Below are 56,926 nucleotides of genomic sequence, written 5' to 3'. Positions count from 1 at the left end.
GCCCCCCCCCCCCCCCCCCCCCCCCCCCCCCCCCCCCCCCCCCGCCCGGCCAACCCTGTCCATTGCCTTAGCCCCTAGTTCAAACGCTAGGAACCGAAAGGAAAAGTATGGGAGCCCAAATTCGGGTCTACCGCCAGAAGATCGCCTCGACTACGTCGATGCAGAAGATCTTCAAGGCGATGGAGCTGATTGCTGCCTCTCGCATTGGAAAGGCCCGCACCCGCGTTGCCGCGGCGCTGCCTTATTCCAATGCGATCACCCGTGCCGTTTCTGCTGTGGCGTCCCAGTCGGAAATCGATCACCCGCTGACCACCGAGCCGGAGCAGATCCGCCGGGCGGCAGTGGTCATCATGACTTCCGACCGCGGTCTTGCCGGATCGTACTCCGCCGGCGTCCTGAAGCAGAGCGAATCGCTTAACGAATTGCTGCGTGAAGAGGGCAAAGAGGTCAAGACGTACCTCGTGGGCCGCAAGGCCCAGGCGTTCTACGATTTCCGTGACCGCCCCTTCGAGCGCGTGTGGACCGGTGGTACTGATGCCCCCGAGTTCGAGACCGCCCGTGAAATCGGCAAGACACTCCTCGATGACTTCAATACGGCCTACGAAGACGGCGGCGTGGACGAAATCCACATCGTGTTCACGCGCTTCAAGTCCATGGTTGTCCAGGAACCTGCGGTTATCCGCCTGCTGCCGCTGGAAGTAGTCGAAGAGGAAGCACCGTCCGAATCGGACATCCTGCCCCTCTACGAGTACGAGCCCGAACCGGAACAGGTGCTTGACGCACTGCTGCCGCGCTACATCGAGTCGCGCATCTTCGCAGCAATGCTCCAGGCCGCCGCTTCTGAGCTCGCCGCCCGCCAGCGTGCCATGAAGTCCGCAGGGGACAACGCCTCCGACCTTATTAAGAAGTACACGCGACTTCGCAATAACGCCCGTCAGGCTGAAATCACCCAGGAACTCTCCGAGATCGTGGCAGGTGCGGACGCGCTCAGCGCTTCCTAGCCCGCTTATCGAAGAGATCCACCAAAAAATACTTAGTCCACACGCCATCTAACTGAGTGAAGTGAGAGAGATGACTGCCCAAACTGCCGAGCACGGAGCAACCTCCGTAGCACCGGGCGCCACAGGCCGTATCGCCCGTGTCATTGGCCCGGTTGTCGACGTCGAATTCCCGGCTGACGCAATCCCCACCATCTACAACGCCCTCACCACCGAGCTGACGCTCAACGGTGAGACCAAGACCATCACGTTCGAGACCTCCCAGCACCTGGGTGACAACCTCGTCCGCGCCATCTCCCTGCAGGCCACCGACGGCCTGGTCCGCGGCGCTGCCGTGGTCGACACCGGTGCTCCGATCTCCGTTCCCGTTGGTGACGGCGTCAAGGGCCACATCTTCAACGTGCTCGGTGAGCCGCTGGACGTCCCGGAAGACCAGCTGGAAATCTCCGAGCGCTGGCCGATCCACCGCAAGGCCCCGAACTTCGCGGACCTTGAGGGCTCCACCGAGATGCTGGAAACCGGCATCAAGGTCATCGACCTTCTCACCCCGTACATCAAGGGTGGAAAGATCGGCCTGTTCGGCGGCGCCGGCGTTGGCAAGACCGTTCTGATCCAGGAAATGATCACCCGTGTTGCCCGTAACTTCGGCGGAACCTCCGTGTTCGCCGGTGTTGGCGAGCGTACCCGTGAAGGTAACGACCTCTGGGTTGAAATGGAAGAGGCAGGCGTCCTGAAGGATACTGCCCTTGTATTCGGCCAGATGGATGAGCCGCCGGGAACGCGTCTGCGCGTTGCACTGTCCGGCCTGACCATGGCGGAATACTTCCGCGATGTGCAGAACCAGGACGTGCTGCTCTTCATCGACAACATCTTCCGCTTCACCCAGGCCGGTTCCGAGGTGTCGACCCTGCTGGGCCGCATGCCTTCCGCCGTGGGCTACCAGCCCAACCTGGCTGACGAGATGGGTCTGCTGCAGGAGCGCATCACCTCGACCAAGGGCCACTCCATCACCTCGATGCAGGCCATCTACGTCCCGGCTGATGACTACACCGACCCGGCTCCGGCCACCACCTTCGCGCACCTGGATGCCACCACGGAACTTTCCCGTGAAATTGCATCCCGTGGCCTGTACCCGGCCGTGGATCCGCTGACTTCAACCTCGCGTATCCTCGACCCGCAGTACGTTGGCCAGGAGCACTACGACACGGCTGTCCGCGTCAAGCAGATCCTGCAGAAGAATAAGGAACTGCAGGACATCATTGCCATCCTCGGCATTGACGAACTGGGCGAAGAAGACAAGATCGTCGTCGCCCGTGCACGCCGCATCCAGCAGTTCCTGTCGCAGAACACCTACACCGCCAAGCAGTTCACCGGCGTCGAAGGCTCGACCGTGTCCGTCAAGGACACCATCGAAGGCTTCAAGGCCATCTGCGACGGCGACGTGGACCACATTGCCGAGCAGGCCTTCTTCAACGTTGGCGGCATGGACGATGTTGAGCGTCAGTGGGCGAAGATCCAAGAGCAGACCGGGAAGTAAGCCCCATGGCTGACACTGCTGAACTCGAAGTCGAGATTGTCGCGGCCGACCACTTTGTGTGGTCCGGCCCGGCAAAGATGGTCAAGGCACGCACTGCCGACGGTGAAATCGGGATCCTTCCCGGCCACGCGCCGGTGCTGGCGATCCTGGCCGAGGGCGAGCTGGCCATCGAACCGGTGTCCGGCAGCCGCATCACTGTTGGCGTTGACGGCGGATTCTTCTCCGTCGACTCCAACCGTGTGGTCATCGTCGCGGACAACGCCCAGCTGAACGACGCAGCCAACGCTGGGACCCGCTGACCCCCTCCAATGAACAGTACCTACGTGTTCATTGCGCTGGCGGCCTTCTTTGGCCTGCTGGTACTTGCAACGGCGCTTTTCTGGGTGCGCCGCACACAGCTGCGGCGCACCCTGGGTACCTTCGACGCCTCCATCTGCTTCCCGCCCGGCGGGTGGCGGATGGGGGTTTGCCGTTATACGGACAACCATCTGGAATGGCTCCGTTTGTTCTCACTGAGCCCGCGTCCTCCGTACCGGTTCCTGCGCAGCTCCCTGGAGCTGAAAGGGTGGCGTCAGCCTACTGAGGCTGAACGCGCCCGTATTCAGCCCGGAGCGCTGGTAGTGACCCTTGAATACGAGGGACGCGAGCTGCATATGGCGATGAAGTACGACGTCTATACGGGACTGTCTTCCTGGCTGGAAGCCGGTCCCGTGATAGGCATCGGCACCTGGCGCTGAGGCCCGGGACTGAGTACGCACTCAAGGCGCAGGGAATCTTCCCTGCGCCTTGAGTGCTATCTGCACCCCGGCAGGCAGCAGGGGCGGGCGGCACCTAGTATGGAGGGATGGAAGACGTCATTGTTGTCACCGGCCCCTCCACGCTCAACGGCTCGGTGACCGTCCCGGGGGCGAAGAACTCAGTACTGAAGCTCATGGCAGCCACGCTGCTGGCACAGGGACGTTCCACCATTACCAACGTGCCCAACATCCAGGATGTCTGGATCATGTCCGAGCTGCTGCGCCGGCTGGGCTGCACAGTGGACTACGACGCCGACGCCGCCGAGGTGCGGATCGATGTCCCGGCCGTCCCCGGCCATCAGGCGGACTACGACCTTGTGCGCGCCATGCGTGCCTCCATTTCCGTCCTCGGCCCGCTGGTGGCCCGCTGCCGGCGCGCTGAGGTAGCGCTTCCCGGCGGGGACGCGATTGGCTCGCGCGGACTGGACATGCACCGTTCCGGGCTGGAAGCCATGGGTACGTCCATCTCGATTGACCACGGCTACCTGATCGCCTCGGTTCCCGAGGGACTGCACGGCGCCCGTCACGTCCTGGACTTCCCCTCGGTTGGGGCCACCGAGAACATCATGATGGCCGCCACCCTGGCCCGAGGCACCACCGTGATTGACAACGCGGCCCGGGAACCGGAGATCACCGACATCGCCGGAATGCTGTGTTCGATGGGGGCGAAGATCAGCGGCATCGGCACCAACACGCTGGTGATTGAGGGAGTCGAGAAGCTCTCACCGGTTACTCACCGGGTGGTCCCGGACCGCATTGTCGCCGGAACCTGGGCCTTCGCGGCCGCGATCACCGGCGGGAGCATCGAGGTGCGCAACGCTGATCCCCGGGCACTGACGGTGGTGCTGGACAAGCTCGCCCAGGCGGGCTGCGTCGTTGAAACCCGCCAGAACGGGTTCAGCGTCAAGGGACCGTCCCGGCCTGAGCCGATAAACGTGTCCACGCTGCCTTATCCGGGTTTTCCCACGGACCTCCAGCCTTTTGTGGTGGCCCTGAACGCAGTCTCCACCGGCTCGGGAATGGTCACGGAGAATGTCTTCGAAGCCCGCTGGGGCTTCACCTCCGAACTTGCCCGCCTTGGGGCAGTGGTCCGCCTGGACGGGCATCATGCCCTCATCCAGGGCGTGTCCCGGCTCTCCGGGGCGCCGGTGGAAGCCAATGACATCAGGGCCGGTGCTGCGCTGGTGATAGCGGGACTGGCAGCCGAGGGGACCACCGAGGTGCGGGGGGTGGACCACATCGACCGCGGGTACGAGCGGTTCATGGAGTCCCTGCGCGGACTTGGCGCCAACGTGCTGCGCCGCCGCAGCTGAAACTGCCGTAAGGGTGCAGGACGCAGAAAAGCGGGGACCAATGGTCCCCGCTTTTGCTGTTTGCTAAGAACTAGAGGGCGGTTACGCCGGTGGCCTGGGGACCCTTGGCGCCCTGACCGATCTCGAACTGAACGCGCTGGTTCTCATCCAGGGTCTTGAACCCGTTGGACTGGATTTCCGAGTAGTGGACAAAAACGTCGCCGTCGGAATCATCCGGGGTAATGAAGCCAAAACCCTTTTCAGCGTTAAACCATTTGACGGTTCCCTGTGCCATTTGCCTATCTCCTTTATTGCTGGAACTGTACCGGCACACCTCGTGCCTGTGGTTGTTACCGAAGCGGGAAGTCCAGGTTCCCTGCCGGTAAGGCAGTTCCTACAGGAGCTTCACGCTCGCAACCGTCTTGCGAGCATGAAAAACACCTACACAAAGACTGGTTATAGCGTTACATACCACTAAAGAGCCGTCAACGGATTCGAAGAAAAACTTTCGGAGATTTTTTGACCCTTGTTTTGGGGCCCTAAACAGCCTGGAGGCGCTGGACTTAACGGCTTAGAAGAGGCGCGACTCGACGTCGTCAACGCCGCGCATTTCGTCGTAGTCCAGGGTTAGGCAATCAATGCCGCGGTCCGCTGCAAGAACCCTTGCCTGCGGCTTGATCTGCTGGGCGGCAAAGACACCCCGGACAGGAGCCAGCAGGGGATCACGGTTCAGCAGTTCCAGGTAGCGGGTAAGCTGCTCGACGCCGTCAATGTCCCCGCGGCGCTTGAGCTCCACGGCCACGGTTCCGCCGTCCGCGTCGCGGGCCAGGATGTCCACCGGCCCAATCGCGGTCATGTATTCCCGGCGGATCAGGGTGTAGCCCTCACCGAGTTTGGTGATCTGCTCCGCCAGCAGGCGCTGCAGGTCTGCCTCCACACCGTCCTTGATGAGGCCCGGATCGGTGCCCAGATCGTGGGCGACGTCGGAGAGATGTTCGTAGACGCTGATGACCAGCTTGTCATCGGTCTTGGCGCTCTGGACGTTCCACACCTCCACCACGCCTGCCTCGGCGTCGTCCTCACCCGGCTCGGTGATCCGCAGTGTTGCAGGCGGGCTCATCCAGTTCAGCGGCTTGTAGGATCCGCCGTCGGAATGGATCAGGACGGAACCGTCCGCCTTCACCATCAGGAGGCGGGTCGCCAGGGGCAAATGGGCACGGAGGCGGCCGACGTAGTCAACGGAGCAGCGGGCTATCACTAAACGCACAGTTGCACTTTACCGGTTCGGCTGCGGCAAGATGGTTTTATGCCCCGCTCCAACCGACCCCGCCGGCAGCTGCCTGCCTCCAGCACCGCTGCAGGGCGCAACGCGCGCCGCAAGTGGGCCGCGCCGGTTCCGGAGATCGACCTGGAGCGTTCCCGGGCGGGGCTTCCGCAGCGCGAATCGGCTTCCGACGGCGAATGGTCGGTGCGCAGGATCACGGCCCGCAACGCTGCGAAGGAGTACCGCTGCCCGGGCTGCGGGCAGGTTATTCCGCCCGGCATTGAACACCTCGTGGTGTGGCAGGAGGACTCCCTGTTCGGCCGGCAGGCCGCGGTGGAGGACCGCCGGCACTGGCACGCCCGCTGCTGGCGCATCCGGCCGGGATCCACGCGCCGCTAGCAGGAGCGCCGCTGGTTTAGGGCAGGCAGGCTCCGGACAGGACGGCGGCCGGGGTTAAATCCGGTCCTGCCGGGCGATGACTACTTCCTTCATGAGCAGCAGCACGGCTGCCGCCGTCGGAATGGCAATCAGCGCGCCCAGGACGCCCAGAAGTGATCCGCCGGCAATTACGGCAATGACAGCCACTGCGCCGGGAACAGCCACAGCACGCTGCATAACTCGCGGGGAGACGAAGTACGCCTCGAACTGCAGGTAGGCCATGTACAGGATGGCGAAGACAACGGCGGTCTGCCAGCTGGAGGTCAGGGCAATCAGGGAGACGACCACCAGGGCGATGGGCGGTCCGACCAGCGGAATGAAAGCCAGGAGTGCGACGACGAACGCCAGCAGGACGGAGAACGGAACTCCCGTGATGGTCATGATGATGAACGCATACAGTGCGTCCAGCAGGGCCACGAAGCCCTGGCCGATCACGTAGTTGCCGACGCTGCCGGTGATTTCCTCCGAGAGGGCCTCGACCCGGCGGCGGCGGCTGCGCGGTGCCAGCCGGTAAGCCCATTTCTTCATGGACGGCAGCGACGCCAGGAAGTAGAGGGTGAGCACCAGGATGATCAGCGCACCGAACAGGCCGTTGGCAATGACGGTGCCCACGCTGAGCACACCGCCGAAAATCCCGCCCAGCGCATCCGCGTTCGAGAAGAACTTCTGCACCTCTTCATCCACGAGTTCGCGGATCTTGAACTGGGCCTCGATGGAGACGAAGAAGTCGGAGGCCAGGAACCGGTCCACATAGCTCGGTGCGTTATTAACGATTTCACTGGTCTGGCTGACGATTGTGGGAATAAGGGTGGCGAAGAAGGCAGTGACAGCTCCGGCCAGGACCACCACCACTATGGCGATGCCGGCGGGCCGCGGAACACCCCTGGCGCTGAGCCAGCGCACCACCGGGTCCAGGCCAAGCGCAATGAACAGGGCAGCGCCAATCCAGACCAGCAGTTCACCCACGTTGGTGATGATGAAAAACAGCAGCAGCGCAAAACCCACACCCACGGTGAACATAAAACCGAAGCGGATCGGATGCTTGTCCGGCCCGGCACCCGTGGACAGCGGCGGGGGAGGGCCGCCGAAACGGCGTCGTTCGTCAGAGAGCTTGGCGTCCGGATCCACCTCTGGTTCCGGAAGGATCTCAGGTTCCTGGTCCTCAGGCGGAAAATCGAACTGCGGGCGCGGACGTGCACCGGGAATGCGGGAGAACAGCCGCCAGGCCCGGGATCCGGCCGAGCTTAGGCGCTCCCGCCGGCTGGGGTGAACGCCCGGGGCGGGGAGTGGCTCGTCGACGGGAAGGTCCCTGTCTTCGCTCATCTGGGTTGTTCTCCCTCGGTGCCTGCACTTCTGCTCTGGGTGTACCGTGCCGCGCCAGATTATCAGCAGAACATCCGCCGCGGCGGCAGGCCCGCTGTCCGGTGCCGCCGCGGCCCGGGATGCCCAAATGTGCTCTTCGGGGCCCTTTCGTTACCATAGGGTTATAAAGCAACCCGCCAAGAGGATGACCATAGGGGCATCAAGTCCCGTTCCCGCTGCCTACAGGCGCGCGGAGGACCGTGACCAACGATAGGTAAGCTGTGCGAAACAAAATTGCAGTTCCGCTGATAGTGCTCGGAATCCTGATGATGCTCGTCGGGATCGGCCAGCGCACTCTCTGGGCCCCGCCCCAGACCGTAACGGCCGAGGCGCCGCAGGGCAGCGAAGCCGCGCCCGTTGCCGTGCTTGAGGCGGAGCTGCTGGCCTCCCGCCCGGACGGCGCTGAGATCACTGTACGGTCCGAAGACGGCGTCTTCCTGGCCGTTGGGCGTTCAGCGGACGTTGACGCCTGGGTGGATGGAGCAGCCGTGACCCGGATCGGTGCCGGCGAAGAAGATGCCCTCACCGCAGAAACCACTGAAGGCGATGCCACCGTGCCCAGCCCGGCCGGTTCGGACCTGTGGGTCAGCGAGGAAGCCGAAGACGGCGAACTCTCCTACACCTGGGCCGCGCCTGCAGCGGGGGACTGGTCAGTCCTGATTGCCTCCGACGGAATTGCTCCCGCACCCACCCAGATCACCCTCAGCTGGCCGAATGACGAAGGAACTCCGCTGGCGGTTCCGCTGATTATCGCCGGTGCCCTGGCAGCTGTTCTGGGCCTCGCTCTGGCCTTCCTCTCCCGGGGATCCAAGCCGGCTCCGCCGTCCCCGGGCAGCCGGCGTGCAGTGCGCGAGTCCGACACCGCCGCCCAGCGTATTGTCGCCCGACGGGGCCAGAACGCCGGTGCTGCGCCGTCGTCCTCCACCAATACAGCCAACCGGACGGCGGCCGGCTTCACTGCGGCTGCCCTCGCCGGCGGCCTGGCGCTGAGCCTCGTGCCCGGTGCTGCCACCGCTGCCGAAACGAGCGCTCCGGAGGAGAACTACCCGGTGGTGCTGGACGGCCAGCTGTCCCGGATCCTCAGCTCCGTCGCCGGAACCGTCCAGAAGGCGGACGCCGCCAAGGATGCCTCGCTGCTGAAGGAGCGCACCTCCTCCACCGCCCTTGCGCTTCGTGAAGCAAACTACGCCGCGGCCGGCAAGGTCCCTGACACGGAGGCTCCGGCCGCCGTCGCTGCCTCCCCGCTGCTCACTGACCTGGTCTCGACGGGAACCGGTTTCCCGCGCACCGTCGTCGCCGTCACCCAGGGTGAGGACAACACGGTTCCCCAGGCACTGGTGCTCGTGCAGGCCTCGGCACGGGAGAACTACAAGCTGGTCTCCGCTATCCAGATGCTGCCCGGAACCACGTTCCCGCAGCCTCCGGCCAACGGCAGCGGCGTGGAGGCCGTAGCAGCTGATTCCGCAGAGGGCCTGAAACTGGCTCCGCAGGCGGCAGTGGACGCCCTCGCCGATGCCCTGACAAACCCGGAAGGCGGCAACAAGGAAACCTTCGCGCCGAACAGCTTCGCCGAAGCCGTAACCACCTTCCAGGCGGAGGTGACCGCCAACCCGGACAACGAGTTTGCGACCATCACCTTCAAGCACACCCCGGTGCCTTCCGACACCCGTGCGCTGCGGACTGCCGACGGCGGTGCCATCGTCTTTGGCTACATGTCCCACAACTACTCCAGCGTCCCGCGTGAAACCGGTGACTCGATCAACCTCGAGGGAACCATCTACGAGACGCTGACCGGCGAGAAGAACACCGAAGCCGGCATTGACGTGACCTACGGTGAAGCCGTGATGATCTACGTTCCGCCGGCTTCAGACACCGGCAAGGCCGAGGTCATCGGCGCGGCGCAGGAGCTGCTCTCCGCCACCCTCAAGTAACCCGGACCAACAACGCACCCGGCGGCGCCGCGGCACCTGATGCCTGCGGTGCCGCTGTGCTGTCCGCGGACACTTGCCCGGGAGCGCGGTACCCGTATTAGGGTTGAAGCCATGAGCACACCGAACCACCGCCCTGCGCCCGCTCCGTCCATGAACCTTCGGGGAGCGGTGGACCTCTCCGCCCTCAAGAACCGCGCCAGTGCGCCGCCGCCCGCTCCGGCAGGCGGCCAGGGCGAAGGTGCTTCTTCCTACGTTGTGGAAGTTTCCGAACAGACCTTTCCGCAGGTGGTGCAGCTCTCGGCCACAGTGCCGGTGATCGTGAATCTGTACTCGCCGCGCAGCCCTGAGTCAGCCGAGGTTACGGCTGTGCTGGAGGAAGAAGCCGCCGGACGGCAGGGACGGCTGCTGCTGGCCAACGTCGACGTCGACGCGCACCCGCAGATCGCCCAGGCGTTCCAGGCCGTTGCAGTGCCAACGGTCGCTGCAGTAATCAAGGGCCAGCCGGTGCCGCTGCTGGACCGTCCGGTTCCGGCCGAGCAGATCCGTGCCCTGATCACCGAACTGATGCAGGTGGCCGAGGCCAACGGCGTCAACGGATCCCTGGGCGATGCCGGCGCTGCAGCGCAGGAGGAAGCCCCGCTTCCCCCGCTGCACCAGGAGGCGTACGACGCAATCGTGGCAGGGGATTACGACGGCGCCGCTGCGGCATACCGCAAGGCCCTCGCCGAGCAGCCCGCCGATGCTGAGGCAAAGGCCGGCCTGGCCCAGGTGGAACTGATGCAGCGCCTCAAGGACGCGGACGCCGGGGCACTGCGCACGGCTGCTGCCGAGAACCCCGACGACGTCGATGCCCAGCTGGCGGTGGCCGATCTGGATATTTCCGGCGGCCATGTGGAAGACGCCTTTAGCCGGCTCATCAAGCTGATTTCCCGGACCGCGGGGGATGACCGTGAACGGGTGCGCCTGCGCCTGCTGGACCTATTTGAGATTGCCGGGCCGTCCGATCCGCGCGTGACCAAGGCCCGTTCCGCCCTGGCCCGGGCACTGTTCTAGGAGCTACTAGTCCGCACGGCGGGGCCGGCGGGGAACGCATTGTTACGGATTTCGTCCGCAAGGCGGAGGTCAGCGCGGGCCGCCGGTTGCTAGATTTTTGGTATGAGCCAAATACCTGATCCAGCCGCCGTGTCCGGCGGAGAACCGCAGAACGCACCGTCAGCACCGGCCCTGGCCATCCGCGGACTGGCCAAGCGGTTCGGCCCCAAGATCGCCGTCAACGGCATCAACCTGGATGTGCCGGCAGGATCCTTCTACGGGCTCGTGGGCCCCAACGGGGCGGGCAAGACCACGGCCCTGTCCATGGCTACGGGCCTGATGCGCCCGGATTACGGCCAGGTGTGGGTCCATGGTGTGGACGTCTGGGCGAACCCGCTGGAAGCCAAGCGGCTGATGGGCGTACTCCCGGACGGAGTCCGGCTTTTCGACCGGCTGACCGGCGAGCAGCTGGTTACCTACTCGGGCCTGCTGCGCGGCATGGACCGCGAGACCGTCGCGGAGCGGACGGCCGACCTTCTGAAGGCGCTGGACCTCGCATCCGACGCGGGCACTCTGGTGGTGGACTACTCCGCCGGCATGACCAAGAAAATCGCACTCGCCTCGGCACTGATCCACGCCCCGCGGCTGCTGGTCCTGGACGAGCCGTTTGAAGCAGTGGATCCCGTCTCGGCTGCAAACATCCGCGACATCCTTGCCGGCTATGTTTCCTCCGGCGGTACTGTCATTGTCTCCAGCCACGTGATGGACCTGGTGCAGCGCATGTGTGACCACGTGGCAGTCGTGGCCGCAGGCAACGTGCTGGCAGCAGGCACCGTCGATGAGGTACGCGGCGGCGTCAGCCTGGAAGAGAAATTCGTTGAACTGGTGGGCGGGCGCACCACCTCGGAGGGACTCTCATGGTTGCGCACCTCCTAAAACTGAAGCTCATCCTGCTGCGCAACTCCTTGAAGCGCAGCCCCTGGCAGATTGTTGGAATCGCCTTCGGTGCCCTGTACGGCCTCGGCCTCCTGGGCCTGATGCTCGCCGGGCTGTTTTTCCTCACGTTCAACGAACCGGAGCTGGCCCGCACCCTGGTGATTTTGGGCGGATCGGCCGCGGTACTGGGCTGGGCAATAGTTCCCGTGGTGGCCACCGGCGTGGACATGACACTGGACCCGGCACGTTTCGTCACCTTCGCGATTCCCATGCGCCAGATGATCCTTGGGCTGGCCCTCGGCTCGCTCATCGGCATCCCCGGAATCATCACCCTGGCCTCGGCATTGATCCAGGCCGCTGCCTGGTGGCAGTATCCGGCGGCCGTCCTGGCCGGGATCCCGGCGGCGGTGATTGCCGTGCTGACCTGTGTGGTGATGGCCCGGCTCGGCGTGGCAGCCACCACCTCGCTGGCCTCCAGCCGCCGCTTCAAGGACGTCTCGGGAATCGTGATCATCATCCCGCTGATGTTCATTGGGCCGATCATCGGCTTCACCGCCACCGCGGTGGCCTTCAACGGGGATTTCCTGCGCCGGCTCGCGGACATCCTGGCCTGGACCCCGCTGGGCAGCGCCTGGGCTGTTCCGGGAGACATTGCGCTGGGCAGCGCGGGCACAGGGCTGCTCCGGCTGCTCATCTCCGCTCTTTTCCTGGCACTGATTTCCTGGGCCTGGAAGGCACTGCTGGCCCGCGCGCTGGTCACCCCGGCGCACAACGCCACGGCGAGCCGCAGCGCAGGCAAACTCGGCTTCTTTGCCCGTTTCCCGGCAACCCCCACGGGCGCCGTGGCTGCCCGTGCCCTCACCTACTGGGTCCGGGACCCGCGCTACAGTGCCTCGCTGATCATTGTCCCCGTGCTCGCCGTCGTCCTGATCTTCGCGGTCCAGACCGGCGAGGGGCTTCCTCCGGTGGTCCTGGCGATCGGGCCGCTGGTGGCGTTCCTGCTTGCCTTCGGCATTTCCGCCGATATTTCCTACGACAACACTGCATTTGCACTGCACATCTCCAGCGGTGTTTCCGGGATGGCCGACCGTGCCGGCCGTGCCATTGCGTGTGCGGTGTTCGCACTGCCGGCAACTCTGGTTGCCGCCGTCGTGCCGCCGATCGTGATTGGCCGCCCTGAGGCACTCCCGGTACTCCTTGGAGTCTCCGTGGGCCTGCTGCTGAGCGGGCTGGGACTGTCCAGCGTTTTCTCCGCCCGCTACACCTACAACGTGCCGCTGCCGGGTGAGAACGCCTTCAAGACCCCTCCGGGGTCTACCGGGCGCACCATGCTGGTCCAGTTCATCTGGATGGGCATGCAGTTCGTGATCTCCCTGCCCATGCTGATTCCGGCAGCGCTGTACCTCTTTGGCCTGGGCGGCGTGTGGGGCTGGGTAACGCTGGCCCTGGGCATCGTCTACGGTTCGGCGGCACTGGTGGCCGGCATCCGGATCGGCGGCCGGTGGCTGGATAAGCGGGCTCCGGAAGTACTGCTCGCCGTGTCGGTGAACAAGTAGGTGCCGGGACCGGGAGTACTAAGATGGGGGCATGACTCTGCCTCCTGACCCCTTCGAATCCGACCCCATGCGCCGGGCTGACAGTGGTTCCTCCACCGCCGTCATCGAGCGCGAAGAGCAGCGGGAACTTGTTGAACCCGGTGACGCCGAGCGTTTCTCGCACTATGTGCGCAAGGAAAAGATCATGGAATCGGCGCTTTCGGGCGAGCCGGTCATTGCCCTGTGCGGCAAGGTCTGGACGCCGGGCCGGGACCCGAAGAAGTTCCCCGTCTGCCCCACGTGCAAGGAGATCTACGAGGGGCTGCGCCCGGGCAAGGACGGCGGCGGGAAGAAGTAGCGCCCGCTTCCCCTGTCGACCCTTCGTCGCCGTAGCACCCTGGCACGGCAGTAAGTCCTGATGCCTCTATGAGTGAGCCCCTGCCCGCGGACAGACTTGAAGGAGCGATGTCCGCTGCCTTTCGGCCGTTGACCCTTGGCGTCGTCGCCATTGTCACCTGCGTCGCCTTCGAAGCGATGGCAGTCACGACGGCGATGCCCGTGATCGGAGACGATCTGGGCGCCGGTGCAGGGTACGGGCTGGCCTTCTCCATGTTCCTGACCGCTTCGCTGCTCGGGTCGGTCCTGGCCGGCTCCCGGTGCGACGCCGAAGGTCCGCGCCGTTCACTGATTACCGGCATGGCCCTGCTGGTGGCAGGTTTGGTGCTCTCAGCCGCGGCGGGGGAGTTCTGGCTGGTTACCGCCGGACGCGCCGTTTCCGGGCTGGGCAGCGGTGCCATGGTGGTGGCGCTGTACGTGATTATCGGCCAGGTCTATCCCTCCCGGCTCCAGCCGGTGATCTTTGGCTGGGTCGCGACTGCCTGGATCCTGCCGTCCATGGTGGGACCGCTGGCCGCGGGCCTGCTGGCGCAGTACCTGAGCTGGCGGTGGGTTTTCGCCGCCGCCATTCCCATCGTGGCGGTGGCGGCCGCCCTGGTGTGGCCGCGGGTGCGGCATCTGGGGGCACCGGAGAACCCGGAACTGGATCCGGCGCTGGGCCGGCGGCGGGCGCTCTGGGGTGTCTTCCTGGCTGGAGGCGTCTTCGCCGCCCAGTGGGCGGGCAACGAGGCCGCTGCCGCCGGATCAGCAGCGCTGGGGGTGCTTGCCGCAGCCGGTGTCCTGGCAGCTGTCGCAGCGCTGATGGTGCTGCTGCCCCGCGGTGCGCTCTGGCTGCGGCGCGGGCTCCCCTCGGTAGTTGCGACACGCGGACTGATCAACGCTGCGTTTGTCTCCGCCGAGGCCTTTATGCCCGTCATGCTGCTGGCGGTGTACGGCGTGAGCCCGGCCACGGCCGGAATCGCCCTCACCGCCGGCGCGGTAGGCTGGGCCATTGGATCCTTCCTGCAGGCGCGGGTACCCGGGCCGCGGCGTCACCTGCTGCTGGCCGGAGGCTCAGGACTGCTGACGCTCTCAATTGGCGGCACTGGCCTGCTGGCCGGTGCCCAGGCCCCGTTCTGGCTGCTGGTAGCCGTCTGGTCGCTCGCAGGGGTCGCCATGGGGGCTGCGCTCTCCAGCACCTCGGTGCTGGTTCTGGACGCGTCTTCGGCGGCGGACCGAGGACAGAACTCGGCGTCGCTCCAGCTCTCGGACCAGGTGGGGGCCGTAGCCGGCACCACTGTTGGCGGCGTTCTGCTGGCTGTGCTGGTACAGCAGGATCCGGTGGGCCCGGAAGCCGGGTATGCCCTGATGTGGCTGGTGCTGGCGGTTTTCGCCGTGATAGGAACAGCCGCGGGCATCCGCAGTGCAAGTGTTAGACCAAGTACCGGAAAGGTGCATTCCCAAGCGTGAGTTCCGATACCCTGTTCGGCGGCGGACCGGCACTTCCCCCTGCCTACCCTGAGCGGGCAGCCTGGGGAACAGCCCCGAAGCTGCGCCAGTGGCAGGCCGAAGCCCTGGAGAAATACTTCGCCAAGAATGACAGCGATTTTCTCGCTGTCGCGACACCCGGGGCAGGCAAGACCACCTTCGCCCTGCGCGTGGCCACCGAGCTGGTGGACCGGGGGATCGTCAACCGGATCACCGTCGTCGCGCCCACGGACCACCTGAAGCGGCAGTGGGCCGATGCGGCCGCACGCGTCGGGCTGGCCCTGGACCCCAACTTCAAGAACGCAGACGGCCGGCACGGCCACGGCTTCATCGGCGTCGCTGTCACCTACGCGCAGGTTGCCAGCAAGCCGATGCTGCACCGTGCCAAGACCGAGGCGGCACGCACCCTCGTGATCCTGGATGAAATCCACCACGGCGGCGACGCACTGTCCTGGGGCGACGGCATCCGGGAAGCCTTCGAACCGGCTGCCAAGCGGCTGGCCCTGACCGGAACGCCGTTCCGCTCCGACACCGCACCGATCCCGTTCGTGGAGTACCTCGAGGACGGGGCCGGGATCCGCCGTTCCAAGGCCGACTACACCTACGGCTACGGCCAGGCGCTGAAGGACCATGTGGTCCGTCCGGTGATCTTTATGGCCTATTCCGGGCAGATGCGCTGGCGCAACAGCGCCGGCGAGGAAATGGCAGCGTCCCTCGGCGAAGCCGCCGTCACCAAGGACATTACGGCCCATGCGTGGCGCACTGCGCTGAACCCGGCAGGGGAGTGGATCCCGGCTGTCCTGGCCGCCGCGGACCGCCGGCTCAGCGAGGTCCGCCGCACAGTGCCCGACGCCGGCGGGCTGGTGATTGCCACCGACCACGAGGACGCACGGGCCTACGCCGGGCAGCTGAAGAAGATCACCGGGGAGTCACCCACGGTGATCCTCTCAGATGACGCGAAGGCGTCTGAAAAGATCGACGAGTTTTCCGCCGGCACCTCCCGCTGGATGGTGGCCGTGCGCATGGTGTCCGAAGGCGTGGACGTGCCGCGCCTCGCCGTCGGCGTTTATGCCACCTCCACGGCAACACCGCTGTTCTTCGCCCAGGCCGTGGGACGCTTTGTGCGTGCCCGCAAACGCGGTGAAACGGCGTCGGTGTTCCTGCCCTCGGTGCCGCACCTGATGATTCTTGCCAATGAGATGGAAGTCGAGCGCGACCACGCCCTCGACCGCCCGGAGAACCATGCGGAGGAAGAGGGCTTTGGCCTGGACGACTCCCTGATGGAAGCGGCGAACCGTGAGGAAAAGGCCTCCGGTGAGCTGCAGAAGCAGAAGTTTGAGGCGCTCGAATCCCAGGCGTCCTTTGACCGGGTGCTCTTTGACGGCGGCGAGTTCGGCACCGGGGGCGAGCTGGGCAGCGAGGACGAACAGGACTTCCTGGGCATCCCCGGCCTCCTGGACCCGGACCAGGTGACCATGCTGCTGCGCCAGCGGCAGCAGGAGCAGCTCTCCCGCCGCGGCCGGAAGAAAGTGGAGGAGGCCGTCCCGGAGCAGCTGCCCTCAGTGGCTGACCACCGGCACCTGACCGAGCTGCGTGCGCAGCTGGCCAAGAACGTTTCGGCCTGGTCAGCGCGGTCCGGGATGCCGCACGGCATGGTCCACTCGGAACTGCGCCGGATCTGCGGCGGGCCGGCTGTTGCCCAGGCCAATGAGGAACAGCTCCAGAAGCGGCTCGCGAAGCTGCAGGACTGGTTCATCGGCCGCAAATAGCCCTTCCTTCATCGAGATGACAGAAACTGCCCGTATCGGAGCCGATACGGGCAGTTTCTGCTATCTCGATGGAGTTTTAGAGGTCCAGCAGCTCGACGCCGGCGTCCTCCAGCTCGTCCAGGGCGGCACGGACATCAACCCTGTCCAGGCCCCGGCAGAGTTCGGGAATGACTGCCGTGCTGTACCCGGCCGCGATCGCATCCAGTGCCGTGGCCTTCACGCAGTAGTCGGTGGCCAGGCCAACGATCACCACTTCATCCACTCCGTTGTCCCGCAGCCAGTCATCCAGGCTGACGGCATCCTCATCCGGTGCCGGTTCGGCGTCGGGGTCGCCCAGGGGCACCTCCACGTCCGGGGCCAGCAGGCCTTCGAATCCGGAGTACGCGGCCTCGTACTGGCCTTTGCGGAAGTAGGCGTCGATGAACTCCGTGTCCAGATCCGGGTTCAGTGCTGCGCCATGGGTCCCGGCGACGCAGTGGACCGGCCAGGAATCCCGGAAGTTCGGATTGTCGGAGAAGTGGCTGCCCGGTTCAATGTGCCAGTCCTGGGTGGCCACGACGGCCGCGTACCGGTCCCGGGACGTTTCGATGTAGTCGCTGATCTCCGCCGCGGCGTCGTTTCCGCCCGGCACGGCCAGGGAGCCGCCTTCGCAGAAATCGTTCTGGACGTCAACCACAATCAGTGCACGGGTCATCGGGTTTCCTCCTCGAATTCGGTTGGGATCACGGGCTCTCCGCGCTGCAGGCGGTAGGCGGCCGCCGGCAGTTCAAGCAGCGAAGCATCATGGCGGGCACGGGCCCGGGTGACCGCTTCCGGTCCCGTCCAGCCTTCCTGCACAACACCGTCGGCGACGAAGGTTTCAAGCAGCTCACGGTCATTGCCGTCATTCTGGGGGAGGGCGCCGACGCCCACAACCTCGGCCACCGCCCGGCCTCGCTCGTTAAGCCGGCGCATGGCGTACTTGTGGCCGCCCAGCGAAGCCTTGTTCTTGGCTGCCTTGGCCACGGAAACGAAGTTCCCGTCGTTGCCTTCGCGGCTGACCAGCTTGTAGACGAGTCCGGCCGTGGGTGCACCGGAACCGGTCACCAGCGAGGTGCCGACGCCGTAGGCATCCACGGGTGCCGAGCCCAGGGCCGCGATCGCGTATTCGTCCAGGTCCGAGGTCACCATGATGCGGGTGGAAGTATTGCCCAGGTCGTCCAGCAGCTCACGGACCCACTGTGCCTGGGCCACCAGGTCGCCTGAATCCAGCCGCACGCCGCCCAGCTTTTCGCCGGCGACGGCGACGGCGTTGCGCACGCCGCGCTCGACGTCGTAGGTATCCACGAGCAGGGAGGTATTGAGCCCCAGCGACGCGGTCTGGGCGGTGAAGGCATCCACCTCTGAATCATGGAGCAGGGTGAAGGAATGCGCAGCGGTTCCGACCGTCTTGATTCCGTACCGCAGCCCGGCTTCCAGGTTCGACGTGCTGTCGAAGCCGGCGATGACGGCGGCGCGCGCCGCGGCGACGGCGGCTTCCTCGTGGGTGCGGCGCGATCCCATCTCGATGCACGGGCGTCCGCCTGCGGCGCTCGTCATCCGGGAGGCCGCCGAGGCGATGGCGCTGTCATGGTTCAGCACCGAGAGGATCAGTGTTTCCAGGATGCAGGCCTCACCGAAGCTGGATTCAACCTGCAGGATCGGCGAGCCGGGGAAATAGACGTCACCTTCGGCGTAGCCGGTGATGGTTCCGGAGAAACGGAAGTTCTCCAGCCAGGCAAGGGTGCGGTCATCCACAATGCCGTTGGCGGCAAGGAAGTTCAGCTGCGTTTCCTCGAAGCGGAACGTCTCCAGCGCTTCGAGCAGCCGGCCGGTGCCGGCGACGATGCCGTAGCGCCTGCCGTCGGGCAGCTTGCGGGCAAAGGCCTCGAACACTGAGCGACGTTCGGCCGTGCCGGAGTGCAGGGCAGCCTGCAGCATGGTCAGTTCGTAGTGGTCGGTGTACAGGGCAGCATTTGGCTGCTGCCACGCGGTGGTAGCGTTCACACCCAAAACTCTAACCCGCCGTCCCCGGCCTGCGCCGCACCAGCCAACATGCGGACTGCAGGCAGCGCGCACCAAACTACAATTGGCACCATGAGCGTAGCCACCCTCCCGGATACCGGGACCCAGACCGACTCACTGACAGCCGCGGAAACGGCCACAGATGTTCCGTGGGTTGTCCTTGTGTGGAATGACCCGGTGAACCTGATGAGCTACGTGAGCTACGTCTTCCAGAGCTACTTCGGCTACTCGGAGGCGAAGGCGAACCAGCTGATGCTCCAGGTCCACAATGACGGCAAGTCCGTGGTCGCCACCGGGCCGCGTGAAGAAGCCGAACGCCACACTCTGGCCATGCACTCCTACGGGCTCTGGGCAACGTTCCAGAAAGCCGACCAGGCCTAAAGGCCCCACACCACAGGAAAGGTCCTTCTTGGCTACCGGATTCAAACTCACCCGCAAAGGCATCACCGCCCAGCTGGAGGCGGGCGAGCGTTCCCTGCTGCGCGGGCTGTTTGCCGACATCATCACCATGCTGGAACCGCAGACCCCGGCCTCGGAGGATCCGCTGGCCGCCATGGTCGGCCTGGACTCCAGTGCGGAGGCCCCCGGCGATCCCGCCCTGCTGCGGCTGCTGCCCGATGCCGTGGCAGAGAACGACGCCGATGCCCTTGAATTCCGGCGGCTCACCGAGCGCTCGCTGCGGGAGGGAAAGATCGGCGCCCTGCGTGCCGCGTCCCTGGCCCTCGAATCCAGCCCGCTGCACCTGGACAACGACCAGGCCAGGAACTTCGCCCAGGCGCTGAACGACGTGCGCCTGGTACTGGGTTCCCGGCTGGGGCTGAAGACCGACGCGGACGCCGAGGCGCTGCATGACATCACGGAACCCGGCGATGCGCAGGACGTGGACCAGTACCTGGCCCTGGTCTACAACTTCGTCACCTGGCTGCAGGAAACCCTGATGAAGGCACTGCTGGACGGCCTTCCCCGCCGCTGACCCGCAGCGGGCGGCCGGCTGTTGTGACCAAGACCACTGGCTGCCAAGTGCACCCTGTCCGGCCCGGGGACTATTGTCGATACATCATGAGCTCTGACCATTCGGGTACTTCACCGCTGAAGGACGACCTGCCGAAGACCACCGACGCACCGATCGGCATTTTCGATTCGGGAGTGGGTGGCCTGACGGTTGCCCGCGCCGTGATCGACCAGCTGCCGAATGAATCGATCCTGTACGTCGGAGACACCGCCCACGGCCCCTACGGCCCACTGCCGATCGCAGACGTGCGGGCATACGCCCTGGGTGTCATGGATGAACTGGTCGACGCCGGCGTCAAGCTGCTGGTGATTGCCTGCAACTCTGCCTCCGCCGCTGTGCTGCGCGATGCCCGGGAACGCTACACCGGCCGCTACGGCATCCCCGTCATCGAAGTCATCCAGCCTGCGGTCCGCCGCGCCGTCGCGGCAACCCGCACCGGACGCATCGGCGTCATCGGCACGGCGGCGACGGTCAGCTCCCGTGCCTACGACGACACCTTCGCCGCGGCCCCGCACCTCACCGTGTCGTCGGTGGCCTGCCCGGCGTTCGTGGAATACGTGGAGGCGGGCGTCACTGCCGGCAAGGAAGTGGTTGAGGCGGCCGTTGGCTACCTCACGCCGCTGAAGGAACGCGGCGTGGACACCCTGGTGCTCGGCTGCACGCACTACCCGCTGCTGACCGGCGTGATCTCCTACGTTATGGGCGAGGACGTCACACTCGTCTCCAGCGCGGAGGAAACCGCAAAAGATGTCTACAAGGCACTGCTCACCCACGGACTGGCGCGCGAGGCAGGGACTCCGCCCAGCCACCGCTTCGTAGCCACCGGAGACGCAGCCTCCTTCGAGCTGCTGGCCCGGCGTTTTTTGGGCCCGGAAGTGCTGCGGGTGGAGCACGCCGACTCCGTGGCAGCACGTTATCCGACCGGGGTCCTGGCCCGGATCACTCCTGAAATGATCGCCGCCGCACGCGCCTCGGCCGGGCTGCCGGCCACTGACGCTGCCCTGGGGAACGGTGCCCGATGAAACTGACAATCGTGGGATGCTCCGGTTCCTTTCCGGGGCCGGCCTCGCCCGCATCCTGCTATCTCGTGACCGCCAACGACGGCGAGCGGGACTGGCGCATCCTGCTGGACCTGGGCAACGGGTCCCTGGGCACGCTGCAGCGTTATATGGACATCAAGGACATTGACGCGGTACTCATTACCCATTTGCATCCGGACCACTTTATGGACCTGTGCGGGCTGCACGTGGCAGTCCACTGGGATCCCAGCGGCTGGGGCCGCGACCGGGTCAAGGTCTACGGCCCCGCGGCCACCGCGGACCGGATTGCCGTTGCTTACGGACTGGACCCGGAGCCGGGTATGCATGAGGACTTCGAGTTCATGAACTGGACCGCAGGCGAACCCGTTCGGATCGGCCCGTTCACTGTTACCCCGTACCCGGTGGACCACCCGGCGGAAGAAGCGTATGCGCTGCGTGTGGAGGCCGTGGAGCCGGCGGGGGACGGAACCGAAAGGCTGCGGACCCTGGCCTATTCCGGGGATACGGACTCCTGCCCCGGTCTGGAGGAGGCGGCCCGGAACACGGACGTTTTCCTGTGCGAGGCAGCCTTCCACGAAGGCCGCGACGACGCCATCAAGGGTGTGCACCTGACCGGCAAGCGCGCTGGAGCTGCTGCCACGGCAGCCGGTGCACGGCGCCTGCTGCTCACCCACCTGCCGGTCTGGAACGACGCGAACACAGCCGTTTCCGAGGCGCGGGAAACCTACTCCGGTGGACTGGCCGTCGCCGTCGCCGGTGTCTCCTACGACGTCGGAACGGACTTTGCGCCGCCGCTGGCCGTGAACGGCAGTGAAGTACTGGGTCACCCCGCCCAGGGACGGCCGGTACACGGCCGATAGACTGGCCACATGACTACAGCTTCGAATGCTTCGCCTGCCCTGCGCGCCGACGGCCGCACCCCCGACCAGCTCCGCACCATCACTATTACCCGCGGCTGGTCCAGCCAGGCCGAAGGATCCGCGCTGATCGAGTTCGGCAATACCCGGGTCCTCTGTACTGCTTCGCTGACCCCCGGAGTGCCGCGCTGGCTCAAGGGCGAGGGCAAGGGCTGGGTCACCGCCGAATACGCGATGCTTCCCCGGGCGACCAATACCCGCAACGACCGTGAATCGGTCAAGGGCAAGATCGGCGGCCGCACGCATGAGATTTCCCGCCTGATTGGGCGCTCACTGCGCTCGGTGATCGACACCCGTGCACTCGGTGAAAACACTGTGGTCCTGGACTGCGACGTCCTGCAGGCCGACGGCGGCACCCGCACTGCCGCTATTACCGGCGCCTACGTGGCGCTGGCTGATGCGCTGGCCTGGGCCAAGGAGAACAAGCTGGTGGCCCGCAGCGCCGAACCGCTGCTGGACACTGTTGCCGCCGTCAGCGTCGGAATCATTGACGGCGTGCCCATGCTGGACCTGCCCTACGTGGAAGATGTACGGGCAGAAACCGATATGAACGTAGTGGTTACCGGAAGCGGCAAGTTCGTGGAGGTCCAGGGCACCGCGGAAGGCGCGCCCTTTGACCGGGCAGAACTGGACGCCCTGCTGGACCTGGCCCTGCTGGGCACCTCCCAGCTTGCACAGATCCAGCGGCAGACCCTGGCCGCCTCATGAGCACGCCCGGGCCGCGGCTGGTGCTGGCCACCCGCAACGCCGGGAAACTCAAGGAACTGCGTGAGCTGCTCCGCGGGCGGATCGAAGGGCTCGACGTCGACACCCAGGTGATCGACGCCGAAGCGGCCGGCGTGCCGGACGTTCCCGAAACCGGCGTCACCTTCGAGGAAAACTCGCTGCTGAAGGCCCGCGCTGTGGCTGAGGCGACAGGGCTTCCGGCCATCGCGGACGACTCCGGCCTGGCCGTGGACGTCCTGGGCGGCGCGCCGGGCATCTTCTCCGCACGGTGGTCCGGAGCGCACGGAAACGACCAGGCAAACCTTGACCTTCTGCTGGCTCAGCTGGCGGACATCGGTTCAGAGCACCGGGGCGCGGCCTTCATCTGTGCCGCGGCCCTGGCAGTGCCCGGCGGCGAAGAGGTCGTGGAACGCGGCGAACTGCGCGGTGCCCTGCTCACCGCGCCGCGCGGCACCGGGGGTTTTGGGTACGACCCGATCCTGCAGCCGGCAGGCGAGACGCGCAGCTGCGCGGAACTCACCGGCGCAGAGAAAAATGCCATCAGCCACCGGGGTCAGGCGTTCCGGGCCCTGCTTCCCGCCGTTATCCGCGTTCTGGACGGCTCCGCCGGCGCCGAGCCGAGAGTGAATTAGGCCACGGAGCGGAGCCGGCGATCCTTGCGGCGCCGCTCCGTGGCAGACCGGTTCGTTCTTGCCTGGCGGGGGAGTAGGGCACAATTGGTTCCGATATGAGTATCCTGACCAGCGCCTCAGTTGACCCTGCCAGCTCCGAATCGGCCCTGGGAGGGGTTGCCCAGTGGGCCGTGGACATCATGGAGGCCATCGGCGCCCCCGGTGCCGGCCTGGCCATCGCGCTGGAGAACCTTTTCCCGCCGCTGCCCAGCGAAGTGATCCTGCCGCTGGCTGGTTTCGCTGCGAGCCAGGGCAACTTCTCCATTGTCGAGGCGCTGATCTGGACCACCCTCGGCTCCGTTTTCGGTGCCTGGGCACTGTACGGACTCGGCGCCTGGCTGGGCAGGGACCGCATGCGCGCCATCGTGGAGAAAGTCCCGCTGGTAGACATCGAGGACGTGGACAAGGTTGAGGCCTGGTTCCTGAAGCACGGTTACAAGGCGGTGTTCTTCGGGCGGATGATTCCGATCTTCCGATCCCTGATCTCCATTCCGGCGGGTATCGAAAAGATGCCCGTACTCAAGTTCCTGGGCCTGACCACTGCCGGCAGCCTCATCTGGAACAGCATCTTTGTCTTTTCCGGCTATTTCCTGGGCGAGAGCTGGCACATCGTTGAGGAATACGCCGGGATCTTCCAGAAGATCGTGATCGTTGCGGTGCTCATCGCCGCCGTCTGGTACGTGACCAGCAAGATCCGCTCCTACCGCCGGAGGAAGGCCCAGCGCGCGGCTGAAGAGTCCTGACGTGGGAGTGGATTTCACCTCCATTGACTTTGAAACGGCCAACGGATTCCGGGGATCGCCCTGTTCCGTGGGCCTGAGCAAGGTGCGCGGCGGCCGGATCGTCGAGGAAGCATCCTGGCTGATGCGCCCGCCGGAAGGGCACGACTTCTTTGACCGGCGCAACATCCGCATTCACGGGATTGAAGCGCACCAGGTAGCCGGCAAGCCCCGGTTCGGTGAGCTCTTCCCCGAGATCGGCGCCTTTATTGGCGAAGATCTGCTGGTGGCGCACAACGCGGCCTTTGACCTGGGCGTGATCCGTTCCGCCCTTGAGGTCTCCGGACTGCCTGCACCGGCGTACGACTACGTCTGCACCGTGGTGCTCTCGCGCCGGACGTATTCGCTGCCCTCACATTCCCTGCCGTTCGTGGCGGAGGCCGCCGGGGTTCCGCTGGAGAACCACCACGACGCCACGGCCGACGCCCGCGCCTGCGCCGGAATCCTGGTGGACATCGTCGCACGCTCCGGGGCAAGCAGCCTGGCGGAGTATTTCGCCCTGCAGGGCCTGCGCCCCAACCACGCACCGGCCTACCGCCCCGGCATCGACCCAATGTCCAAGGCCACCCGGGACGCCCTGGAACGCGGCACCGGAACCGCTGCCGCCGCGGGCTCATCCTTCAGCGGCTGGCCGACGGAGGGCATCAATCCGCCGCCGAACCCGGCGGCACGTCCCGGGCATCCGCTCTACGGACAGACTGTGGTCTTTACCGGGAATCTTGGCATGCCGCGCCAGAGCGCCAAAGAACGGGCGGCTGAACTTGGTGCCCGCACGGCCAGCAACGTCACCCGCGCCACCACCGTTCTGGTGGTGGGAGACGGCTTCGAAGCGGGAGACCTCCGCAACGGGAGGGTCACCGGCAAGGCACGCCGGGTGCTGGAGCTGCATGACCGCGGCCAGCAGATCGAAGTGCTGTCCGAGGCGGAGTTCCTGCAGATGATCGGCGGCGGCTGGCCCGCCGCCAGCCAGTAGGCCGCCGGCCGCCTAAACAGCCCGGTCAGCCCACGGTGACGGACAGCAGCGCCTGGGCCATCTGCTCCACGGTTTCGCGGGCATCGATCGCTTCGAGCCACTCCTGCGGGAGGGCAGGGGTGCCGTAAAGCACCCCGAGGATGTTTCCGGCCACCGAGGCAGTCGAGTCGCTGTCGCCGTCGTGGTTTACCGCCAGCGCGATTGTGCGCCGGAAGTGCTCCTCCGGCGCTGGTGCGTCCGCCGTCGCCAAAGCCGCATACAGCCCAATGGCCAGTGCTTCCTCAGCAACCCAGCCCTCGCCGAGGACCTGCTTCATGCGTTCGGGGGAGGGCTCCCTCTTGGCTGCCTGGTCTTCCGCTGCGAGGGTAACGGCAGCTTCCAGACGTTCGGAGAGTTCAGGCACCCCGGAAGCGCCGGCACGTTCCACTGCGGCAGCGGCCGCGCCGTGCAGGGTGGACCCGGCGGGGAGCAGGTCATGGATCAGGGTGCTGAACACCGCGGCACTGTGCAGCGCGGAGGGATGGCCGTGCGTCAGCGCGGCGCCGTCGGCGCTGAACTTGTAGACCGTGTCTGCGGCTACGTACGGGAGCAGGCCGAACGGGGCTGAGCGCATCACCGTACCGCAGCCTTTTGAATCTGCGTTCACGGGCCGGGCCTTTGTACCCATCTCCCCGGTCATCAGCCCGGAGAGGCACGCGTTGCCGGGTGCCCGGCGGTGGTGGAGCACTTCCTGGGCATCGATCCAGCGGGCCGGCTGGTCCGGAGCATTGGCCGGCAGCTCCACACCCTGGGTCTTCAGCCAGCGCAGGTACGCCAGCCAGAGGCAGGCCGTCTCATCGGCGCCGACGCCGTCGTTAGCCCACTGCAGGACTTCAACCAGTCCGTCCACGGTGTAGAGGGTCATCTGGGTGTCATCGGAAACCGGAGCCGGGCGGTCCAGCTGCAAAAAGTCCGTCAGGCCTCCGGCTCCGTAGCGGGCGCGGATACCGTCCAGCGAATCGAACTCCACCGCGTAGCCGAGCGCGTCGCCCAGAGCGCCGCCCAGCAGGCACGCGCGGACCTTGGACGCAAAAACTTCGGGATCAACCTGCGGCAGGGAAGGGGAATTATTCACCACTCCAGCATAGGTCGCTGCGCACAGGGCCACCCTCCGACGCAGCGAGTGTATGCTCAGTGCGCACCCAGCAGGCTCACAGGAAGCGGTGGAAGGCTGGGCTGTTTGTGCGGCCGCCGAACATTTTGCTGCGGTGCCGCATACAAAACCCGATCCTTATCAACGAATAGGAATGACTCCCCACATGACTGCAGAGCCACAATACCCAGCCGGCGCACGCGCCGCAGCGGCCAAGGGCACAACCATCACGTCCCTGCGCTCCTACGGGCTCCTGGGCCGCAGCATCGCAGAGGCGGCGGGTTCCTTCCTGCTGGTGCTGGCGGGCCTGGGCGTCTCCTTCTTTAATCCCTCCGGCGGGCTGTCCGCGCCGCTGGCATTCGGACTGGTGCTCGCCGCGGCGATCATTGCCTTTGGCTACATTTCCGGCGGCCACTTCCTGCCCACCATTACGATCGGCAGCGCCCTGGCCGGACGCACGCCCTGGAAGTCAGTGCTGCCCTACATTGTGGCGCAGCTGGTCGGTGCGCTGTTCGCAGCCCTGATCCTCTGGGTTTCAATGACCGGCCACCCCCAGATTCCGGAGACCCAGCCCTTCTTCGCGGCTGTTGCCAACGGTTTCGGTGAGAACTCCGCCACGCAGTTCCCGCTTGCCGGGGCGCTGCTCACGGAGGTCATCGCCGCGGCGCTGCTCACCGCCGTCTTCCTTGGCGCCGGTACGCGCCTTTCCGCGGCAGCGGGTGCCTTCGCCACCGGTGTCACCTACGCAGCGCTGCTGACGTTCCTGGTGCCCATCACGGGCGGATCCATTAACCCCGCCCGTTCAACTGCAGTAGCTGTTTTTGCTGAGCCCTGGGCCCTGGAACAGCTTTGGCTCTTCTGGCTCGCTCCGCTGCTCGGCGCCGCGATCACTGGTCTGATCTACCGCAGCCTCGACCTCTCAGGTACCGGCGCAGCCGTGGTCATCGAGGAAGAGTTTGACGAGGATGACGAGGAATTCCCCGCTGAATCCGCCGACGGCGCCGGTGCCTCCGCTGCCGCTGGTTCCTCCGCTGCCGCCGGTGCCTCCGCCGGTGTGGGCACGGCCCGCACCGGGGCAGACGACGCCGATGCACGCGGCTTCTTCGACGCTGACGGGTCCGATACCGGGGACTCTCTCACACTCGGCAAGAGCTCCCGGGACGGGGAGCAGGACGGCGAAACCGAGGACGGCGGCACGGCCCCCGGCAGCCCCCGGGTCTAAGGCCCCGGCGGGATTATCCCGCTTGGGTGTTTGCGCTAACTGAATAAACGAACCGCCCGCCCGCGGCACTGCAGCACCCGGCACACCCGCCGGGAAAACCGCAGTGTCACCGGCGGGCGGTAGTTTTATTGGTATGCGAATCCTGCACACTTCCGACTGGCACCTGGGCCGTTCCTTCCACGGCGTGGGGATGCTCCAGGCCCAGCGTTCCTTCCTGGACCAGCTGCTGGAGACCGTCCGCACGGAGCAGGTCGATGCAGTCCTTATCTCCGGTGATGTGTACGACCGCGCGCTGCCGGGTGTTGACGTGGTGCGGCTGCTGGACGAAGCCCTGGCAGGAATCACGGCCGCTGGTGCCAAGGTGATCCTGACCAGCGGCAACCATGACTCCGCCGCCCGGCTGGGGTTCGGCGGACGCATCTTTGAGCAGGGCGGTGTGCACCTGCGTACGGGAATCGACGCCATCACCTCACCGGTCCTGATGCGCACGGGCGACGCCACCGTTGCCGTATACGGCATTCCCTACCTCGAACCGCGCCTCGCGGCCCCTGAACTGGGTGCGGATATTCCTCCCAGCCACGAGGGTGTCCTTGGCGAAGCCGTGCGGCGCATCCGGGAAGACGTGCAGCAGCGCGAAGAGGCCGGTGAACCGGTGCTGCCCGTGGTCATGGCACACACGTTTGCTTCCGGTGGCATCACCTCGGACAGCGAACGGGACCTGTCCGTTGGCGGAGTGGGAGCTGTTCCGCTGGACCTCTTCAGTTCCTTTACCTATACGGCGCTGGGCCACCTTCACGGACGCCAGGAGCTGGCTCCGAACGTCTGGTACAGCGGATCTCCGCTGCCGTATTCATTCTCCGAGGCCCGGCAGTCGAAAGGAGGCCTGCTGGTAGAGCTCACCGCCTCCGGGCTGGCAGGAGTCACCCCCGTTCCCTGGACTGCCCCCAAACGGCTGGCAGTGCTCCGCGGAACACTTCAGGACCTGCTGGAAGACCCCGCCCATGCCCACGCCGAAGACGCCTGGTGCCAGGTAACCCTTACGGACGACAACCGCCCGGCCAAGGCCATGGAACAGGTACGTACCCGTTTTCCGGACACCCTGGTGCTCTCCTTCGAACCGGCTTCGGGTTCGCGGAGAGTCAATGAGAGTTACAGCCGCCGGCTGGCCAGGGCCACGGACGACCTCGACGTCTGCTGCGGCTTCCTGGACCACGTCCGCTCACGGGAAGCCTCCGTGGAGGAACGGGAGCTCCTGACCGAAGTGCTGCAGAAGGTCAATGCAGCGGAGGTAGCCAAATGAGGATCCACCGGCTGGAAATACAGGCTTTCGGACCATTCGCCGGTCGCGAGAATATTGATTTCGATGAGCTGGGGGCCCAGGGGCTGTTCCTGCTGAACGGACCCACCGGCGCCGGGAAAACCAGTGTGCTGGATGCCATCTGCTTTGCCCTCTACGGGTCGGTTCCGGGCGCCCGGCAGGAGGCCAGGAAGCTGCGCAGCGACCATGCTGCCCCCGGCACCGCACCCGAAGTGCTCCTTGATTTCAGCGCCGGGGACCGCCGGTTCAAAGTGGTCCGCAATCCCCAGTGGGAGCGCCCGGCAAAACGCGCAGGAAGTGCCACCGGTACGGTCACCGAGCAGGCCCGCACCCTGCTCAGCGAGCGGGTCCAGGGCGAGTGGGTCCAGAAGACGGCCCGCAACGATGAAGCAGCCAGGGAGATCCAGGAGCTGCTTGGCATGAGCCGCGAGCAGTTCACCCGTGTGGTCATGCTCCCTCAGGGTGACTTCGCTGCGTTCCTGCGGGCCGATGCGACGTCCCGTGCCGAGCTGCTCCAGCGGCTCTTTGGGACCTGGCGCTACGAGGAGATCGAACGCCAGCTCAAATCCGAGGCCGATGAAGCAAAGTCGGAGCTGTCCCTGGCTCAGGCTTCGGCGGAACTGCTGCGGGCACAGGCACGCAGCGAGGCTGAACGGTGTGTGCGGCTGCTGGGCAGCCGGGATGACGGCGGTCAGTCCCCGCCGGCTGTGCAGCAGCTGAACCCTGCGTCAGACGGGGATGAAACGGAGGCAGCGGAAGTCCTGGCGGCTGAAGGCGGCTCGGCATGGGTCACCGCCGTCCGCACCGCCCTCACTACCCGGCTTTCTTTCCTGCGGCAGACCCAGACGGACAAGAAAACAAGCTTCATTCAGGCGGAAGAGCTCCTGCACAAGCTCGAAGCACGCCGCGCCCGGGGGCTGGCCAGGCTCCAGCTCGAAGCCGAGGAGCGCGAACACGCCGTCCGGCAGGCCGCCAGCCTGCCTCAGCGAGCCGCACTTGAGTCCCATCGGCGGGCGGAAGGGCTCAAAGGCTACCTGGATGCGCTCACCTCGGCGGAACTGGGCTGCCGGCGGGACGGCGCTGCGGCGCGGAACGCACTCAGGGACCTGGCCGACGCCGCTGCTACGGCGGGTCTGCGGGATCTTGTTCCCGGAGCAGGGACTGAACTGCGGGATCCGGCAGAACAGCTCCCGGAGCCAGATGACCTGGCAGTGCTGGAAGAACGCACCGCCAAGGAACTCTCCGCCGCTGAAAACGCCCTCGCCGACTCGAAGCGTGCTGCAGCACTCACTGAGCTCGCTAGCCGGGAACAGGCCAGGGAAGCAGGGCTGCGGAACGACGCCGGGGACGCCGAGGAAGCAGCCTCGGTCTTCCGGGGTGAACGGGAAACCCTCCGCGCCGCGCTGCCGGACCTGCGGAACGGTGCCGCGGCAATGGATGCTGCCCAACGCAGGATGGAGGACGCAGCCAAAACCGAGGAGATAATCCAGCTCTACAAGACGGCACAGAGCGCGGCGTCGGCCTCAGCGGAGCGGGCTGCCCAGGCCCGTGAGGTCTATCAGGACGCCCGCGGAAAGTGGCAGGACCTGCTGCAGCTGCGGCTGGACCAGGCCGCGGCAGAACTCGCGGCCTCCCTCGAGCCCGGACAGGACTGTCCGGTATGCGGAAGCACCTCGCATCCGGCTCCCGCGCCGCTGCCGGAGGACGGGCAGTTCGTCACCCGGGAGGAAGAAGCCGCCGCGCGGGCGGCGACCAGCGCGGCTGAGAAGAAATGGGAGGCAGCCCGTGCTGCTGCCGAAGCGGATGCCTCCTCTGCGGCGGCGCTGCGCGCGCAGGGCGGGGAATCCGACCCTGCCGAGGCACGCCGGGCAGGGGAGCAGGCTGCAGAGGACTTCCGGGCCGCGGAACACGCCGCCGCTGAGCTCAGTGCGGCCGAGGAACGGCTCCAGGCCATCGAGACCGAACTCGGGCGGTTGGAGCAGGCCCGCTCCCGGCTCCTCCAGGAGGCCGCGCAGGCGCAGGCCCGGGCCGCTGCTGCTGCAGAGGAAAACGCAGAGCTGAGCCGGCGGGGGTCCGGAGACCTCTCCGACCCGCAGGCGCTTTCAGAGCGGCTTGACCTGCTCGGGGAGGTGCGCCGGCTGGCTGCCGCCGCCAGGACGGCACTGCAGTCGGCATGGCAGGCAGAAAGTTTCAGGAACGATGCAGAGCACAACCTGACGGCGGCGCTTTCCGGGACAGGTTTCCCGGATGCCGCCGCCGCGCGTGCAGCGCTGCTCCCCGGGGCTGACGCAGATCAGCTGCGCGCCGGTCTTGAAGCGCTCGATGCGCAGGCAGCCCGTCTGGCCATGCGGCGCGAAGACGAAGACGCCCTGGCCACACTGGACAGCGACGGGGTGCCCGAGGCCATGCCTGACGAGGAAGACGTCGCGGAAGCTGCTGAGGCCGCCGACGCAGCCCGGCAGGCTGTCTCCGATGCCGCCGTGCAGATTAAGCTGCTGGAAGGATCTTCAGTCACCCTTGATGAGCTGGCGGCACGGCTGGAGGAGGCTGAAGCAGAGATGCAGCCGCTGCTGCGCCGCTGTGAACTCCTCCAATCCGTCAGCGACACGGCACGGGGCAACGGGGAGAACAACTACCGCATGGCCCTGAGCACCTATGTCCTGGCGGCACGCCTGGAACAGGTGGCCGCTGCCGCAACTGAACGGCTGGCGGCGATGACCGCGGGACGCTATTCACTGGTGCACGACGATTCCCGTTCCGGCAACCGCCGGGCCGGACTGGGGCTGCACGTCATTGACGACTGGACCGGCGTACGCCGCGACACTTCAACCCTCTCCGGCGGCGAGTCCTTTATGGCCTCCCTGGCGCTCGCCCTGGGCCTGGCGGACGTGGTGCAGCAGGAATCCGGGGGAACGAGCATGGAGACCCTTTTTGTCGACGAAGGATTCGGCAGCCTGGACGAGGAAGCGCTGGAACAGGTGATGGATGCCCTGGAAGGACTGCGCGACGGAGGACGGGTGGTGGGCCTGGTCAGCCACGTAGCAGAGATGAAACAGCGCATCGGCGCCCAGCTGCAGATCACCCGCGGCCGCAACGGCTCCACCGTCAGCTACCGGGCGGCGCTGCCGGCTTAGCGGAGCCTGTACGCCATCAGCGAGCACCGGCGCCGCTGTCTGCCCGGCCGGGGTAGGATCGGCATGTAGCCGGGTTGGGCGCATCGGGAGGAGGGACGATGCGCGCTTTTGCCTGAACTGAGTACCGCATGAAACCTTTCACCACCGATCAGCAGTCCGCCGGAGAGAGCAGCGCAGCTGCCAGTTCCGGAACCCCTGAGTCAGCCGCCGCGCCGGCGCCCGCCAAGGGACGCTACGGCCGCATCCTTGAACTGGCCGGACCGGCGTTCTTCTCCGTGGCCTTCCTCGCCCGCCTGCCGCTGGCCATGCTCACCATCGGCGCCCTGACCCTGGTCACGAGCATTACCGGTTCCTATGCGCAGGGCGGTTTCGCTGCCGGCGCCGTGGGGGTCGGCTCCGCTCTGGGCGGTCCCGCCCTCGGCTACCTCGCCGACCGTGTGGGGCAGCGCCCCGTGCTCCTGGGCGCCGCCGTCGCCAATCCGCTGCTGATCATCGCGACGATCCTCACTGCAGCGCAGCTGCCCGACGGCGGCACGCTGGCTGCCGTTCTGGCGGCGGCGTTCGGCATGGGGGCCACGGGCCCGCAGGTTGGCCCGCTGGCCCGCGTACGCTGGATGGCGCTGACCGCCAGGGACCGCACCGGCAAAGAGATGGGCACTGCCCTCTCCTACGAGAGCATGGCCGATGAACTGAGCTTTGTGCTGGGCCCGGCGCTTGTGGGCCTGCTGGCAGCGGCAGTCACCCCCTGGCTGCCCATGGCTCTGGCCGCGGTGCTGTCTGCCTCCATGGTCAGTGCGTTTGCGCTCCACCGTTCCACGGCAATTGTCCGGCCCGCTCCGCGCCGGGCCAAGAACACCCCGCGGCCGCCCCGGGACGGTGCACACCGTGCCTCGTGGGGGCTGCTTGCCCTGCCGGTGCTTGGCATGGTGGCCATGGGCACCTTCTTCGGTGCCACCCAGGCCTCCCTGGCAGCTTTTGGCGGTTCGTTCGGTGCGGCGGATGCCGCAGGGCTGCTGTACTCCATCATGGGTATCAGCTCCGCCGCTGCCGCCCTGTCCGTGGCCTTTTGGCCGCAGCGGTTCAGCCAGTCGGCCCGCTGGGTGGTATCCGCTGCCGCAATGACCGCAGCTGCGCTTCTGCTCCTTGTGCCGTCAGGAATTCCGGGCATGCTGGCGGTCCTGTTCCTGCTGGGCATTCCCGTGGGACCGACCATGGTCAGCATCTTCGGTATTGGTGCCGAGCTGGCGCCCAAGCACCTTATGGGTACCTTCATGACCCTGCTGGCCAGCGGAACGGTAGCAGGGACAGCGGTCGGATCGGGCCTGGCCGGACCCCTCGCGGAGGCGTATGGGCATCCCGCGGCGTTCCTGGTGTCCGCCGGTGCGGCGGTGTCCCTGCTGATTCTGGGGCTGGCATCCGGTGCGGCGGTCCGCAGGTCAGCGAACCGAACAGCATAGCCGGTCCCCGCGGCTAACCGGGCACCTTCCCCGCCGCCGCGGTAACAAAACCGATGAGGATCTCAATTGTGTTGTCAATCACATATTTTCCTTGACGCAGAGTGACGTATTTCATAGCGTTTAGCTGAAGAACTCCCGTTCAACATGCGAACAACATGAGAACCTCAACGGTTTCTCGTGGAGTGCACCGGTGTTTAGCAGCTGGGCGGAGGTCTCAGCCCGCGACCGTCTTCGCGGGTTTCCACCGTACAAGGAGCGCCCTGAGTGAAACGCAATGCCCCCGTCCTCCTCGCCGCCGCAGCGGCCCTCACCCTCAGTGCCTGTGGAGGCGGATCCCTCTCCGGGGACGAAAGCACCTCAGAGGCAGAAGGCACCTCGGAGCTGACCACGCTTTCCGTAGGGATCATGCCCATCGTCGATACGGCCCCCATCTGGCTGGGCAAGGAACAGGGCTTCTTTGAAGCCGAAGGCCTGGACCTGGACATCCAGACCACCACCGGAGGGGCCGCCGCGGTCCCCGGTGTAGTCAGCGGAGATTTCGACTTTGCCTTCGGCAACGTTGTGTCCGTCATGGTTGCCAATGACAAGGGCCTGGGCATCGAACTGGTGTCCAACGGCAATTCGACGACGGGCGACACATCCTCGGACTTCGGCGCCGTCGTCGTGCCCGCGGATTCGGACATCCAGGATGCAGCTGACCTGGCCGGCAAGACGGTCTCCGTCAACAACCTCTCGAACATCGGAGACACCACGATTCGAAAGCTCGTGGAGAACGCCGGCGGCGACCACGAGAGCATCAAATTCGTGGAGATCCCGTTCCCCGATGCCCCCGCCGCGATCGAATCCGGCCAGGTCGACGCCGCCTGGATCCTGGATCCCTTCCTCACCCAGACCGTCGAGAACGGCGCCCGGGTGATCGCCTACAACTTCGCCGAAACCCACCCGAGCCTGGACATCAGCGGATACTTCACGACGTCCTCGTACATCGAGGAGAACCCGGAGATCGTTGAGCAGTTCACCCGGGCCATGAAGAAGTCACTGGAGTACGCGCAGGAGAACCCGGAGGCCGTCCGGGAGATCGTGGGCACCTACACCAAAATCGACGAAGAAATGCGCGCCAAGATGGTGCTGCCCGCCTTCCACGCGGACTTTGACCGCGAAGGCCTGACCATTCTTGGTGAGGCAGCCGCCAGTTACGGAACCCTGTCCAAGGCGCCGGACCTGGACGCCATGCTGCCCGCGCAGGACTAACTCCGCACTTTCCGCCCGGTTCGAGAAGAACGAGAGCATATGAAATCCGCCAAACGACTCCCCACGGGGCCGTTGCTGGGGCTGGCAGGGATCCTCGGGTTCCTGCTTACCTGGGAACTGATTCCCCGGCTCGGAGTGGTCAACCCCAGATTCCTGCCGCCCGCCAGTGAGGTACTGGGCGTCTTCGTCAACAACCTTGGCCTCGGCGCGTTCTGGGCCGCGGTGCTGGACACGATGACCGGATGGTTCCTGGGTCTTCTGATCGCCACGGTTGCCGCAGTGATCCTGGGCCTGCTCATTGGCTCCAGCCCCTTCCTGCGCAAGGCCACCAACTCAACAATTGAATTCCTGCGGCCCATCCCGTCCGTTGCCCTCATCCCGCTGGCCGTGCTGCTGTTCGGCTTCCGCATCGAGTCAACCCTGCTGCTGGTGGTCTACGCCTCCTTCTGGCAGGTCCTGATCCAGGTCCTCTACGGAGTGGCGGACGTGGATCCCGTCGCCAACAACACGGCCAAGAGCTTCGGTCTGGGCCGCCTGGCACGGATCCGCTACGTCGTGTGGCCAACCACCCTCCCGTACCTGATGACCGGGGTCCGGCTGGCCGCCGCCGTCGCGCTGATCCTGGCCATCACCGCGAGCCTGATCATCGGCTCACCGGGCCTGGGCAAAGAGATCGCCAACGCCCAGTCAGGCGGCGCGATAGCCCAGATGTACGCACTGGTCCTGACCACCGGCGTCCTGGGCATCCTGATCAACATGGGTATGCGCGTCATCGAGCGCCGCACCCTGTCCTGGCACAGCTCGGTCCGCGGGGAGGTCGTGGTATGAACACGCTTAAGAAAGCCGGCTACCTGGTCGGTCTGCCCGCACTGCTGATCTTCATCTGGTGGATCAGCACGCAGGGCAGCACCAACTTCTTCGTTCCGAAGCCGGGCACACTGGTTGAAAAGTTCGTGACGGTCTGGACCTGGGACCGCTTTATGGCCGATGTGCTGCCCAGCCTGATCCGGCTGGTGACCGGCATTGCGCTGGCAATCGTCCTGGGGACCTGCCTGGGCATCCTTGTAGGCACCACCCGCTGGCTGCGAAGCCTGATGGAGCCGGTACTGGAGTTCTTCCGGGCCATTCCGCCGCCGGTGCTGATCCCGGTAATGATGCTCCTGATCGGCATCAATGACCAGATGAAGGTCGCCGTGATCGTCTCCGGCTGCATCTGGCCGGTGCTGCTGAACACGATCGAAGGCGTCCGCGCCGTCGACGGCGTGCTCAGCGACTCCGCCCGCACCTTCCGCATCGGCGGGTTTGCCAGGCTGAGGTACCTGGTGCTGCCCAGCGCCAGCCCGCAGATAATGGCCGGAGTGCGCCAGTGCCTGTCAATCGGCCTGATCCTGATGGTCATTTCGGAGATGTTTGCATCCTCCGAAGGCCTGGGCTTCACGATCGTCCAGTTCCAGCGGTCCTTCGCCATTCCCGAAATGTGGAGCGGCATCGTAGTCCTTGGCCTGATCGGCGTGGCCATGTCATTTTTGTTCCAGTGGTCCGAACGCCGCATCCTCGGCTGGTACCACGGTTTGAGAGAGGTAGAGCATGCAGAGTAATCCCACGGAAGGCCAGCCGCAGCCGCTGCTGTCGGTTCGAGGCGTCCAGAAGATCTACAAGGTCGATGCCGGGGAGATCGAAGCTGTCCGCAACCTGACTTTCGACCTCCGCCCCGGGGAGCTTGTCTGCCTGGTGGGCCCCTCGGGCAGCGGCAAGACCACGCTGCTGAAGATCATCGCCGGGCTTATGGCACCGACTTCCGGCGAGGTTGTCCTGGCCGGCAGGAAGGTGACCGAGCCGCCGAAGGACATGGCAGTGGTTTTCCAGGAATACGGGCGCAGTCTCTTTCCATGGATGACGGTCCGGGGCAACGTCGAACTGCCGCTTAAGAACGCCGGCATCGCCAAGGCGGAGCGGAACCAGCTGGTGGACAACGCGCTGGAGGCCGTGGGCCTGGCCCACGTTCCCACCAGCTACCCCTGGCAGCTCTCCGGCGGCATGCAGCAGCGTGTGGCCATTGCCCGCGCCGTCGCCTACCAGCCCAAGGTGCTGCTGATGGACGAGCCGTTCGCCGCCGTCGACGCCCAGACCCGCGCGGACCTGGAGGACCTGGTGCGCAGCGTCTGGGAGAAGCTGGGCGTGACGATCCTGTTCGTGACACACGACATTGACGAGTCCGTGTATCTGGGGGAGCGGGTCGTGGTGCTCTCCAGCTCGCCGACTGTGGTGCAGGAAGACATCGTCATTGACCTTCCTGAAAAGCGCGACCAGCTCACCACGCGGTCGCTCCCGCGCTTCGTGGAGCTGCGCAACCACGTGTATGAGCAGATCCAGATCGCCAAGCAGAACAAGGGCAGCGCCCCTGCCGTCGTATCTGCCGCACCGCGGACGACGGTTCCGCACGACGGAGCTCCGGCCAGTTCCTAGCCAGGCGGGGGTACGAACAGGGCCGGCGGGTTCTTCCCGAAGGGGAGGAAACGCGCCGGCCCTGTGCTGTGTGCCGCAGGTGACCTAGTATCGAAGGTCAGTGCCCGGGCACCGCCTGGGTACCATGAACCACCGAAGGGGAGGAACAACCATGGCTGATGCAGGCAAGGGAACACCGGAGGAGAAGGACAAGAACGGCGGCGCCGGGCCGGAAGGCACCATCCCCGAATCAGGCGACGGTGTGGCAGCGGCCAGCACCGAAGAAGCGTCAAACTTTGAGCCCGAAGAGGATACCGACGCCGATTCCTAGCGCGTCCGGCTAGCCGAGGCTGGGGGCGTGGGCCGGCGGGAGCGGAATATAGATGTTCCCCGTGGTCACGCCGCCGGTGCATACCTCTTCCGCATCGGCGTCGTTGTCTGCGGGCTGCGGCACGGCCACTTCCGGTTCAGCCGCCAGCAGCCGCAGGGCTGCGGCAGCCTCGTGGGCGGCGGGACGGGCGTCGGGAAGCCGGTTGGTCATCGCGCGGAGCAGGTCCACCCATTCGCTGCCCAGGGAATCCGGGATCTCGGGATCTCGGAGCAGCCGGGCAACGGCAGCTTCCACAATGGGGCCGGGGAAGGCTTTTTCACCGGTCAGGGACTCCAGCAGTACCAAGCCAAGGGAGTAGATATCCGTGGATGGTGCAACCGCGCCCCCCTGCGCCTGCTCAGGGCTCAGGTAGTTGGCAGTGCCGATCGTGGCGCCGTGCGCGGTGGCGACGGTGGCCTCGACCAGGCGCGCGATCCCGAAGTCCGTGAGCTTGGGGTAAAGCCGTGAGTCATGCTCCTGCGGGTAAAGCAGGATATTGGCAGGCTTGACGTCCCGGTGGATAACGCCCTGGGAATGGACGTACGCGAGGGCATCAGCCAGATCGGCCCCCAGCGAGGCTACCGACACTGCCGGCAGCGGACCCGACTTCAGGGTCCGGCGCAGGTCGGGACCGTCCACGAGTTCCATCACCAGGTAGTTCAAGACCTGGCCTTCGTCGTCGTGATGTAGGCCCGCATCCAGCAGTGTGACAAGTCCCGGGTGGTTCAGGGTCGCCAGCAGGAGCGTCTCGGTGTGCTGACGGCGGTGGTTGTCGTCTTCCTGGATGCTGGGGCGGAAGAGCTTGACGGCGACCTCGCGGCCGAGGTTTTCATCCACCGCACGGTGCACGGAAGCAGCGCCACCAGAACCAATCAGGTCGGTGACGCGGTAACGCTGCCCCAGGAATAGGTCCACGGGCGTCCTCACTTAGGGGGTTGAACTGCGGGGATGGAACATGGACGGATACTTCACAAGTAAATCGCAAGCACACTTAGTAATCTTGTTTCAGTGTACTGACTATCCAATCCTATCCTGCGCAGCTACCTCCCCAGCCCCATTTTTATGCCACGTAACCAAGTCTTGACCTCATCCCGCCGGTTTTGCCCCGCCCAGGAAATCGACCGCCGCGTTCTTGAAGGCCCGGGAGGTGACGGCATTGGCGTGCCGGCGACCGGGCAGGAGAAGCAGGTCCGCCTGTCCGTTGAGCGCGGCGAGCTGCGGAGCAGACACAGCGAGTTCATCCAGCTCCCCGGCCACCAGCAGCAGGGGCATTGGCGGTACTGCGGCCTCAGGTGAGAAAGGCTCTTCCTTGATCGCCTCAACCAGGGTCAGGAGCGCATCCAGGTTGTTGCTTGGCACCAGCTGGGCCATCCGAAGCAGGTCAGCACTGACGGGATCCGCGAGCGGTGTGCCGTTTGCCAGGAACTGCCTCGCTCCGTCCAGATCGAAGTCTGCCAGCGGATCCCCGGCTCCCGGACCGCCCAGCACCATGCGGTGCACGAGCTCCGGGGCAGCGGCACCCAGCTCCCAGGCCAGGCGCGAGCCCAGCGAATAACCCACCACGTCCACACCCGAGGACGCATCGCCGTCGGCCAGCGGGCGGACCCCCGCAGCGGAGAGCAGCTCCAGCAGCTGGGCCCGGATCCGGCTTGGTGCGTAGTTCTCCCGTTCCTCGGGTGCGCCGCTGCGGCCGTGGCCGGGAAGGTCGACGGTGATGACCCGCCGTCCGGCGCCGGTCAGTGCGCTGATCCAGCCCGTGGACTGCCAGTTCATCTCCGTTGAGGAGGCAAATCCGTGCAGTGCCAGCACCGGACGCAGCGTACTGCGGCCCTCTGGTTCGTGGACTTCGCTGTGCAGGGCAGGGAAGGTGCCGATGCCTGCGCCCATGCTTAGTCCTCGTCCAGGACGGCGGAGAGACGGACCCGGCGGCGGGCCGGTGCTTCCTGCGGGACGGTGCCGACAATCCCGGCGGTGTCATCGGGAACCTCGAAGACAACCAGGGGCTCGCCCACGTTGATCTTCTCGCCCGCTTCACCGTAAATACGGGCTACGACGCCGGCCTGCGGGGAGGGCAGCTCCACTGCGGATTTGGAGGTCTCCACCTCAACCAGCGGCTGGTTGCGTTCCACCTGGTCGCCCGGGGCCACGAGCCATTCCAGGACGGTTGCTTCGATCAGGCCTTCGCCCAGATCGGGCAGGGGAAATGAAATTTCAGCCACGCCGGTACTCCAATACTCGCTGGATCCCAAAAAGGATGCGGTCAATGTTCGGGATGTATTCGTCTTCCAGATCACCCGAGGGATACGGTACGTCGAATCCGGTGACCCGCTCCACCGGAGCCCTGAGTGTGTCGAAGCAGTGCTGCGTGATGAGTGCGGCTACTTCCGCCCCCAACCCTGCGGTCAGCGGGGCTTCGTGCACGACGACGGCGCGCCGGGTCTTGGAGACCGAGACAGCCAGGCCCTCGGCGTCGATCGGCTTCAGCCAGCGCAGGTCGAGGACCTCGATTTCGATGCCGTCCTCGGCGGCCAGCTCGGCAACCTGCAGGCAGCGGGACACCATCGCACCCCAGGCCACCAGGGTCAGGTGCTTGCCGGGCCGGACAATCCTCGAGCCCTGCAGATTCCCCGGTTCGGCGGTGTCAACGCTGTCCTTCTGCCAGTAGCGGGACTTCGGTTCCATGAAGATGACCGGGTCCGGCTGGGCGGCAGAGTGCTTGAGGAGGTGGTAGGCCTGGTGCGGGCTCGAGGGAGAAACAACCTTCAGCCCCGGAACGTGCGCGAAGAGCGCTTCGAGGGACTCTCCGTGGTGTTCCGGTGCCCGGATACCGCCGAAGCTCGGCACACGCAGGGTCACCGGCATGGGCATGGTGCCGCGGCTGCGGTAGTTCATGCGCGCCAGCTGGGTGATGATCTGGTTCACTGCCGGGTAGGCGAAGCCGTCGAACTGGACTTCGGGAATCGGGTGGAAGCCGGCCATCGCCAGTCCCACGGACATGCCCAGAATGCCGGATTCGGCCAGGGGCGTGTCGAAGACCCGGTCGGCGCCGAAGCGCTTCTGCAGGCCATCGGTAATGCGGAAGACGCCGCCCAGTCGCCCGACGTCCTCACCCAGCACTACGGCCCGGGGATCTTCGGCCAGTATTTCGGCCAGCGCACGGTTGAGTGCGGCCTGCATGGACATGGTTTCGACGGTGTCCCCGGCGGAGTCTGTCTCCAAGGGACGCGTTCCTTCACTCAGCTGGCTAGACATGCTCGGATTCCTCCCGCCAGGCACGGGCCTGGGCCTTAAGTTCTTTGGTGGGCTCAGCGAAGACGAAGTCGAACATTTCCTGTCCGGGACGGGGCTGCAGTGCCTGGACGCCTTCACGGACGGTGTCGGTGTGTGCCCTGGCTTCCGCAGCAGCAGAGTCGAGGAAGGTCTGGTCTGCTGCTCCGCTTTCCAGCAGCAGGGCTGCCATACGGGCCACGGGATCTTCGCCGCCGTCGCGCCGCTCTTCGTCGAGGGTCCGGTAACGTCCCGGATCATCACTGGTGGAGTGCGGTCCACGGCGGTAGGTCATGGCCTCGATCAGCACCGGCCCCTTTCCTGCCCGGGCATGCTCAAGGGCTGCGCGGGTTGCCCGCACGACGGCGGGGGCGTCGTTGCCGTCCACTGTCACGGAGGCCATTCCGTACCCTGCGGCGCGGGCCGCAACGGTGCCGCCTGCCACCTGTTCCTCGGTGGGCAGGGAGATGGCCCAGCCGTTGTTCTGGACGAAGAAAACCACCGGGGCCTTTAGGACACCGGCGAAGTTCATGGCCTCATGCACGTCGCCCTGGGAGCTGGCTCCGTCGCCGAAGTAGGTGATGGCGGCAGGCAGTCCATCTTCGGAGTTCCCGGTGGCTGCGTTTTCAGCGGCGGCCAGCCGCTGGCCGTGGGCCCAGCCGACGGCATGCAGCACTGAACCGCCCACTACGGCCTGGATCGGCGCGAGCCGGGTGCTGACCGGGTTGTAGAGTCCTCCGTGCCAGCTGGCCTTGTGGGTGGACATGTACTCCACCATGTCGACGCCGAGGGCCAGGGCAACGCCCATCTCGCGGTAGGTGGGGAAAGCGAAGTCGCGTGAGTTGTCCAGGGCAAAGGCGCTGCCCACCTGGGCGGCTTCCTGGCCCAGTTCAGGGGCATAGCCGGGAAGGATGCCCTGCCGCTGCCAGGCCACGGCCGCGACGTCCAGGTCGCGGGTACTGATCAGCAGTTTGTACAGCTGGCGCAGTTCCTCGGCTGTGAGCTCGGGGATGCTCGTTGTGTCTAGGTCCATAGGACAAAACGTAACCGCCGTCACGCTACTCTGCAAACAGCTACGGCGACTCTGAACACACTGCGCAGATAGCTCATATGTACGGGTAAATACCTGTACAAAGTGCCTAGTCCTGATCGAAGCCAGTGCTGACCCGAAGGGGCGCGCTGGCCTGCAGCTTCGTCCTGTGTGGATGCTGGTCCCGTTCCGGCCCGGCTGCCCTCCAGGTGTGGGAGGATGCCGGGTTCAGGCCCAGGACTGGCTTTTTTTTTATTTCCGGGTATGGTCTGGTTAACCGGCTTTTCTTTAAGCCGGTTTTCCCAAAGTGGATAAAAGTTAGGCGGCCTGAAAAAGTGCAGTTGCCGCCGGCCCGTCGCTGAGGAGTGCAAATGAGCGGAAACGCCAAAAAGCCAGGTAAGTCCATCAAGGAGAAGCGCGCGGAGAAGCGGGCCAAGTCCGCTTCGGAGGAGCCGGCTCCCCGCAAGCGCAAGGGCCAGTAGCCCCACCCGGGCGGCTGAAGGCCGTTTTAGGCAGGTGCCCTGCGGGGTACCTGCCTACACGGATGCCCGAGTGCTCAGGGGTCGCAGGAACCCCCGGGGCCTTCCGGGATTTGCCGGGGCGGTTCGCTGGAGGAAATTGCGGGAATTGTTTATCTGGACAGGGAAAAATCCTGATGCGGGCATGAGAGAACACTTTCTTTCTTTTCTTCAAGGTGCCCGAATAAGTTGCGGTTGGTTTCTTTTTTGTATTGCTGCCCTTGGCGCCGCTGCGAAAGCGGGTGCACCCCGCTGTATTTCCCGTGCGTGGCGCGATGCGGCATAAGCGTCCCTGCCGCTAAAGTTCCCTCAGGGCTGCATCAGCAGGCCCTGTTCCGGACTGAGGTCCGGTTTCTCCCGGATTTCCTGCACGGAAAGGCTGCCATGGCAACAGATCAGCTCGATGCCCGGATTGTGTCCCTCTTTACCGATGACCCGCGGATGTCGGTTCTGGAAGCGTCGCGGACCCTCAAGGTTGCCCGCGCCACCGTGCAGGCCAGGCTGGACCGGATGCAGCGCAACGGCGTCATTGCAGGCTGGGGTCCCAGGCTTGATCCGGCTGCGCTGGGCTACGTCGTTACGGCCTACTGTTCCCTCACTATCCGCCAGGACATGGGGCATGACGCCGTCGTCGCCGCGCTGGCGGAGATCCCGGAAATCCAGGAGGCACACACTGTATCCGGGGAAAGTGATCTCATTGCCCGGGTGGCAGCGCGGTCCAACTCGGACCTGCAGCGCGTGATCGACTCAATGGTGGCCACCGGCGCGGTTTTGAGGTCATCGTCAGTGATCGTGCTCAATACCCACTTTGAAGGGCGGATGCTTCCGCTGCTGCATGCTGCCGCCGGCGTTGATGCAGGGGAGCCGGAGAAGAGCGCGTAACTTTCGGCCGGCAATACCCTGCTTTTTCTGCGGGCTGAGTTAGAGTCAGGCTGACCCTTACTTAGAATGCGGCGGCCCGGGACCGCCCGCCGGAAAGGCATTGCAGGAATGAGCCCCAGATACGCCAACGTTTCGGAACGGGAGCAGGAGCCGCCCTCGCTGGCCATTTCCACCGTGATCTTTGCCCTGCGCCCGGACCCGGACAGCGGAAAACTGACGCTCTGGCTGCCCCTGGTCCGGCGCATCCGGCAGCCTTACCTTGATCTCTGGGCGTTGCCGGGCGGTCCGCTGCGGCCCACCGAATCGCTCCAGGATGCCGCGGCCCGGAACCTGCAGGAGACCACCGCCCTGGCACCGCGTTATCTGGAACAGCTCTACGCCTTCGGCGGCCCGGACAGGTCCCCGTCTCCGCGCGTGGTCTCAATTGTGTACTGGGCACTGGTGCAGCCGGACGAAGCGGCACTGGCCCGGCAGGACGAAAACGTTGCCTGGTTCCCGGCCGGCCGGGTGGGCACCCTCGCCTTCGACCACAACCAGATTGTCGAGTACGCGCTCTGGCGCCTGCGCGGCAAACTCGAGTACGGCACCGTGGCCTATGCGTTCCTGGGCTCCATGTTCACCCTGGCCCAGGTGCGGGAAGTCTACGAAGCAGTCCTGGGCCGTGCCCTGGATCCGGCGAACTTCCGGCGCCAGCTCCAGTCATCGGTACACATTGAGCCCACTGACGAGTATCTGCAGGGCGGACGGCACCGGCCCCCGCGGCTGTACCGCTACACCGGCCCGGATCCCCGGGAGATTTCATTCCCCAGCCCGCGACGAGAAGCAACGGAGCACTGAAATGACTGAAACGATTCCCGCCCCGGGCGGCAGCGTAGCCACCCGGATCGCACTGCTTTCCGGACCCGGGGAGGCAACGAAGCAAGCCACCTGTACTCCGGGTCTTGCCGCCGGTCCCTGGGATTTCGACGCCGCGCCCGGGTACGGCCCCGGGGCGTCCCTGACGGACGCGGTGCCGGCCGGAACCCCGCGCCAGGGTGAGCTTCCCGCAGAGTACCGCCAGGCGTCAGACGCCGAGCTGGAAGAACGGATCACCAGGGCCAGAGCGCTCCTGGGAGACCGTGCGGTGATCCTGGGGCATTTCTACCAGCGGGATGAGGTGGTGCGGCACGCAGACTTTGTGGGGGACTCCTTCCAGCTGGCCCGTGCTGCGAAGAGCCGTCCGGAAGCCGAAGCCATTGTGTTCTGCGGCGTGCACTTCATGGCGGAGACCGCGGACCTGCTCTCCGGGCCGGAGCAGGCCGTTGTGCTGCCGAACCTGGCGGCCGGATGCTCCATGGCGGACATGGCCGACGCCGATTCGGTCGCGGAATGCTGGGAGCAGCTCTGCGCACTTTACGGCGGGGAACCGGACACCGGGGGGCGGCAGCCGGTTATCCCGGTGACCTATATGAACTCATCCGCGGCGCTCAAAGCGTTCTGCGGGGAAAACGGCGGGATTGTCTGCACGTCCTCGAACGCCGCGGCAGTCCTGGAATGGGCCTTTGAACGGGGGCAGCGGGTGCTGTTCTTCCCCGACCAGCATCTGGGCCGCAATACTGCCAAAGCCATGGGGATTCCGCTGGAAGCCATGCCCATGTGGAATCCTCGGCTGCCGCTGGGCGGGAACACCCCGGAAACCCTGCGGGAGGCCAAAGTCCTGCTCTGGAACGGCTTCTGCTCCGTCCACAAGCGCTTTACCGTGGCGCAGATTGAAAAGGCCCGCGCGGAACACCCGGGCGTCCGGGTAATTGTGCATCCGGAATGTCCCATGCCGGTGGTGGACGCAGCAGATGAATCCGGCTCCACGGACTACATTCAGAAAGCCATCGCCGCAGCACCGGCAGGAAGCACCTTCGCCGTGGGCACCGAGATCAACATGGTGAACCGGCTGGCCGCGCAGTACCCGCAGCACACCATTTTTTGCCTCGACCCGGTGATCTGCCCCTGCTCCACCATGTACCGCATCCACCCGGGGTACCTCGCCTGGGTACTGGAGGGACTCGTGGCAGGTCAGGTACACAACCGGATCACTGTCCCGGCCGCCACAGCAGCGGCGGCCCGAACGGCACTGGAACGGATGCTGGCGGTCCGCCCGTGAGCATCGCCGTCGTCGGCAGCGGAATTGCCGGGCTGTATGCCGCGCTGTGCGCCGCCGAGGCGGCGAACGTGGTGCTGGTGTGCAAGTCCGAACTCCGGCACAGCAACACCTGGCATGCCCAGGGCGGGATCGCCGGTGTGTCCCGGGAAGCGGCGGCGCCGGGGGACTCGGCGGAACTGCACGTCCGGGACACCCTGGCGGCCGGGGCCTGGGCGGGGAACCGCCGCGCAGCAGTAGTGCTCTGCCGCGAGGCCGGAGCACACCTGGGACGGCTGCAGCACCTTGGCGCTGCTTTCGACGCCAACCCGGACGGATCCCCGGCACTCGGACGGGAAGCTGCCCACACGGCCCGCCGGATCCTGCACATAGGCGGTGACGCCACCGGAGCGGGCATTGCACGGGCACTAATCGAAGCCGTGCTCCGCCATCCGGGGATCACGGTCATGGAAGAGACCTTCGCAACCCGGCTCATCCTTACAGGGGGAGCCGTCACGGCTCTGGACGTCCTGGCCGCCGGACGCGAACGCAGGCTCCCGGCCGATGCCGTCATCCTTGCCACGGGAGGTGCGGGGGAGCTCTACCGCCACACCACCAATCCTGCCGGCGCCACAGGCGACGGCGTTGCCCTGGCCTCCCGGGCCGGAGCACAGACCGCGGATGAGGAGTTCTTCCAGTTCCACCCCACGTCCCTGGCCGTGCCCGGCAACCCGCTGATCTCCGAAGCGGTCCGCGGGGAGGGTGCTGTGCTTCGTGACGGCCGCGGCGGGCGTTTCCTGGACCGCTACCACGACGACGCCGAGCTGGCACCGCGGGACGCCGTCTCCCGTGCAATCGCCCAACACCTGCTGGCTACGGGGGAGGAGAACGCCTGGCTCGATGCCACGGTGATCGCCCGCGGCCGCGGACCGGGGTTCCTGGCCCGCCGCTTTCCCGGTCTGGCCGCTGCCACCGCCGCGCGGGGATATGACTGGGAACATGAGCTGCTGCCGGTAGTGCCCGCCGCGCACTACTGGATGGGCGGCATCGCCACGGACCTGGCCGGACGGACCTCCGTGCCCGGTCTCTACGCCGCCGGGGAAACAGCGTGCACCGGCGTTCACGGGGCCAACCGCCTTGCCTCGAATTCCCTGTTGGAAGGCCTGGTTTTCGGTGCCCGCGCGGCCGCAGCCAGTACAGCCCCCGACGCCCCGCGGGCCTGGGAGGCCGGGGCGCCTGCCGGTCTGTGGGCCGGCAGCGCAGCGGACCGCGCCGGGGACAGCGGCGGAGGACCCGGTGCAGCGCCGCCCGTCCGGCCCGCTTCCGGCCGGGCTGTCCCGGGCAGACTGGACCGGAGCGCGCTGCAGACGCTGATGTGGGAGGAATCCGGAGTGCTGCGCAGCGGAGAAGGCCTGCGCCGGGCTGCCGCGGTGCTGCAGTCTTTCCCGGCCGCGGAACCCGCCGTGGACACCGGCGCCGAAACTGCCTCAGGGACCGCCGGCACCCGCGCTGCGCTGGAGAATGAAAACCTGCTGACCTGCGCCCGTCTGCTGGTGGCCGCCGCTTCACGCCGCAGTTCCTCGATCGGTGCGCACTTCCGCTCCGATGCACTGCCCGCGGCCACCCGCCCAGCGCACCGGGCCGCCGCTCCCGGAGCCCGCCTTTCCGAACCTGTATGACCTACGAACGGACCTTGCCGATGACCAACAGCCAGCTCTCCGCCCGCACCGGAACCGGCTGCAGCACACCCGCCCCGCTGCCCCAGACCGCCGGGGCATCACCGCTGCCGCTGCCCGCCCAGACGGTGGATGACCTGGTGTCCGCGGCGCTCGCAGAAGATGCCCCGTGGGGAGACCTCACCTCGCACGCACTGATTCCTGAAGAGACCGCCGCCACCGCGTTCCTGACCGCACGGGAGGAGGGTATTTTCTGCGGTGAGCAGGTCATTGAAGCGGCCTTCCGCCTGGCCGGTCCCGGCACAGCCGTGATCCAGCTGGTCCGGGACGGGGATCGGTTCGACGCAGGAGGCATCCTGGCTGAAATCACCGGGCCGGCCAGGACGGTACTCACCGCTGAACGGGTGGCACTGAACCTTGCCCAGCGGCTGTCCGGAATCGCCACCCTGACTGCGCGGTTCGTGGCAGAAACCCGGGGAACCCGGGCCCGGATAGCGGATACCCGCAAGACCACCCCGGGCCTGCGGGCACTCGAACGCTACGCGGTGCGCTGCGGCGGCGGATTCAACCACCGCTATTCCCTCTCCGACGCGGTCATGGCAAAGGACAACCATCTGGCCGTCCTGGCGGCCGCCGGCCTGGACCTCGCCACGGCGCTCCGCCAAGCCAAGGGCAGGCTCTCCCACACCGTGCATTTTGAGGTGGAAGTGGACTCCCTGGACCAGATCGAGGCAGTCCTTGCCGGTGGTGCGGATACCGTTTTGCTCGATAATTTCAGTGTCGAGGACCTGCGCCGCGGAGTGGAGGCCGTCAACGGACGGGCGCTGACGGAGGCCAGCGGCAACGTCCGGCTGGATACTGTTGCCGCCATTGCCGCCACCGGGGTGGACATCATCTCCGCCGGTGCCCTGACCCACAGCGTCCGCGCCCTGGATCTTGGACTGGACATCCGTGCCTCGCTGTCCAACCAGCAGGGAGCAATCCGCGAATGATCTACTTTGATGCCGCTGCCACCACACCGGTCCGTCCGGAAGTCCTCGCTGCCCTGGCGCCGCTGTACACCACCGACTTTGGCAACCCCTCCAGCACACACTCGGCGGGGGAAACCGCCGCCCGGGCACTGGACTACGCCCGGCGCACGGCCGCGGAAACGCTTGGCTGCCGGCCGGGCGACATCGTCTTCACTTCCGGCGGCACCGAGGCGGACAACCTGGCCGTCAAAGGGCTGGCGCTCGCGTCACCGCAGGGACGGCACATTGTCTCCAGCGCCGTCGAGCACCCCGCCGTGCTCGAATCCCTGGCCTATCTGCAGCGCTTCCACGGGTTCAGCATCACGCTGGTCCCGGTGGACGGTACCGGCCGGGTGGACCCGGCGGACGTTGAGGCCGCACTGACACGTGACACCACGCTGTGCACCATCATGACGGCCAGCAATGAGGTGGGGACACTGCAGCCGGTGGCAGAGATTGCCGAGCTCTGCCGGGGCCTGGGGATACCGTTCCATACCGATGCAGTGCAGGCCGCGGGCTGGCTGCCCGTGTCCGTGGCCGGAACCGGCATCGATGCCATGAGCATCTCGGGACACAAGCTTGGCGCACCCAAGGGCTGCGGTCTGCTCTACGTCCGCGGCGTGCTGCCGCTGGAACCGCTGGTCCACGGCGGAGGCCAGGAACGCGGGCGCCGCTCAGGAACCGAAAACGTGGCGGGCGCCGTCGCCGTGGCCACCGCGCTGAAGCTCGCCGATGCCGAGCGTGCGGAGGCCGTGCCGCGCGCCGTGAAGCTGCGGGACTACCTCATCGACACTGTTCTGCAGTCGGTGCCGGCGGCCCTGCTGACCGGCCACCGTACCGAACGGCTGCCCGGCCACGCCTCCTTCTGCTTCCCCGGAACCAGCGGGGAATCCGTCCTGCTGGAGGCTGAACGCGCCGGAGTGCTGTGTTCCTCCGGTTCTGCGTGCGCGGCAGGGTCGGACGAGCCGTCTGCGGTGCTGACGGCCATGGGAGTGGACCGGGAAACGGCGCAGACTGCTGTACGGCTCAGCTTCCCGCCCGCTGTGCGGGAGAATGAGGTTGCCCTGGCGGCCCGCGCCCTCCGCGGCGCGGTCGAGCGGGTGCGCGCCCTGGCACAGCCGGCAGGCACGTAGCGTCGCGTCGCAAAACCCGCCGGTAACATGGCAGCCCTACACTTCTGCCATGTACACGAGCACACCGGCAGCAGCGCTGCCCCGGGACAGGGGAGCAGCTGCGGCTCCCAAGCTGGCCCGGCTGATTACCTGCCGCACGGTTTCCTCCCGCGTTCCCGGGGAAGTTGACGAGGCCGAGTTCGCCCGTTTCCGCGCTGAACTCGCCGTCCTCTTTCCGGCGGTCCACGAGCAGCTGGCGCTGGAGGAAGTGGGCGGAGGCCTGTTGTTCCACTGGCAGGGCGGGGAACCCGGGAGCGACCCGCTGGTGCTGATGGCCCACTACGACGTGGTTCCGGTCCAGGACGAGTCCACGTGGGAGCATCCGCCGTTTGCCGGGGTCCTGGCGGATGGATATGTCCACGGCCGCGGAGCGCTGGATGACAAAGGCTCCCTGGCCGCGATCCTGGAAGCCGTGGAAACCCTGCTGGCCGAAGGATTTGTTCCTTCCCGCAGCGTGTACCTCTCCTTCGGGGACAACGAGGAAACCGCCGGGGACACTGCGGCGCACGCCGCCGCCCTGCTGCAGGAACGCGGTGTCCGTCCCTGGCTGGTGCTCGATGAAGGCGGTGCTGTTGCAGCCCAGGCCTTCCCGTTCGTGAAGCCGCCGGTCGCCGTCATTGGTGTCTCGGAGAAAGGAATCCTCGACGTCGAACTCTCGGTCGGGGACCCCGGCGGACATGCCTCCACCCCCAACCGGCTTGGTGCCGCCGCCCGTCTGGCCCGCGCCGTCGTGCGCCTTGACCGGCGGCCCTTCCCGGCTGCGCTTCACCCTGTCACGCTTGAGATGCTGAACCGCCTGGCAGCAGGGGCGTCCCCGCTCCCGGCAGCGTTGTTCGCCCGTGCAGCTTCCCTGCGGCTTCCGCTGACCAGGATCTTCGGTGCGCTGGGCGGGGAGCCCAATGCGCTGACCCGCACCACCGTTGCGCTGACACAGCTGGCTGGTTCCAAAGCCTCCAACGTGCTGCCCACGCGTGCCACCGCCAACGCCAATGTTCGGATCGCCCCGGGGGAGAGCATTGAGTCCGTGCTCCGGCGGATGCGCCGCACCATCCGGGACCGCAAGGTGTCCCTGCGCGTGGTGGAAGGCAGCGAACCGTCGCCGGTCTCCTCCACTTCGAACGCCCAGTTCGCCCTGCTCGAAGCGGTGGTCCGGGAGGTGTTCCCGGACGCTATCCCCGCGCCCTACATTATGCTGGGTGGTACAGACTCCCGGCGCTTCACCGCGATCAGCGACGCCGTGTACCGCTTTGCGCCGTTCCGCATGGACAAGGCGGCCCGCGGGTCCATCCATGCGGACAACGAGAAGCTCTCCGTAGCCACCTTCGGTGAGGGCATCGAGTTCTACCGCCGCCTGCTGCAGAATCCGGTGCCCTGATGCGCGCGCTCGGCCCGGTGGTGTTCTTCCTGGTGCTCGTTGAAATCACCAGCGGCATCCTGCAGGGCTACTACACGCCGATCCTCACCGACATCGCCCGGAACCTGGGCATCGCCGACGGCGACGTCAATTGGTTCGAGGCGGCGCAGCTGATGTTCAGCGCCCTGGCGGTTCCGGTCCTTGCCAGGCTGGGCGACATGTACGGGCACAAACGCATTCTGCTGGTCTCCACCGTGCTCACGGCCGCAGCGTCCTGGGGTGTGGCCTTCGCACCGGACTTCTGGACCTTCCTGGTGGCCTGGTCGCTGCAGGGCTTCTACGTGGTGTGGCTTCCGCTGGAAGTTGCCCTGATCTTCGCCCGCGCCGGATCCGCTCCCAACCGGGCGGCGATGACCCGCAAGGCCGCGGGCGTGCTGGTAGGCGGGCTGCAGTTCGGGGTCATCGCCGGGGCGCTCGCCGCCGGAGCCCTGGCGGATGTCTTCGGCGGAGACCTTCGCCTGACCCTGATGGTGCCGGCAGCGGCTGCCTCCCTGTGTGTTTTTGTCATCTGGTTCGGAGTGCCGGAATCCGGCCTGCGGTCCCCGGGAGTCCTGGACATCCGCGGCTTTGCAATGCTGGCGGTTGGACTGCTGTTCCTAACCTCCGGGCTCACGTTCCTGCGCATCAACGGACCGGGAAGCTGGTGGGTATGGGCTGTCCTTGCAGCCGGCCTGGCAGCGTTCATTCCCTTTGTGCGCTACCAGCTGCGCCTTGCCGAACCGCTCGTGGACATCCGTATGCTGTGCGCCCCGACCATGTGGCCGGTCCAGCTCACGGCAGGCCTGTTTGGCATCTCCGTACTGGGCGCCCAGGCACCCATGTCCACCTTCGCCAGGACCGACCCCGGCCTGCACGGCTACGGACTGGGTCTGGAAGCCGGATCGGTGTCGCTGATCATCGGAGCCTACGTCCTCTCGGTGCTCACCGGGGCGCTGCTCTTCCCCCTGGCGGCACGCCTGACGACGCCGCGGATCACGCTGGCCGGTGCGGCGGCGGTGGTTGGGATTGGATATGGGCTGTTCCTGCCGTTCCACGATTCCCTGGCGCAGACCCTGACCAACATGGTCATCGCCGGGCTGGGCTCCGGGGCCCTGGTGGCAGCGCTGCCTTCAGCTGCGGCTGCGGCGGCCCCGCTGAACCGGACGGGCATGGCCACCGGCCTGACCAACACCACCAAGACCATTGGCGGGTCTTTCGCCTCGGCGGTCTTCGGAATTGCCTTGATCAGCGCGGCAGGCCAGTCGCTGGGCGACGTGGCAGGGGCGGCCACGGCGGCACCGCTGTCCGGCTACGTCACCGTGTGGTCCGTCTGCTCGGTGACGGCGTTCATTGCCGGGGCAGCGCTGCTGCTGGTCCCCAAACTGGCGTTTGCGGATCCGCCGCTTCTTCCGGAGAGCGGCATTGAGGGGAACGACGGCGCCGCGGCGGGCGACTCCGCGTCTCGGTAGGGCGGGCATCCGGGACCGGTGCGGCCGTTACGCTACGCCGGGAACCCGGGACGGATGGTGGCGGTGCTTAGTCCTTTGCAGCCCGTTCCGGATCGTTGTCCGGGGCGGAGTTGAGGCTGGCCAGGAGCTTGTCCATGAGCTCCTTGACCTGGGTGAGCTCCTCGGAGTTCAGGGCCGGGGCCAGCAGGTCGTGGATGCCGCGGACATGGATCCGGCCCAGCCGCTTCTGGACGGCACGGCCTTCCTCAGTCAGGGACAGCTCCACGCCCCGCTGGTCGTTGCGGGCCGGACGCCGCTGCACCAGGCCCTTGTTTTCAAGCCGTTCCACCATTCGGCTCAGGCTGGGCTGGCTGATCAGCAGGTGTTCGTTAAGCTCGTTGAGCCGGGTCCAGCCGGAGGGGCAGCGGCTGAGGTTGAACAGCACGTCATACTCGCGCATGGTCAGTTCCTTGAACTCAGGATCGCGCTGCAGCCTGCGCATTACGCCAACCTGTGCCCGGAAAATCGACTCCCAGGCCTCAGCGGTCTGTTTTACGGTGGTTAGCTGGCTGGTCTCGGAGCTCATTGCTTTAGCCTACTGAAGTTGCGGCATCTGCGCTGGCCAGGGCCTTGCGCGCCGCCACCCGGGCCGCGTGGGTGGGGCCGTCCGGGACATGGGCGGGGCGGCGTGAGTCCAGTTCCCGGCGCAGTTCGGGCAGCACGTATTCTCCAAAGAGGTCCAGCTGCTCCAGGACGGTCTTCAGCGGCAGGCCTGCGTGGTCGATCAGGAACAGCTGGCGCTGGTAGTCGCCGAAGTACTCCTGGAAGGTGAGGGTTTTCTCCAGTACTTCCTGCGGGCTCCCAACGGTCAGCGGGGTCTGGGCGGTGAAGTCCTCCATCGAGGGGCCGTGGCCGTAGACCGGTGCGTTGTCAAAGTACGGGCGGAACTCGTTCACTGCGTCCTGCGAGTTCCTCCGCATAAAGAACTGCCCGCCCAGGCCGACGATCGCCTGGTCGGCTGAGCCGTGGCCGTAGTGCTCATAGCGCTCGCGGTACAGGCCGATCAGCTGCATGTAGTGCTCCTTCGGCCAGAAGATGTTGTTGGCGAAGAACCCGTCACCGAAGTACGCGGCAATCTCTGCTACCTGGGGTGTGCGGATGGATCCGTGCCAGACAAAGGGGGCAACCTCGTCGAGTGGCCGGGGCGTTGAAGTGAAGTTCTGCAGCGGCGTGCGGAACTTGCCCTGCCAGTTGACGGTTTCCTTGTCCCAGAGCTGGCGCAGAAGTTTGTAGTTCTCCACGGTGAGGTCCACTGAATCCTGCGGGTTCTTGCCGAACCAGGGATAAACAGGGGCCGTGTTGCCCCGGCCCAGGACCAGGTCCGTGCGGCCGTCAGAGAGATGCTGCAGCATCGCGAAGTCCTCGGCGATCTTCACCGGATCATTGGTGGTGATCAGCGTGGTGGCCGTGGAGAGGATGATGCGTTCTGTCTGGGCGGCGATGTAGCCCAGCAGGGTAGTGGGGGAGGACGCGTAGAACGGCGGGTTGTGGTGCTCCCCGGTGGCATAGACGTCCATGCCGATTTCTTCGACCTTGCGGGCGATGGCGACCGCTGCCTTGATGCGCTCGCCTTCCGTGGGCATCCGGCCGGTAACCGGGTCACGGGTAATGTCGCTGACGCTGAATACGCCGATCTGCATGGTGTCCTCCTGTTGCAAAGCATTTCCGGCACCGGTTCACCGCTCCGAAAGGTAGATGCATTTGCATCTACTGCGAGTCTACAACAGGTGCCCCCGGAAAATCATTCCCTCCTCTGCGCGGGTCCCTAACGCGGAAGGGGGGGGCACCCGGGCGGGTACCGGCGCCTCCCTCTGGAAGGTGCGTGGAATTAGCCTGCGGCCTCAGCCTGCAGGCGTTCGCGTTCCTGGCGTGCAGCTTCTTCCCGGGCCTGGGCCCGGCGTTCGCGGGGACCTTCGATCAGCTGGTAGAGCACCGGCACCAGGACCAGGGTCAGCGCCGTGGAGGAGACCAGGCCGCCGATGACGACGACGGCCAGCGGGCGGGAAATGAAGCCGCCTTCTCCGGTAACACCAAGTGCCATCGGCGTCAGTGCCAGAATCGTAGCCAGTGCCGTCATGAGGATCGGCCGCAGGCGCTGGCGTGCACCGCGGATAATCGCCTCCCGGACATTCATTGCCGGCTGGCGGCCGTGCGGCCTGCGGTACTGGTTGATCAGGTCCATCAGCACAATCGCGTTGGTTACCACAATGCCCACCAGCATCAGCAGGCCAACCAGGGAGGGCAGCCCCAGCGGAACGTTGGCGATGAGCAGCGCAATGATCGCGCCGGTCGCGGCGAACGGCACCGACACCAGCAGGATCAGCGGCTGGACCAGGGACTTGAAGGTGGCCACCATAATCACGTAGACGATTGCGATTGCCGCCAGCAATGCCCAGCCCAGCTGGGTGAAGGACTCATTCTGCTGCGTTGCGGCGCCGCTGAGGGTCGCGGTCACCGACGTCGGCAGGTCCACGTTGGCCAGCTCGGCCTGCACCTCGGCAATGGCCCCGCCCAGGTCGTCACCGGAAGGAGTCACGGAAACGAGCGCGGTGCGCTCCCCGCCGGACGAGGAGACCGACGTCGGTACCTGGACTTCTTCCACGACAGCCAGGTCACTCAGCGGCACGGGGCCGTCTGCTGTGGGGACCACAATCCCGGCGAGCTGCTCGATGGTGGTGACCTCGGTGCCTTCGCCGATAAGGACGGGAAGGTCGTCGGTTCCGAGCCGGACCGTGCCGGCCGGAAGCGGGCTCAGGGTGGAGGCCAGAATGCCGGCAACCTGCTGCTCGTCCAGCCCGGCAGCAACGGCCTTGGCCCGGTCGATGCTGACCTGGACCACGGGCTCGGAGCCGGCGAGGTTGGACGTGGCTTCAGCTACGCCCGGCAGGTCCGACATGGCCGCGACCAGGGCATCGGAGGCAGGCTGCAGCTCCGCCGGGTCGCCTGCGGAGATCTCGATGTCCACGGTGTTGGAAGTGCCGAAGCCGCCGCCCTGGGTGCCCAGGGAAATGGTCCCGGCGTCCTCGCCCAGGTCCTCCAGTTCGCGGCGGACGGTGTCCCGCAGCTCAACCTGGTCCACGTCCTGCTCGGTGATGACGGTGAAGTTGGCAACGGACGCCCCGCCGGCGGTGAAGGCCGCGATGCCCGACGTCGAGGTACCCATGGTCACCTGGACGTCCTTGACGCCGTCGGTTCGGGAGAGCACCTCCTCGACGGACTCGGCCGCAGCAGAGGTGGTCTCCAGCGAGCTGCCGGCCGGCAGCTCCTGGCGGACGCTGAAAGTGTTCTGCCCGGTATCGCCCAGCAGGTTGGTCTGCAGCAGCGGGGTCAGCGCTGCCGTTCCGCCCAGGATCAGGACGCCGGCCAGCAGCGTGAAGACAGGGTGGCTTTGAGTGCCGCGGAGGATGGGCAGGTAACTGCGCTGCAGGAAGGTTTTCTCTTCCCGCGCCTCGGCCTCTGCCCGGTAGGCGTCCGGATCGCTGACGGGTTTGGAGGACTTCAGGAACCAGTAGGCCAGCACCGGAACGATCGTCAGGGACACCAGCAGGGAGGCCAGCAGCGCCAGGGACGTGGTCACGGCAAACGGACGGAACAGTTCGCCGGCGAGGCCGCCCACGAGAGCAATGGGGGCGAAGACGGCGACGGTGGTCAGGGTGGAGGCCGTAACGGCCCCGGCGACTTCGCGGATGGCGGTGAGGATGGCAGTGCGCTTCTCCTCGCCGTAGCCAAGGTGCCGCTTGATGTTCTCGATGACCACAATCGAGTCATCCACCACCCGCCCGATCGCGATGGTCAGCGCGCCGAGGGTCAGGATGTTCAGTGAATAGCCGAATGCCAGCAGGCCAATGAAGGTCACCAGCAGGGAAAGCGGAATGGACACAGCCGTGACCAGCGTGGAGCGGACCGAAAGCAGGAACACCAGGATCACCAGGACGGCGAAACCGAGCCCCAGCAGGCCTTCGGTGGTGAGGTCGGAGATCGACTTTTCAATGAACGGAGCCTGGTCGAAGATCACGGTGAACTTCGCACCGTTGCCCAGCTCGTCCTGCAGGGAGGGGATCAGATCCAGGACTTCGTGGGAGATGCCCACCGTGTCACCGGCCGGCGTCTTGGTAATGGAGATGGCCAGCGTCGCTTCACCGTTGGTGCGCGTGATGGAGGTCTGTTCGTCGTCCGTGATTTCAACGGTTGCGACGTCCCCGATTGTCGGCGGGGCGGATCCCGGAGCCGTGCCTTCGGCCTCAATGGGAAGCGCGGTGATTTTCTCGATCGAATCCAGCGGGCTGCCCACCTGGATGGAGAGCGAACGGCTCTCCTCCTGTACGGTGCCGGCGGGAATCAGGGCGCCGCTGTTTTCAAGGGCGGAGGCGATGGCCGACGGCGACGCACCCAGCGCAGCGAGGGCCGCCTGGTCAGGGGAAATCGCGATGTGGCGCTGGGAACCGCCGGTTACCTCCGCAGTGCGGACTCCCTCGATTTTCTGCAGCCGGGGAACCGTCAGGCGCTGGAGTTCGGAGTTCAGCTCGCTGAGTGAGGTGTCGCTGGAGACCGCCAGGTAAACGATGGGGAAGTCGCTGATGCTTCCGGCGAGGGACTGCGGGTTCGCATCCTCGGGGAGCGTCTGGCGCGCGTTGGAGATGGCACGGTCTACCTGGCCGCGGGCCCGGTCAAGGTCGGTGCCGTAAGCGAAGGTAAGGGTGATGGCGGAGATCGATGACCGCGACGTCGCGGAGGAGGACTCCAGTCCTTCGACGGCGGTAAGCGCGGCCTCCAGCGGCTCGCTGATCTGGGCATCCACAACCTCGGGTGAAGCGCCCGGAAGGGCGGTGATCACGCTGATCTGGGGGAATTCAAGTGCAGGGATAAGTTCCTGTTTGAGGGAGTTCAGCGAGATGACGCCGAAGACCGCTACAAAGACTGTGATGAGGGCGATCAGAGCCCGGTTGGAGAGGGAGAGTTTGGCCAGACGATCCATGAACCTGCCTTTAGTCGTAGACGGATTCATCATACGTGCGCATGAACGTCCTGCCGCACGCACGCTGCGGGCGTCCTTCAGCCGCGCAGCGGCCGCAACGCCTTAAAGCAGCGGGGGGGGGGGGGGGGCGGCCGGGGC

52 protein-coding genes are annotated in these 56,926 nt (G+C 66.2%); 38 read left to right on the top strand and 14 right to left on the bottom strand.

What is annotated here, in order from left to right; translation table 11 throughout:
- Nucleotides 1-107 precede the first annotated feature (107 nt).
- The 5 genes from TVC13_RS07420 (at nt 108) to murA (ending at nt 4,645) form a co-directional block, all read left to right on the top strand.
- The gene (locus tag TVC13_RS07420; RefSeq protein WP_422400586.1) at nt 108-1,001 is read left to right on the top strand and encodes a F0F1 ATP synthase subunit gamma; all 894 of its coding nucleotides are present in this window, start codon (nt 108-110) and stop codon (nt 999-1,001) included.
- Between the two features lie 70 nt (nt 1,002-1,071).
- A complete protein-coding gene (gene atpD, locus TVC13_RS07415) occupies nt 1,072-2,535 on the top strand; it encodes a F0F1 ATP synthase subunit beta (RefSeq protein ID WP_422400585.1) in 1,464 nt (487 codons plus the stop codon).
- Between the two features lie 5 nt (nt 2,536-2,540).
- A complete protein-coding gene (locus TVC13_RS07410) occupies nt 2,541-2,834 on the top strand; it encodes a F0F1 ATP synthase subunit epsilon (protein ID WP_055239633.1) in 294 nt (97 codons plus the stop codon).
- A 9-nt stretch (nt 2,835-2,843) separates the two neighbouring features.
- Nucleotides 2,844-3,272, top strand: a complete 429-nt coding sequence (locus TVC13_RS07405) for a DUF2550 domain-containing protein (protein WP_422400584.1) — start codon at nt 2,844-2,846, stop codon at nt 3,270-3,272.
- 107 nt (nt 3,273-3,379) lie between these two features.
- Entirely contained in the window at nt 3,380-4,645 is a 1,266-nt protein-coding gene (gene murA, locus TVC13_RS07400; protein ID WP_422400583.1) for a UDP-N-acetylglucosamine 1-carboxyvinyltransferase, read from the top strand.
- Between the two features lie 70 nt (nt 4,646-4,715).
- On the opposite strand, the gene TVC13_RS07395 is transcribed toward murA, so the two are convergent.
- Together TVC13_RS07395 and nucS are read right to left on the bottom strand one after the other, a co-directional pair.
- Nucleotides 4,716-4,919, bottom strand: a complete 204-nt coding sequence (locus tag TVC13_RS07395; protein WP_055239636.1) for a cold-shock protein — start codon at nt 4,917-4,919, stop codon at nt 4,716-4,718.
- 276 nt (nt 4,920-5,195) lie between these two features.
- Complete coding sequence (gene nucS, locus TVC13_RS07390; RefSeq protein WP_152227006.1) at nt 5,196-5,891, bottom strand: endonuclease NucS; 696 nt, start codon at nt 5,889-5,891, stop codon at nt 5,196-5,198.
- Nucleotides 5,892-5,930: 39 nt separating this feature from the next.
- Here nucS and TVC13_RS07385 point away from each other — a divergent pair, with 39 nt between their 5' ends.
- Nucleotides 5,931-6,287 carry a hypothetical protein gene (locus tag TVC13_RS07385; protein ID WP_422400582.1) on the top strand — a complete coding sequence of 119 codons (357 nt, stop codon included), beginning with the start codon at nt 5,931-5,933 and terminating at the stop codon, nt 6,285-6,287.
- A gap of 54 nt (nt 6,288-6,341) precedes the next feature.
- Here the strand turns inward: TVC13_RS07385 and TVC13_RS07380 are convergent, their stop codons facing one another.
- Entirely contained in the window at nt 6,342-7,649 is a 1,308-nt protein-coding gene (locus TVC13_RS07380; protein WP_422400581.1) for an AI-2E family transporter, read from the bottom strand.
- 260 nt (nt 7,650-7,909) lie between these two features.
- Here TVC13_RS07380 and TVC13_RS07375 point away from each other — a divergent pair, with 260 nt between their 5' ends.
- The 7 genes from TVC13_RS07375 (at nt 7,910) to TVC13_RS07345 (ending at nt 16,754) form a co-directional block, all read left to right on the top strand.
- The gene (locus TVC13_RS07375) at nt 7,910-9,619 is read left to right on the top strand and encodes a hypothetical protein (protein WP_422400580.1); all 1,710 of its coding nucleotides are present in this window, start codon (nt 7,910-7,912) and stop codon (nt 9,617-9,619) included.
- Nucleotides 9,620-9,730: 111 nt separating this feature from the next.
- Nucleotides 9,731-10,672 (top strand): co-chaperone YbbN, encoded by a 942-nt coding sequence (locus TVC13_RS07370; protein ID WP_422400579.1) that lies wholly within the window; start codon nt 9,731-9,733, stop codon nt 10,670-10,672.
- Between the two features lie 102 nt (nt 10,673-10,774).
- Complete coding sequence (locus tag TVC13_RS07365; protein WP_422400578.1) at nt 10,775-11,587, top strand: ABC transporter ATP-binding protein; 813 nt, start codon at nt 10,775-10,777, stop codon at nt 11,585-11,587.
- A complete protein-coding gene (locus TVC13_RS07360) occupies nt 11,569-13,143 on the top strand; it encodes a transporter (RefSeq protein ID WP_422400577.1) in 1,575 nt (524 codons plus the stop codon). Before TVC13_RS07365 ends, TVC13_RS07360 begins: the two co-directional genes overlap by 19 nt.
- Nucleotides 13,144-13,174: 31 nt before the next feature.
- Nucleotides 13,175-13,480 (top strand): DUF3039 domain-containing protein, encoded by a 306-nt coding sequence (locus tag TVC13_RS07355; protein WP_422400576.1) that lies wholly within the window; start codon nt 13,175-13,177, stop codon nt 13,478-13,480.
- A 107-nt stretch (nt 13,481-13,587) separates the two neighbouring features.
- Nucleotides 13,588-14,967, top strand: a complete 1,380-nt coding sequence (locus TVC13_RS07350; RefSeq protein ID WP_422400575.1) for an MFS transporter — start codon at nt 13,588-13,590, stop codon at nt 14,965-14,967.
- On the top strand, nt 14,964-16,754 hold the full coding sequence (locus TVC13_RS07345) for a DEAD/DEAH box helicase (protein WP_422400574.1): 1,791 nt from the start codon (nt 14,964-14,966) through the stop codon (nt 16,752-16,754). Before TVC13_RS07350 ends, TVC13_RS07345 begins: the two co-directional genes overlap by 4 nt.
- A gap of 76 nt (nt 16,755-16,830) precedes the next feature.
- Here TVC13_RS07345 and TVC13_RS07340 read toward each other — a convergent pair whose 3' ends face one another.
- The gene (locus TVC13_RS07340) at nt 16,831-17,448 is read right to left on the bottom strand and encodes a nicotinamidase (RefSeq protein WP_422400573.1); all 618 of its coding nucleotides are present in this window, start codon (nt 17,446-17,448) and stop codon (nt 16,831-16,833) included.
- Nucleotides 17,445-18,779, bottom strand: a complete 1,335-nt coding sequence (locus TVC13_RS07335) for a nicotinate phosphoribosyltransferase (protein ID WP_422400572.1) — start codon at nt 18,777-18,779, stop codon at nt 17,445-17,447. The genes TVC13_RS07340 and TVC13_RS07335 overlap by 4 nt, the downstream gene beginning before the upstream one ends.
- A 90-nt stretch (nt 18,780-18,869) precedes the next feature.
- Between TVC13_RS07335 and clpS the strand changes: the two genes are divergently transcribed.
- The 8 genes from clpS to TVC13_RS07295 all read left to right on the top strand — a co-directional run bounded on the left by clpS (nt 18,870) and on the right by TVC13_RS07295 (nt 24,915).
- A complete protein-coding gene (gene clpS, locus TVC13_RS07330) occupies nt 18,870-19,178 on the top strand; it encodes an ATP-dependent Clp protease adapter ClpS (RefSeq protein ID WP_422400571.1) in 309 nt (102 codons plus the stop codon).
- A gap of 28 nt (nt 19,179-19,206) precedes the next feature.
- Nucleotides 19,207-19,770, top strand: a complete 564-nt coding sequence (locus TVC13_RS07325) for a DUF2017 domain-containing protein (protein ID WP_422400570.1) — start codon at nt 19,207-19,209, stop codon at nt 19,768-19,770.
- 86 nt (nt 19,771-19,856) lie between these two features.
- A complete protein-coding gene (gene murI / locus TVC13_RS07320) occupies nt 19,857-20,831 on the top strand; it encodes a glutamate racemase (protein WP_422400569.1) in 975 nt (324 codons plus the stop codon).
- Nucleotides 20,828-21,709: an MBL fold metallo-hydrolase gene (locus TVC13_RS07315; protein ID WP_422400568.1), complete on the top strand. Its 882-nt coding sequence runs from the start codon at nt 20,828-20,830 to the stop codon at nt 21,707-21,709. The genes murI and TVC13_RS07315 overlap by 4 nt, the downstream gene beginning before the upstream one ends.
- 9 nt (nt 21,710-21,718) lie before the next feature.
- Nucleotides 21,719-22,474, top strand: a complete 756-nt coding sequence (gene rph / locus TVC13_RS07310) for a ribonuclease PH (RefSeq protein WP_422400567.1) — start codon at nt 21,719-21,721, stop codon at nt 22,472-22,474.
- Nucleotides 22,471-23,124, top strand: coding sequence for an RdgB/HAM1 family non-canonical purine NTP pyrophosphatase (gene rdgB, locus TVC13_RS07305; protein WP_422400566.1), 654 nt, complete (start codon nt 22,471-22,473; stop codon nt 23,122-23,124). Before rph ends, rdgB begins: the two co-directional genes overlap by 4 nt.
- A 95-nt stretch (nt 23,125-23,219) precedes the next feature.
- Nucleotides 23,220-23,906 (top strand): DedA family protein, encoded by a 687-nt coding sequence (locus tag TVC13_RS07300; RefSeq protein ID WP_422400565.1) that lies wholly within the window; start codon nt 23,220-23,222, stop codon nt 23,904-23,906.
- A gap of 1 nt (nt 23,907) precedes the next feature.
- The gene (locus tag TVC13_RS07295; protein WP_422400564.1) at nt 23,908-24,915 is read left to right on the top strand and encodes an exonuclease domain-containing protein; all 1,008 of its coding nucleotides are present in this window, start codon (nt 23,908-23,910) and stop codon (nt 24,913-24,915) included.
- A gap of 25 nt (nt 24,916-24,940) precedes the next feature.
- On the opposite strand, the gene TVC13_RS07290 is transcribed toward TVC13_RS07295, so the two are convergent.
- Entirely contained in the window at nt 24,941-26,029 is a 1,089-nt protein-coding gene (locus TVC13_RS07290; RefSeq protein WP_422400563.1) for an ADP-ribosylglycohydrolase family protein, read from the bottom strand.
- A 184-nt stretch (nt 26,030-26,213) separates the two neighbouring features.
- On the opposite strand from TVC13_RS07290, the gene TVC13_RS07285 reads away from it, so the two are divergent.
- The 9 genes from TVC13_RS07285 (at nt 26,214) to TVC13_RS07245 (ending at nt 37,205) form a co-directional block, all read left to right on the top strand.
- Nucleotides 26,214-27,269 carry an MIP/aquaporin family protein gene (locus TVC13_RS07285; RefSeq protein ID WP_422400562.1) on the top strand — a complete coding sequence of 352 codons (1,056 nt, stop codon included), beginning with the start codon at nt 26,214-26,216 and terminating at the stop codon, nt 27,267-27,269.
- A gap of 133 nt (nt 27,270-27,402) precedes the next feature.
- Nucleotides 27,403-28,569 carry an exonuclease SbcCD subunit D gene (locus TVC13_RS07280; RefSeq protein ID WP_422400561.1) on the top strand — a complete coding sequence of 389 codons (1,167 nt, stop codon included), beginning with the start codon at nt 27,403-27,405 and terminating at the stop codon, nt 28,567-28,569.
- Nucleotides 28,566-31,721 carry an AAA family ATPase gene (locus tag TVC13_RS07275; protein ID WP_422400560.1) on the top strand — a complete coding sequence of 1,052 codons (3,156 nt, stop codon included), beginning with the start codon at nt 28,566-28,568 and terminating at the stop codon, nt 31,719-31,721. Before TVC13_RS07280 ends, TVC13_RS07275 begins: the two co-directional genes overlap by 4 nt.
- A gap of 128 nt (nt 31,722-31,849) precedes the next feature.
- Nucleotides 31,850-33,178 (top strand): MFS transporter, encoded by a 1,329-nt coding sequence (locus tag TVC13_RS07270; RefSeq protein ID WP_422400559.1) that lies wholly within the window; start codon nt 31,850-31,852, stop codon nt 33,176-33,178.
- 264 nt (nt 33,179-33,442) lie between these two features.
- Nucleotides 33,443-34,429 carry an ABC transporter substrate-binding protein gene (locus tag TVC13_RS07265; protein ID WP_422400558.1) on the top strand — a complete coding sequence of 329 codons (987 nt, stop codon included), beginning with the start codon at nt 33,443-33,445 and terminating at the stop codon, nt 34,427-34,429.
- 39 nt (nt 34,430-34,468) lie between these two features.
- Nucleotides 34,469-35,257, top strand: coding sequence for an ABC transporter permease (locus TVC13_RS07260; RefSeq protein WP_422400557.1), 789 nt, complete (start codon nt 34,469-34,471; stop codon nt 35,255-35,257).
- Nucleotides 35,254-36,027: an ABC transporter permease gene (locus tag TVC13_RS07255; protein ID WP_422400556.1), complete on the top strand. Its 774-nt coding sequence runs from the start codon at nt 35,254-35,256 to the stop codon at nt 36,025-36,027. Before TVC13_RS07260 ends, TVC13_RS07255 begins: the two co-directional genes overlap by 4 nt.
- The gene (locus tag TVC13_RS07250; protein WP_422400555.1) at nt 36,017-36,895 is read left to right on the top strand and encodes an ABC transporter ATP-binding protein; all 879 of its coding nucleotides are present in this window, start codon (nt 36,017-36,019) and stop codon (nt 36,893-36,895) included. Before TVC13_RS07255 ends, TVC13_RS07250 begins: the two co-directional genes overlap by 11 nt.
- A gap of 151 nt (nt 36,896-37,046) precedes the next feature.
- Nucleotides 37,047-37,205 (top strand): hypothetical protein, encoded by a 159-nt coding sequence (locus TVC13_RS07245; protein WP_422400554.1) that lies wholly within the window; start codon nt 37,047-37,049, stop codon nt 37,203-37,205.
- Nucleotides 37,206-37,214: 9 nt separating this feature from the next.
- Here the strand turns inward: TVC13_RS07245 and TVC13_RS07240 are convergent, their stop codons facing one another.
- The 5 genes from TVC13_RS07240 to TVC13_RS07220 form a co-directional block, all read right to left on the bottom strand.
- A complete protein-coding gene (locus tag TVC13_RS07240) occupies nt 37,215-38,159 on the bottom strand; it encodes a serine/threonine-protein kinase (RefSeq protein WP_422400553.1) in 945 nt (314 codons plus the stop codon).
- A 171-nt stretch (nt 38,160-38,330) separates the two neighbouring features.
- Nucleotides 38,331-39,131, bottom strand: a complete 801-nt coding sequence (locus TVC13_RS07235) for an alpha/beta fold hydrolase (RefSeq protein WP_422400552.1) — start codon at nt 39,129-39,131, stop codon at nt 38,331-38,333.
- 2 nt (nt 39,132-39,133) lie between these two features.
- Nucleotides 39,134-39,463, bottom strand: coding sequence for a biotin/lipoyl-containing protein (locus tag TVC13_RS07230; protein WP_091603573.1), 330 nt, complete (start codon nt 39,461-39,463; stop codon nt 39,134-39,136).
- On the bottom strand, nt 39,456-40,496 hold the full coding sequence (locus TVC13_RS07225) for an alpha-ketoacid dehydrogenase subunit beta (RefSeq protein WP_422400551.1): 1,041 nt from the start codon (nt 40,494-40,496) through the stop codon (nt 39,456-39,458). Before TVC13_RS07225 ends, TVC13_RS07230 begins: the two co-directional genes overlap by 8 nt.
- A complete protein-coding gene (locus TVC13_RS07220) occupies nt 40,489-41,544 on the bottom strand; it encodes a thiamine pyrophosphate-dependent enzyme (protein ID WP_422400550.1) in 1,056 nt (351 codons plus the stop codon). Before TVC13_RS07220 ends, TVC13_RS07225 begins: the two co-directional genes overlap by 8 nt.
- A gap of 899 nt (nt 41,545-42,443) precedes the next feature.
- Here TVC13_RS07220 and TVC13_RS07215 point away from each other — a divergent pair.
- From TVC13_RS07215 to TVC13_RS07180, 8 genes are all read left to right on the top strand, one after another.
- Complete coding sequence (locus TVC13_RS07215) at nt 42,444-42,941, top strand: Lrp/AsnC family transcriptional regulator (protein ID WP_422400549.1); 498 nt, start codon at nt 42,444-42,446, stop codon at nt 42,939-42,941.
- A gap of 108 nt (nt 42,942-43,049) precedes the next feature.
- The gene (locus TVC13_RS07210; RefSeq protein WP_422400548.1) at nt 43,050-43,778 is read left to right on the top strand and encodes an NUDIX hydrolase; all 729 of its coding nucleotides are present in this window, start codon (nt 43,050-43,052) and stop codon (nt 43,776-43,778) included.
- 1 nt (nt 43,779) lies between these two features.
- Nucleotides 43,780-45,078, top strand: coding sequence for a quinolinate synthase NadA (gene nadA, locus TVC13_RS07205; RefSeq protein WP_422400547.1), 1,299 nt, complete (start codon nt 43,780-43,782; stop codon nt 45,076-45,078).
- A complete protein-coding gene (locus TVC13_RS07200) occupies nt 45,075-46,733 on the top strand; it encodes an L-aspartate oxidase (RefSeq protein ID WP_422400546.1) in 1,659 nt (552 codons plus the stop codon). The genes nadA and TVC13_RS07200 overlap by 4 nt, the downstream gene beginning before the upstream one ends.
- 20 nt (nt 46,734-46,753) lie before the next feature.
- Entirely contained in the window at nt 46,754-47,722 is a 969-nt protein-coding gene (gene nadC / locus TVC13_RS07195) for a carboxylating nicotinate-nucleotide diphosphorylase (protein WP_422400545.1), read from the top strand.
- Nucleotides 47,719-48,873 carry a cysteine desulfurase family protein gene (locus TVC13_RS07190; RefSeq protein WP_422400544.1) on the top strand — a complete coding sequence of 385 codons (1,155 nt, stop codon included), beginning with the start codon at nt 47,719-47,721 and terminating at the stop codon, nt 48,871-48,873. Before nadC ends, TVC13_RS07190 begins: the two co-directional genes overlap by 4 nt.
- Nucleotides 48,874-48,922: 49 nt before the next feature.
- A complete protein-coding gene (locus TVC13_RS07185) occupies nt 48,923-50,287 on the top strand; it encodes a M20/M25/M40 family metallo-hydrolase (RefSeq protein WP_422400543.1) in 1,365 nt (454 codons plus the stop codon).
- Nucleotides 50,287-51,774 carry an MFS transporter gene (locus TVC13_RS07180; RefSeq protein ID WP_422400542.1) on the top strand — a complete coding sequence of 496 codons (1,488 nt, stop codon included), beginning with the start codon at nt 50,287-50,289 and terminating at the stop codon, nt 51,772-51,774. Before TVC13_RS07185 ends, TVC13_RS07180 begins: the two co-directional genes overlap by 1 nt.
- A gap of 67 nt (nt 51,775-51,841) precedes the next feature.
- On the opposite strand, the gene TVC13_RS07175 is transcribed toward TVC13_RS07180, so the two are convergent.
- From TVC13_RS07175 to TVC13_RS07165, 3 genes are all read right to left on the bottom strand, one after another.
- The gene (locus tag TVC13_RS07175) at nt 51,842-52,339 is read right to left on the bottom strand and encodes a MarR family winged helix-turn-helix transcriptional regulator (RefSeq protein ID WP_422400541.1); all 498 of its coding nucleotides are present in this window, start codon (nt 52,337-52,339) and stop codon (nt 51,842-51,844) included.
- 4 nt (nt 52,340-52,343) lie between these two features.
- Complete coding sequence (locus tag TVC13_RS07170; RefSeq protein ID WP_422400540.1) at nt 52,344-53,453, bottom strand: LLM class flavin-dependent oxidoreductase; 1,110 nt, start codon at nt 53,451-53,453, stop codon at nt 52,344-52,346.
- A 188-nt stretch (nt 53,454-53,641) separates the two neighbouring features.
- Nucleotides 53,642-56,788 carry an efflux RND transporter permease subunit gene (locus TVC13_RS07165; RefSeq protein ID WP_422400539.1) on the bottom strand — a complete coding sequence of 1,049 codons (3,147 nt, stop codon included), beginning with the start codon at nt 56,786-56,788 and terminating at the stop codon, nt 53,642-53,644.
- Nucleotides 56,789-56,926: the final 138 nt, after the last annotated feature.

Source organism: Arthrobacter sp. 3Tela_A, from assembly GCF_049311025.1.
In the GTDB taxonomy this organism is placed as follows: domain Bacteria; phylum Actinomycetota; class Actinomycetes; order Actinomycetales; family Micrococcaceae; genus Arthrobacter_B.
This window is presented reverse-complemented; position numbering and strand designations above follow the sequence as displayed.

Excerpts from the sequence above, each read along its gene's own strand:
- TVC13_RS07420 (WP_422400586.1), top strand. The coding sequence starts at position 108 with ATGGGAGCCCAAATTCGGGTCTACCGCCAGAAGATCGCCTCGACTACG.
- atpD (WP_422400585.1), top strand. The coding sequence starts at position 1,072 with ATGACTGCCCAAACTGCCGAGCACGGAGCAACCTCCGTAGCACCGGGC.
- TVC13_RS07410 (WP_055239633.1), top strand. The coding sequence starts at position 2,541 with ATGGCTGACACTGCTGAACTCGAAGTCGAGATTGTCGCGGCCGACCAC.
- TVC13_RS07405 (WP_422400584.1), top strand. The coding sequence starts at position 2,844 with ATGAACAGTACCTACGTGTTCATTGCGCTGGCGGCCTTCTTTGGCCTG.
- murA (WP_422400583.1), top strand. The coding sequence starts at position 3,380 with ATGGAAGACGTCATTGTTGTCACCGGCCCCTCCACGCTCAACGGCTCG.
- TVC13_RS07395 (WP_055239636.1), bottom strand. The coding sequence starts at position 4,919 with ATGGCACAGGGAACCGTCAAATGGTTTAACGCTGAAAAGGGTTTTGGC.
- TVC13_RS07385 (WP_422400582.1), top strand. The coding sequence starts at position 5,931 with ATGCCCCGCTCCAACCGACCCCGCCGGCAGCTGCCTGCCTCCAGCACC.
- TVC13_RS07380 (WP_422400581.1), bottom strand. The coding sequence starts at position 7,649 with ATGAGCGAAGACAGGGACCTTCCCGTCGACGAGCCACTCCCCGCCCCG.
- TVC13_RS07370 (WP_422400579.1), top strand. The coding sequence starts at position 9,731 with ATGAGCACACCGAACCACCGCCCTGCGCCCGCTCCGTCCATGAACCTT.
- TVC13_RS07365 (WP_422400578.1), top strand. The coding sequence starts at position 10,775 with ATGAGCCAAATACCTGATCCAGCCGCCGTGTCCGGCGGAGAACCGCAG.
- TVC13_RS07360 (WP_422400577.1), top strand. The coding sequence starts at position 11,569 with ATGGTTGCGCACCTCCTAAAACTGAAGCTCATCCTGCTGCGCAACTCC.
- TVC13_RS07355 (WP_422400576.1), top strand. The coding sequence starts at position 13,175 with ATGACTCTGCCTCCTGACCCCTTCGAATCCGACCCCATGCGCCGGGCT.
- TVC13_RS07350 (WP_422400575.1), top strand. The coding sequence starts at position 13,588 with ATGTCCGCTGCCTTTCGGCCGTTGACCCTTGGCGTCGTCGCCATTGTC.
- TVC13_RS07340 (WP_422400573.1), bottom strand. The coding sequence starts at position 17,448 with ATGACCCGTGCACTGATTGTGGTTGACGTCCAGAACGATTTCTGCGAA.
- clpS (WP_422400571.1), top strand. The coding sequence starts at position 18,870 with ATGAGCGTAGCCACCCTCCCGGATACCGGGACCCAGACCGACTCACTG.
- murI (WP_422400569.1), top strand. The coding sequence starts at position 19,857 with ATGAGCTCTGACCATTCGGGTACTTCACCGCTGAAGGACGACCTGCCG.
- TVC13_RS07315 (WP_422400568.1), top strand. The coding sequence starts at position 20,828 with ATGAAACTGACAATCGTGGGATGCTCCGGTTCCTTTCCGGGGCCGGCC.
- rph (WP_422400567.1), top strand. The coding sequence starts at position 21,719 with ATGACTACAGCTTCGAATGCTTCGCCTGCCCTGCGCGCCGACGGCCGC.
- rdgB (WP_422400566.1), top strand. The coding sequence starts at position 22,471 with ATGAGCACGCCCGGGCCGCGGCTGGTGCTGGCCACCCGCAACGCCGGG.
- TVC13_RS07300 (WP_422400565.1), top strand. The coding sequence starts at position 23,220 with ATGAGTATCCTGACCAGCGCCTCAGTTGACCCTGCCAGCTCCGAATCG.
- TVC13_RS07285 (WP_422400562.1), top strand. The coding sequence starts at position 26,214 with ATGACTGCAGAGCCACAATACCCAGCCGGCGCACGCGCCGCAGCGGCC.
- TVC13_RS07280 (WP_422400561.1), top strand. The coding sequence starts at position 27,403 with ATGCGAATCCTGCACACTTCCGACTGGCACCTGGGCCGTTCCTTCCAC.
- TVC13_RS07275 (WP_422400560.1), top strand. The coding sequence starts at position 28,566 with ATGAGGATCCACCGGCTGGAAATACAGGCTTTCGGACCATTCGCCGGT.
- TVC13_RS07270 (WP_422400559.1), top strand. The coding sequence starts at position 31,850 with ATGAAACCTTTCACCACCGATCAGCAGTCCGCCGGAGAGAGCAGCGCA.
- TVC13_RS07260 (WP_422400557.1), top strand. The coding sequence starts at position 34,469 with ATGAAATCCGCCAAACGACTCCCCACGGGGCCGTTGCTGGGGCTGGCA.
- TVC13_RS07255 (WP_422400556.1), top strand. The coding sequence starts at position 35,254 with ATGAACACGCTTAAGAAAGCCGGCTACCTGGTCGGTCTGCCCGCACTG.
- TVC13_RS07250 (WP_422400555.1), top strand. The coding sequence starts at position 36,017 with ATGCAGAGTAATCCCACGGAAGGCCAGCCGCAGCCGCTGCTGTCGGTT.
- TVC13_RS07245 (WP_422400554.1), top strand. The coding sequence starts at position 37,047 with ATGGCTGATGCAGGCAAGGGAACACCGGAGGAGAAGGACAAGAACGGC.
- TVC13_RS07235 (WP_422400552.1), bottom strand. The coding sequence starts at position 39,131 with ATGGGCGCAGGCATCGGCACCTTCCCTGCCCTGCACAGCGAAGTCCAC.
- TVC13_RS07225 (WP_422400551.1), bottom strand. The coding sequence starts at position 40,496 with ATGTCTAGCCAGCTGAGTGAAGGAACGCGTCCCTTGGAGACAGACTCC.
- TVC13_RS07220 (WP_422400550.1), bottom strand. The coding sequence starts at position 41,544 with ATGGACCTAGACACAACGAGCATCCCCGAGCTCACAGCCGAGGAACTG.
- TVC13_RS07215 (WP_422400549.1), top strand. The coding sequence starts at position 42,444 with ATGGCAACAGATCAGCTCGATGCCCGGATTGTGTCCCTCTTTACCGAT.
- TVC13_RS07210 (WP_422400548.1), top strand. The coding sequence starts at position 43,050 with ATGAGCCCCAGATACGCCAACGTTTCGGAACGGGAGCAGGAGCCGCCC.
- nadA (WP_422400547.1), top strand. The coding sequence starts at position 43,780 with ATGACTGAAACGATTCCCGCCCCGGGCGGCAGCGTAGCCACCCGGATC.
- nadC (WP_422400545.1), top strand. The coding sequence starts at position 46,754 with ATGACCAACAGCCAGCTCTCCGCCCGCACCGGAACCGGCTGCAGCACA.
- TVC13_RS07190 (WP_422400544.1), top strand. The coding sequence starts at position 47,719 with ATGATCTACTTTGATGCCGCTGCCACCACACCGGTCCGTCCGGAAGTC.
- TVC13_RS07185 (WP_422400543.1), top strand. The coding sequence starts at position 48,923 with ATGTACACGAGCACACCGGCAGCAGCGCTGCCCCGGGACAGGGGAGCA.
- TVC13_RS07180 (WP_422400542.1), top strand. The coding sequence starts at position 50,287 with ATGCGCGCGCTCGGCCCGGTGGTGTTCTTCCTGGTGCTCGTTGAAATC.
- TVC13_RS07175 (WP_422400541.1), bottom strand. The coding sequence starts at position 52,339 with ATGAGCTCCGAGACCAGCCAGCTAACCACCGTAAAACAGACCGCTGAG.
- TVC13_RS07170 (WP_422400540.1), bottom strand. The coding sequence starts at position 53,453 with ATGCAGATCGGCGTATTCAGCGTCAGCGACATTACCCGTGACCCGGTT.
- TVC13_RS07165 (WP_422400539.1), bottom strand. The coding sequence starts at position 56,788 with ATGGATCGTCTGGCCAAACTCTCCCTCTCCAACCGGGCTCTGATCGCC.